The following is a 57,671-nucleotide window of genomic DNA, read 5'->3' on the forward strand; positions in this document are numbered from 1 at the left end:
TCCAAGTAATTAGTTACGGTAGCTCGTGATATTTCGCAATCAACGCTAAGTTGACTAATATTAGGTTTTCCGGGTGCTGTTATCGAAAGCAAATAAAGTAATTTTCTTAATTTCGACAGATAAGATTGCTCTATTTGTTTTATGGATAGAACATCTATTTCGAGCATCATATTGATGGTCTTTAGCAAATTCTCCGAAAAGTTGCGTTTTTCTAAAAAGAAAGGATAATAGCCATGATGGATATAATCTCTGAAATAGGCTAGGGGTTTTACTTTCGAGCAAATTTCCGCAGCTATTTCTGTATGGTTATTAATGATATCCGGCAATGAAACCGGCTCAAGTTTACTATCAGTTATGATATTTAAAAACTCTCGAAATGAGAATCCTCTCAGATTGTAATGACGAACAATTGATGCAATTTCAGGATTTTCATCCAATTGCATGACAGTTGAGCAGGTGAAGATTATTTTAAGTTCAGGAAATTTATCATAACACGATCTGAGCTCGCTGGCCCAATCCGGATATTTAAATACTTGATCAATCAAGAGGGTTTTTCCTCCTTTGAAACAAAATTCTTCGGCAAAGTCGTATATTGTACGACAAGTAAACGAGAAATTGTTCATATTGATATACAGACAATCTCGTCCATCCAAATCACTGAATTTTGCTGCGTATTGCAACAAAAAAGTGGTTTTACCGACACCTCGTGTTCCCTTAACAGCAATAAGACGATCGTTCCAATTAACTTCGTCCATAAGACGCCTTTCGACGGTGCTGCCTAAGTGCTCTACTAAATATTTATGCGTTCTGAAAAAGGATTCCACAATCTTACGATTAAGTTTACGAAGGTAATTTTTTTTTGTCTTATTGCAAAGTCTAGTTTGCATTTTTAATCAATTTTCATCATAATTACACTCAGATAATTAACGTTCCTGTTTTTCTTATTCAAAAAACACTCATTATTGGGTTAGATTATACTGGAGTGGAGTTCATGAATGAAAATTATCCTTATTTATAATACCTTTTTAATATATTCTGATACTCTTGTGTTGTTTTTATTTTTTTTATCCATGTATTTAAAGAATCTAATAGAATAGGTGAGTTGGCTCTTACCGCCCAACCTTCGAAGTGTGTAAAGCCAATATCTGTTTTAATATCCAATTCGGGAATCTTTGCAGACAGGCTTTCCGCTGTTTTTACATCGCATACGGTATAATCAATTTCTCCAGCAGCCACCATATAGGCGAGTTGATTTGCCTGATAAGTTTCATTTTCAACAATAAATATCGAATCGCCTATCTCATGGGATAAATTTTGTAACCGCAATATGCTTGGAGAGTCTTTAGGTACATACAATGTCTTGTGAGACAGATCGAGGTGGTTTCTGATAGGCTCAATGCCATTATTAAATTCAGCTTTGCGTTGAACTAATACCAAACGGTTGTTGAGTATAGCTTCAGTGAAACTATATTCATTGCGGAGATTAGAATTTATGGGGATATTGCGAGCTATAAGATCGTATTTTCCTGTTTTAAGACCTTCGAAGCTTTTCTCAAGGCTGTTTTCTACAGATATTTGAAAAGAGATATTAGTATAAGTTTGCAATGCCTGAAGAAGTTCGTAATTAGATCCGGCAATAGTATCAGAAGATACGAAATATCCGATTGGATTTAAATCGGTTACAATATGTAGTATTCCCTTCTTTTCTATTTCAGGAAAGTCACGATTGACAGGAGCTTTGTTATACTGTACTATTATATAGACAATAATAACTATTGCGGCTATTATGGTTCCTGAAATTATTCCGAATCGTTTTTTACTTTTCATAGCTTCGGGTTATAAGCACATTGTATTACGTAATTTCAACTGTTTAATGACCGCCTCAGAAATAAAAGCTCCGCGAGCCGATCAATTTGTGAAGTTCCATGAAAGTCCGAATTTGAAAATCATCGGATTTACAGGGTAATTAGGAACTGTGTAATAGTTCGAATCGCCATAGTTTTGAGCAATATTGTACATCATAAGAAAGAATCGTGTCTTTTTTAGATGAAGATTGATGTATGCTGTGGAAAAAGGAAAATTACCTACCTGAACATCAGTTTGATTGACAAATTGCCCTAAAGCCGGGTCATAGCCTTGTGCATGATATTTTGTTTGATAAAGAGCATCTACACCCAATTGCATGGTTAAGACCTTGGCTAATGAGGTCTTAATATAAAGATTGGTATATATACTGAATCTGGGAACAGGAATAACTTCGTCTTTTGTACTTTTCTGAAAAGCTACTTGATTGTCCCAGTGTAGAATTCCGTAATGTAACTTCTGATCGAGACGTAGAGAGAATACTTGAGATTCGCCTTGTTTCGGTTTTATTCCTAAAGACGATTCGCCTTGATTGCGTTGTATATAAATATAGTCTGTGAGATTTTCTACACCTCCGCTTATTCGGGTTTGTGTATGAGGTATGTAAATTTCTCCTCCGGCATATATACGAACTGTATTGTTTAAAGAATCTTTTTCGCTCCAGTTATAATATTTGGATGTAAAATACCTTTGAAAATATTGAGGTACTAAATGTTTAATATATCCATTTGCTTTTACTATGGCTTTTTGACCTTTTATGTTGATAGTTGTGCTTATATCTGCGTTGAGTTTAAATGCGCCTTGATCGTATCCTAAGACTCCAAATTCTGCACCAAGATTGTATTTTAAAACTTCTCCTTTTTCTTTGGCTAAGATCCCCCCGATGAATGTAGATGACTCTTTTTGATCAGTCGTAGCCAACCACATCAATTGCTCCATTGGTTTACGGTACAATCTATTGTCTTGCTGTATGTAAGCAGTTAATCCAAATTTGACCCAGTCTCGAAATCCTTCATTAAGAGATATTCCCAATGTGTTTTTGAACGAGTAGTAAGCCATTTGGTCATTAACGGGTTGTCCCTTGCTGTCTGTGAAATTATAGAAATCATTTAAGCCTTCTATATCCTTACTGTAAAACCGACGGCGTTGATCAGTATAACTGTTGGTCAGAATGACACTGGCAACGGGTATGAATTTTTGAGTACCTTCTTTTTCGTAACCGAGATTATACTTATTTGTTATATAAAGGTGTTTGCCTCTTAAATAGTTCCAGGTATCTGAAAGGTTTGTAGCATAATTAAGTGAATTTCCTTTTCCGAGCGGATCAGAATCAGGGTTATTGAAATTTACACCTCCGTCTTCGGAATGTGTGTAATTATTATTAGCTACAAACGCATGCATCTGATACTTGTCGCTCACATAGGCAGCATAGAAATCGTAGCTTATTTGTTTATCAGCATTATATTGGTAAAAACCGCGTGAATAAACATAATCGATATCGAAGCCAACAGTTAAATTTTTATTGAAGCTTATTGACATCTCTCCTGTAAACCTTTCTTCCTTGCTTTGACGGCTTCCTCCCGATTGGTACATAATATTGGAGTAAGGCTGCTTGGTGCTTAAAAATCGCTGGTTCCCCGGAGTTTTATAATAGAATTTATAAGGTTCCAAAAACTGGAATAACGAAGCTTCTTCTTTTTCGAAGAAAATTTTAGAGTGGGCGGGCGAACCCCAATTGCCCAGATAGCCAATTGCCAGGCCTTGCCCTTCAACAAGGCTTTCCCTATGAAAGTCATATAGCATGGTATCCATTGGTACGGGAATACGTTCGCCCAGAAGAGGATTAATTTTCCATGCAGGAACTGCCGGTGGTATCTTATTTAAAGAATCGAGCTTTAGTGTGGCTTTATTAATTATGGGTTGATCTGCTTTAGGGGTAGTCGCAGCAGCAAAAGTACTGTCGTTATCGAAAATGAAACGAGGTTCTTGTGCCTGAATTGCAAGCACAAATGTACATATATATATAAGGGTAAAAGCGATTCTTTTCATCGCCACAAACTTACATAAAAAAACAGAAATAGGCGAAGCGTTTATTTCTAAATTATAGTTAAGGTCACAGACCTTTTATATACTTATGTTTACCTAAGCAACAAAAGAAGCTGTGACCTTATGTGCCTTATTTTACTCTTGTCCATATTTGATTTCGACCAAAAGCCGAAATGCCGACATAGCCTCTCACTTTTAATTTGTCGTTATCATCAAGTGAAACAGTACATTTATATAGTTTCCCTGAGCTTGGATCTAGAATTTTTCCGTTCGAGTATTCTTTACCATCTTTAGATAATCCTTTGATGACATACAATCCTAAGACCGGTTTATCTTTATCTGAATCAGGGCAATTGTTGCATTTTGCATTTTTCTTTTCAGGATTAAGTATTTCTATTACTTTTCCGTAAATTTTACCGTCTTTTTCGGTTATTTCTACAATCGATTTAGCATCCCCTGTCGCATCATCAAAGGTTTTCCATTTTCCAATAACACTTTGAGCGTTTAATGAAAATACGCTTACCAGAAATACCAATAAAATTGAAATTTTTATTTTTTTCATTTGTTTGAGCTTGTTGCCTTTTTTAATTAATATAATTGTTTAATACTTTATGTTGAATAGTTAGCAAATTTGTGTATTCTAGCTAACTGTTTATTCTCCTAGTTACGTTTAGTCAATACCAGTCGTTGGGTTACTACTTCGGGTATCTCATCTTCATAATGTGTTACATATATCAATGCCTTATCATTGGTACAAAAATCCTCTATAATCTTTTTTATGCGATATTTATTTGCTGCATCCAGTCCATGTAAAGGCTCATCGAGAATGAGTAAATCAGGATTCTTTACAAAAACACGTGCTAATAATACCAAGCGTTGCTCTCCTGTTGATATATTGAGAAATGATATGTCTTTAATGTTTTCAATTCCAAATGTTTTCATCCATTCTAATGCCACAATTTCCTGCTCTTCACTGCACTTCTTGTAAAGACCGATGGTGTCGAAGAACCCTGATCCGACAACGTCAAGGCAGCGTACATTTTTTAGGTAATAGAGGTGCATTTCGGGTGAAATATATCCGATATGTTTTTTTATATCCCAAATACTTTCGCCCGAACCTCTTTTGCGGTCGAACAAAGTTATATCGTTAGCATATGCTTGAGGGTTATCTCCCGAAACTAAACTGAGTAGTGTAGATTTACCCGATCCATTTTCTCCTAATAAAGCCCATTTTTCTCCTCGCTTTACCTGCCAATTAAGCTCCTTTAATATCGTACGTGTTCCGTATCGTATATTTATATTCTTAAATAAGAGAGCATTTTCGAATGAAAATTGATCCGTAGAGTTATCAAGAAGAGTTGAAATATCAGCTTTATTTTCTGTATTAAACAGATTCTTCTGTAGGCTTGCATCTTTTAAAAACTCTTCGCGGCTTATAGCAGGCAGTAAAGATTTGTTCTTTATGGGTAGAATATGTGTAATAATTGCAGGTAAGTCCTTTGGGTGCGAAAGGATTAATACGATTTGAAGATTTTCCAGTCGGGATAATTTCGCCAAAACTTCATTAAGCATCTCTCTTGATTTGGCATCTAATCCAATAAAGGGATTGTCTAAAATCAAAATACGAGGCTTTGTTAGCAGCGATCTTACAATCAAGGTTTTCCTGAGTTCTCCACTTGATAGTAGATTAATCGGTTTTTCAACAAGATCTTCAATTTTAAATGCAGTGATAAGCATCTTTACCCATTCTTCTTCTCCTTTCGAAAATAAGTCTCTTACAATGGGTACCTCATGCTCGTCACCAGCATTCCAACGTTGTTGATAGTAGCTGTTTTGTATATCGGCAAGGCTATAAATATCACGAAAGGCAACACACTTTACAATGGAGTTGATACTGATATTATTCTTACTGATTATTTCTCCTGATCTTAAGGCGTGCTTTCCTAATAGAATATCTATCAGTAAAGTCTTGCCTCCTCCATTAGGTCCGATAATAGCCCAATGTTGATTGTCTTTTACAGCCCAGTTGATAGGTTGTGAGAATGCTAATGTATTGATGCGGGGAACCGCATTTTTTATTTCTACAAGATTATCTGTTTCCATCTATTTTAATTTCCGATTGTAAAAGTAGTTATTTTGTTGGTCGCAATAAATAAAAAAGTATCACCCATTTTGTGGTAATACTTCTTTATTATAATCGAATTACAACTATCTTTAATTTGTCGATAATGTGAGTAGCGGAAATATCTTTTTTATATTTTCCTCAATTTGTGAAGCCAATACATCTATTGGTATCTCCAATGTATTTGCCACTTCGTTGTATATATCTTCAATAGATATTTCCGAAATATCTGTTTCACAAAATAGCCTGTCTAAAGGTATTGCTCGGATAGCATCGTCATTAAAACGATCATTGACCGAGAAGTAGAATCCGTGAGACAATAATTGTTTCGCTAGTTCTATTTTTCCTTTGTAGCCATGAATAATCCAAGGTTGGCGTGGCTTATACGTTTTTTTGATATGCAGTAATTCGTCCCATGCCTTAACACAGTGAATAATTAAGGGCTTTTGCAGTTGTTCCGATAATTCGACTTGCCGTTCGAATAAGGCCTGCTGAATAGTCAGTTCCGGACCTTTTAATTTGTCGAGGCCTGCTTCTCCGATTGCTATAATACGGGGATCGTCTGCAATTTCTTTTAAAAATTTAAGTTGGGGTTCTGCATCTTCTGAGTACCAGGGATGTACTCCGCACGAAAACCAAGGATAGTTATCGTTGTCTTTGGCATATTCAAAACCAAGAGGATATACATTTACAATATTAGTAATGTTTTGCCTCAGACCCTCGTCATCATCCGGGTTCGGTGAAGGAGCGTCATGCGTATGTATGTCATATAAGTCCATAAAACAATTAAGAATTCTGAGCTTTGCAAGTTAGCCAAAACTTTCAGACTCTACCAAATAAATGACAATTTTTTTTAGAAAGTAATTTTATAAGCCCCTAAGTAGCTTCTAAAAAATTACTTTTGTAAATTCACATTCTGTTCGGATCTCACGCCTGTTTGTTGTTTCGGAAATTATAATAACAATGGCTTATTATGATTCTAAAGTACATTCATTTATTTATGTTGGTTATATGCTTACAATTGAAATTTCGGAAAATATAAAATCTCATTGCCCCGATTTTGTTGGTGTAGCTATAATGGCTACAGTGAAAAATACAAAGTACAATCCCGACCTCTGGAATGAGATAAACTCATGTATCGAAGAGTATAAACGTACTTATAAGATTGAAGATATAAAAAATATATCCGGAATACAAGCTACTCGCAATGCTTACAGGCGATTGGGGAAGGATCCCAATAGATATCGCCCCTCCGCAGAAGCTCTGGGAAGGCGTGTATTACGTGATTTGCCACTTTATCAAATCGATACGTTGGTTGATCTGATTAACTTAGTCTCAATTCGTACCGGATATTCAATTGGAGGTTTTGATGCAGATAAAATAGATGGTGACAAATTAATTTTAGGAGTTGGTAAAGCTAATGAGCCTTATGAGGCAATAGGTAGGGGACTCCTGAATATCGAAGGTTTGCCGGTGTATCGGGATCTTTCAGGAGGTATAGGTACTCCGACCAGTGATAACGAGCGGACTAAAATAGATTTGGGTACGACCCGTTTTCTGGCTATAATCAATGGATATGACGGAAAAGAAAGGTTACCCGAGACGGTCAATTATATGCAATCGTTGTTGACTCGGTTTGCGAATTCCGACGGTGGCGAAGTAATTTATTTTTAAGTTTACTGACTTTTTATACTTACCATTTAATAGAATATAGAGAATGAGTACATCAATTATAGCGGATCTACGTCTTCATAATCAGCTTCTGAGAGGATCGAATTTTACAACTCCTCAGGAAGTAGTGTCTTGGATGGGAGCAGTTCAAGCACAAGATTTTAATATGGCAAAATGGGCTCTTGGGGTGCGTCTACCTGTGCTGACAAATACTACGGTTGAAGATGCTTTAAATAAAGGAGAGCTTGTTAGGACACATATATTACGTCCTACATGGCATCTTGTTGCAGGTAAAGAGATTCACTGGATGTTGAGCTTATCGGCTCCCCGATTAAAAGCCATACTGAAAACGTATGCAAAAATGCTAGAGCTGACTGATGCTGCAATTGAAAAAGGAAGCGATATCATTCAACAGGCTTTAAGTGAAGGTGAACATCTAACCAGACCTCAATTAGGAGAAAGGTTGAAAAGTAAAGGGATGGATGTTAATCCACATCAGTTGAATCATATTATGTTTAGTGCCGAACTGCATGGCATAGTTTGTAATGGAGAAATAAACAAGAATAAGCAGACTTATTGTTTACTGGAAGAAAAAATACCCAAGACAGAAGTATTTGATAAACAGATTGCCCTTGAAAGATTGGCTCGTAAGTATTTCACCAGCCACGCACCGGCTACACTGCAAGACTTTGTATGGTGGTCGGGTTTAACGGTTGCGGATGCAAAAGCAGCTATGGAAATGATCAAGCCCGATTTTGTTGTCGAAAAAATAGATTCATTAGACTATTGGATAAATAATTCTTTTACTGAAACTAAAGAGAGCCAAGAGTCCGTCTTTTTGTTGCCTGCATGGGATGAGTTTGTAGTTAGTTATAAAAATAGACAGCATATTGTTGCTGATGAGCATTACTCGAAAGTAATTTCCAGGAATGGGATCTTTAAGCCTGTGATTGTTAAAAATGGGCAAATCATTGGTATGTGGAAGCGGTTGAAAAAGAAAGATACTATTTCAGCGGGTATTGAGTTATTCGGAGATGTTGATGCATCTACTGAAAATTTAATTAAGCAAGCATCCCGGTCATTTGAATTGTTTCACATCTGACTCTGTCTGCTAATCTTTAGATGATTATTCGAATGAATTATGCTTATACAGGACTGTAGTCCAGCCAAGCAATAAAAATTCAGAGAGACTTTAAGGAACGGGATCATATCCATGACCTCCCCATGGATGGCAACGTGATATTCTTTTGATTGCAAGCCATGTTCCTTTTATTGGACCATATTTTTTGACCGCAAGCACTGCATACTCCGAACAAGTAGGGGCATAGCGACAAGTGGGAGGTTTGAGCGGAGAAATACAATATCGATAAAAGTATATCGGTATAAGTACTATATAGGATAGTATTTTACGAATTGTTTTCACTTTTTGATTCTAGTTGGTTCTTTCCGTTTAATGTATTTATCGTTTTCAATACAGCCTTTTCTATTTCAGAATATGTAGGCAATTCGCTTTTGAGATACAGAAAAGCTATATCAAAGGATTTGCCTGATTGCGCTGCAAACTCAATAAATTCGTTTTTATTCAATCGGTAAGCCTCACGAATTAATCGTTTAACTCTGTTTCTTTTCACAGCTCGTTTGAAACGCTTTTTTGAAACACTGGTCAGTATTGAAACAGTTGGTAATCCGTCTTCTAAATTACATTCACGAGTTATATAAACCACTCTTAAAGGATAAGCTATAAAAGAACTGCCTCCTGCAAAAAGGGCTTCGATTCTTTTTTCGGCATAAAGCCTCTCTTCTTTACAAAGTGTATATTGATTTTCTTTTTCAGGCATTTTTTTATACTAATAGCAACAAAGATACGTTTTTTGAATGAAGCGTATATCAGTTCAATTATATTTCTGAGAGAGTAAAAAAAACTGTATTTTTGTAAAACAAGTAAACAAAACAACAATAAAGATTTAGAACACCCATTAAGTGTAAAGTAAAGGATGGCTGATACAATAACATGGTACGTAGATTATTTTGACGATTTAGATATTCATAAGTTATACAACTTGCTTTATTTACGTGCTGAGATATTTGTCGTGGAACAAGAATGTCCTTATTTAGATCCGGATAATAAAGATCAGAAAGCTTTACATTTACAAGGTTATGTGGGCGAAAAACTTGTAGCTTACTGTCGTTTATTTAAGCCGGGTGACTATTTCACTGAGGCGTCTATCGGTAGAGTTGTTGTTGCTGCTGACTTTCGGAAGTATGGTTATGGACATCAGTTAATGACGAAGGCAATAGAACTTCAGGCATCTTTAATGAATGAAACCCAGATAACGATATCGGGTCAGTTGTACCTGAAGAAATTTTATGAAAGTCATGGTTTTATTCAGACCTCCGAAACTTATTTAGAAGATAATATTCCACATATACAAATGAAGTTGAATTAACGAAAATATATAATATCACTATGAAAAAAAAGATTTTAGTAACAGGTGGAACTGGATATATAGGTTCACATACAGTTGTTGAATTACAAAATGCAGGGTATGAAGTAGTCGTTGTTGATAACTTGTGTAATTCGACTGCTGACAGTATTGATGGTATTGAGCGTATCACCGGAATTCGTCCAGCATTCGAGAAAATAGATTGTAACGATGAGGAAGCATTACGCAAAGTATTCGCGAAATACTCTCCAATCAGTGGGGTGATCCATTTTGCAGCTAATAAAGCTGTTGGAGAATCGGTTGAGAAACCTTTGTTATATTATAAAAATAATCTGGTGTCATTAATCAATGTTTTGGAATTGATGCCCGAATTTAATGTGAAAGGTGTTGTATTTTCTTCATCTTGTACCGTTTATGGAGAGCCTGATGTCAATCCTATTGATGAAACAGCCGCCATTAAACCGGCTGCGTCGCCCTATGGTAATACTAAACAGATCAATGAAGAAATTATTCAGGACTTTGTGGCTTCCGGAGCCAATATTAAGAGTATAATCTTACGCTATTTCAATCCGGTAGGTGCGCATGCTACTGCTGAGTTAGGCGAATTACCCAATGGTGTGCCTCAAAACTTAGTTCCTTTTATTACTCAAACTGCTATGGGTATCCGTAAAGAGTTGAGTGTATTTGGAGACGATTATGATACACCTGACGGTTCATGTGTTCGTGACTTCATCAATGTGGTAGATTTAGCTAAAGCTCATGTTGTTGCAATGGATAGAATGTTGCAAGATAAATCTCCGGATAAAGTGGAAATTTTCAATTTGGGTACAGGAAACGGTGTGTCAGTATTAGAACTTATCCATATTTTCGAAAAAGTATCGGGTGTGAAAGTAAACTATAAAATAGTTGGACGTCGTGCCGGAGATATTGTTAAAATATGGGCAGAACCATCTAAAGCCAATAACGTATTGGGATGGACAGCAAAAGAAACTATTGAAGATACAATGGCATCGGCCTGGAAATGGCAGCAAAAGCTTAGAGAAAAAGGTATTATGTAATTCGACAGAATGATAATGTAATAAGGAGGGGATTTTAATGATCCCCTCTTTTTGTTATAAGGGTCTAAGGACTTAAAACAGAACTGTCAGGCTAAACTTTATATATTTCTCTTTGTTTTATAAATAAGTAAGATCAGGTTATAAATTTATTTTTTTTCTAAAAACTGATAAAAATGGACTCTTCAGGTTTCTTTGTATTGCTTGGTTCTATCAATTGGATCTGGTATATAATAGCCGTGATAGCCGTATTTGTACTTGGGGGAATATGGTTTTCTTTTTTGTTTAAGAATATGTGGATTAAAGTATTTAAAATTGAGATGCCTGAAGGTAAACCCCAAGGTGTCGTATTCACAATGATAATGCAGCTTATCGTAACAGCATTGTTCGGGCTTGTATTTTTTATTTTGGTAAAACTATCCTTCTGGGTTGCCCTTTTAGCTCTGATCGGATTTTGTGGATGGCAAAACGGCAGCCTCAAATTTCGCTATACCAAATGGAGTGAATATGTTCAAGCTGCTATCGTAGAGGCAGGATACACCTTTCTGGCTGGGATGGTTTTTATATTATTGGGGTTGCTCTAAATTAAAGATAATGTAGATAGACTTTCTTGTAGAAAATTACTACTTCGGGGATACCTACATCTGGTCAGTCAGCTAAAAATATTGTAATAAATCAAACCGGATCACGTTTGTGGGTTCGCTCAACCATTTGGTTAATAAAAGATTATTTTTTTTATAGGCGATGTTACTAATTATAAAGGTTACTCGGGTGTAATTCTAACCAATGTAGATGCATTGACCGATAATAGTAGTATGATTGCTTTTCGAGTAACTTATTAGTAAGTAATAACTACTGGTAAATTCAAAGTTATGCATGTATGATTTTATAACTTACTTATTAGGTAAATAGAGGTATTTAATATTATTTATTAAATTGTAATCATCTGTCAATGTACTGTTTGACTATATGCTATATGCTACTGTGGCTTTTTAATGCATTTTTTACTGCAAAATGGTGTCTATCTTCTTCTTAAAAGTCGTATTTTTGCATATCCCAATCCATAAGGCAAAATGATAGATACAAATGCCAATATACTATTGATTTATACCGGAGGAACCATCGGTATGGTCGAGAATAATGTCACAGGCGTTCTCGAGGTGTTTGATTTTGCTCATCTGACAAGTCATATGCCCGAGTTGCAGAGGTTTAAATACCATATTAATACCATTGTATTTGATCCCCCTATTGATTCATCGGATGTATGCCCATCTCATTGGCGAAAATTGGTACACATTATTGAGGATAATTATGCCGAGCACGATGGCTTTGTAATATTGCATGGGACAGACACAATGGCTTACACAGCATCCGCCCTTAGCTTTATGATTCAAAATTTGCAAAAACCAATCGTTTTGACCGGAGCGCAATTGCCAATTGGTAAATTAAGAACAGATGCAAAGGAAAATCTGATAACTGCAATGGAAATAGCAGCTTCAAAAGACTCTATTGGCTATCCTATAGTACCAGAGGTCTGTATTTTCTTTCAGACTAATCTAATCAGGGGAAATCGATCTACAAAAATAAATGCAGATAATTTTAATGCGTTTAAATCCTATAACTATCCAGGATTAGGAAAATCAGGAATACAAATTCGTTACGACAGAGATAAAATTTTGACTCCTAATTATGAGAAGAAGGTAGTTTTTCATTATCTGATGGATAAAGATATTGTTATCTTGAAAATGTTTCCCGGAATTACGAAATCAGTTGTGGATGCTATATTGAATGCAAAAGGGGTAAAAGCCGTAGTTTTGGAAACATATGGTTCGGGTAATGCTCCTCGATACGACTGGTTTATAGAGGCACTGTTGGATGCCGTAAAACGAGGGATAATTATTGTGAACATAACTCAGTGTGAGATGGGTTGTGTAGAAATGCAACGGTATGAAACCGGTCACGAACTCTTAAAAGCCGGAGTTATTAGCGGATATGATGCTACGGTAGAAGCTACTGTGACAAAGTTGATGCACCTGTTGGGGCATAAATACTCACGTGAAGAAATAATAGTAAGAATGCGCGTGCCATTGGCAGGAGAATTAACCCGTCCCGACGATGACCGACAAATCTGATAAGTATAAAAATTTGCCTACTATGGCAGAGAAAGATACGCCTGAGTTCCTCTTGTATTTTAAGAAGAATAAAAAGAGGCTTGACAAGATGGATACAATTGTACATGAGTTGCATAATCGTTTTTCATCAGAGATCGATTGTCTACAATGTGCAAACTGTTGCCGTTCATTAGGTCCTGCTATTTACGATAAAGATATTGATCGTATGGCGAAGGCTCTTCGAATCAAGCCTTCGGATGTTGTCGCTAATTATTTAAAGATCGATGAGGATGGAGATTATGTATTTCAGTCTATGCCCTGTCCTTTTCTTATGCCTGATAATTACTGCTCAATTTACGAAGCTCGTCCCAAAGCATGTCGGGAATACCCTCATACCGATAGAAAGAAATTTAGTCAAATATATAAACTAACTGTCAGAAATGCACAAACTTGTCCTATTGCCTATGAGGTTTTAAAAGAACTTGTGAAAAATTAGATCATCTGACTTTGTTTGCGTCATATAGATTCATAACTTTACCAGTTTAATCATACCTAGTTATTGGAACTGAAAAAATGTATAACATAAATAAAACTAGTAAGATAGCTTTTTGGTTATTTTTGCTTACTGTTACTAATATCACTGTCTTGTTGGGGCAGGAGCCACGAGACCATACGGAACCTCGAGAGTATAAAAAATATAAGTGTAAAGGCTTGTTTGCTCCAGATTCTACAGCTCAGTCACGCTTTAATCAAAAAGCCGATCAGGTTTTGAGCTCTGTTTTTAGACCAGATCCTGAATTTGTTGCAGATAGCTTGATTAAGGTGTTTGATGATTCTCCTTCATTTGGAATCTATAAAGACAATTATGTTGTTATCGGTACTGAATTGTTTCGTAACCCCGATCGGTATAATTCGGATGCGAAATTTCAGATAAGCGTTTCTCAACGTTTGACTAATAGTATACTGCCCTTCCGAACTTATTTGTTTTTAACATATACTCAATTGGCATTTTGGGATGTATTTCAAGAGTCGTTTCCTTTCAGGGATATAAATTTCAATCCGACTATCGGTTTAGCTAAGCCTTTGGTATATAAAAACAGATACTTAGGTGAAATTGCTTTCCAGATGGAGCATGAATCAAATGGAAAGGATGGGGACGCTTCACGCAGTTGGAATAAGGTTAGTTTTTCAGGGCAGTTCAAAATTAATCCTCACTGGTCTTATTTTACCAAGGTGTGGGTACCTATTGTTGATGGAGAAAATAATAGGAATATTGTAAGGTACAGGGGGTGGGCAACTTCTGCACTAAGTTATAATCAGAAACAAAAATTTAATGCAAGTTTAGTTGTAAATAAACGTGGAGGAGCTCTCTTAAATGCCAATGTTACAGTTAATTTCGCATATAGACTGTTTCAAGATGAAAATCAGTATTTGTTTTTTGAATACTACGATGGCTACGGAGAAGGCTTACTGGATTTTGATCAATACCATCAGCGTTTTCGTCTGGGATTCGTAATTAAGCCTAACTTCAGATTTATATACTAAGGTTAATTTTTTTTTCAGAGGTAGTAATCCTCAAATCGATATATTGTACAGCTATTAAAACTCAGTTTTGATAGCTGTATTTTTTTTCATAAATGAGGTGTAATACTCATGGGAAATTTCTATAAGCCATCAATAGAAGAAATGGTAGTCTTGAACTTTCTTTATAAGTCTTTTGTTATAAAAAGAAATACTACTTTTTAGAAGGGGTTTTAGAAGATTTGTTTTTTTTGTCTTTATTTTAGAATGCTTTCTTTAACTTTTTTTATAGTAGTGTCGATTCTATTGTGTCAGTGTGGGAGTTGTATTTAGTATTATTTTTGTGTGAAAATACGTCTGGAAATAGTAGACTCAAACTTACAATAACCACTTGCTTTATCTGGTCGGTCAGACTTAGAAGCTATTATACAATAGGACGGAAAAATAGAAATAAAAATAACATTAACAACAACATTAAGAGTGACAAAGATGATTTTAGGTAAACGATTCTTTTATATAATAGCTGTAATGCTATTATGTTCCTCCCCTTTGTATTCACAAGTGGGAATAAATACAATAACTCCTCATGCTAGTTCAGCTTTAGACGTACAGAGCCCCGGTAATAATCAAGGAGTATTATTACCACGAATGACTACGATTCAAAAGAATGCAATAGTGAATCCGGCTGTGGGTTTATTGGTATATGATACCGACCGCAAATGTATCTCTCAGAACGCAGGTACTCCGGCTAGTCCGCTCTGGGTCTGTTTGATGGCTCTGGATACTCATACAAAAACTTTTTATATGCCATCAGTCGCTGTAGACGCTTCTGTTGTTGCAACCAATCAAACTTTGGATTTGTATGACGAATATAAAAAACAATTTGGAACTCCTACTGCCGTAAGTACGGGAGCTCCGGCAAGTCTGCCGTATTTTCCATCTCCCACAGATTTGTATTATTATGTTACACAGTATGATACATCTGTCTTGAATATTACGAGTATAAATGCTAGTGGAGTTATGACTTACGATGTCATACAGGCTGCAGCTTATGATTCGTTTATGAACGTAGTATTCGCCGTTAAATAATTGAAATTAGGAACAAATGAAACTCAAATATTTTATATATACTTTCTTACTTTTAAGTAGCATTAATGTTTCTGCTCAGCGCGAAGCCAGCAACTGGTTCTTTGGCTATACTGGCGGTCTTACATGGAATACAACTAGAAGTCTGATTGGGACTCCCGTTGGAGGAACTACCGGGGGAAGTGTAGTTTTAAGTGAATTACCTACAGTAATACCATCACAAATAACTACTGTTGAAGGCTGTTTTTCATTATCTACAGATCAGGGATTATTACTTTTTTATTCCGATGGAGAACGTATCTGGGATAGATCTAACACCATTATGCCTAATGGAAGTGGGCTTCAAGGGGATTATTCTTCTGCCCAGTCGGGTATTATATTGCCTTATCCGGGACAAAATAACAGATATATTAATGTATCCATAGGTGCGGGTGTCGCATCGCATCCTCCGTATTATTCTGTGATAGATATGACTTTGCCCGGAAACGGAACGATTGCTAATCCATTAGGAGATGTTATTCCTGCTCAAAAAAATATTCAACTTACGGGAGCTTCAGGTACAACCGGTGAAAGTGTCACATCGATACTTCATGCCAATGGTACAGACTATTGGATAGTTGCTCCCGGAAGAGGTAGTACGGTATACTTTAATGCTTGGTTGGTAAGTAGCTCGGGTCCTCAAACCTCTTCTCCGGTTGTTACATCAATGCCGGGATTTTCTATCACACCGGATAATTCATGTGGTTACATTAAGTTTAGTGCAGACGGTAAACATTTTGCCTGGGCAGATGATGGTCAGTATGTCGTATTTGGCGATTTTAACGCTGCAACAGGACAATTTAGCAATCTTAAATTTATTGATTATGCGACAGATGCATCTGATGAGCCTTATGGAATCGAATTTTCACCATCGATGCAATATTTATATGTTGGAGGATTCCAAAAACTTTTTGTTTATGAACTTGATGTTATATTGAATTGGCCGGGCACTAATGCGGGTGCTGCACCTGTACGACAATTTAATTTTGGAGTTGAGGTTAATGGTCTACAACTAGCTTTGGACGGACGGATCTATGTTACTGCTTTTGAAAACTCTTTTCTTTATGTAATAACTAATCCCAATACGCCTGCCGATCTTAAAATATACCAGCTTCCGAATAGTTTTTTGCTTCCGGGTTCTTCGGCAATCGGTTTGCCCTCATTTGCCGCGTCTTGGTTTCGGTATGAGCCTGAAGTTGCAGCGTTTAGTTGTGCAGGATATCCGGCATCAATCTCCATTCAGATAGATGATACTGCGGGATTGACTGCTACGCTCGATTGGGACTTTGGCGATGGAAATACTGTAATTGGGCAGCCGGTTACAAATGGCGTTACCGATTATAACCAGCTGCATACCTATGCTAATGGAGGGGCTTATACGGTAGTCATAACTCCTCGTCGGGCAAATGGGACTGCATTGGAAACAATAACAGTAGTTGCTGATATTGTAGAATGTTCAGTGAAAACTAATCGAATGATCAGAACTAATTTGTTGAATTCGGATACGAAGTCCTTAAGATAATTATTCTAAAGAGTTTATTGATATGACTGCTTTATATAAGAAAATATTAAATATATTCGTTTTACTCATTATGAGTATGACATGTTACTCTCAGATTGGAATTTATAACGAGAATCCAGATCCAAGTGCGGTTTTAGATATAACATCAACCGATAAAGGCTTCTTAATGCCTAGTTTAACAACTTCTCAGAAGTTGGCAATCAGTAGTCCGGCACAAAGTCTTTTAGTCTATGATTCTGATTTGAATTGTATCTCACAGAATGTGGGAACAGAAGCAAGCCCGTTATGGACGTGTTTGACAGAATTTGGCCACTATTTCTTTTATATGCCATCTATAAATATTCCTACAACATCAGTAGGAGTAACTACCAATCTTGATTTATTCCAGATTTATAAAGATCAGTATGCATCTCCGGGATATGCAAGTACTGGTGCACCGGCTATAATTCCTCATTATACGTCGCCCTCCAGTTTGTACTACTATGTGACATACCATGATCCCAATATAATTCGTATAAATAGTATAAATCCAAGTGGGGTTATGAATTATACTGTTCTCAGTAAGGCCAATTATGATAGTTATATGAATGTCGTTTTTGTAACTAAATAGAGCTTTATTCTGTAAATAAAGTATTTCCTGCCTTTAGATTGTATCTATGAGGCAGGTTTTTTTGTTTAATCATGTCGATAAAGGATGTATCTTTGTTCAAAAGCTTCTAGATATGATCCCTTTTCTCTATAATGTGGCACAGGTTTATTACAAACAGTATGGACAAGAAGTAAGTAACTTTACATTTGTGTTCCCCAATCGTCGTGCAGGATTATTTTTTCAGAAATACCTTTCGGAGATTGCTCGTAAACCGATATTTTCGCCCGAAATATTAACCATTGCTGACTTATTCAGTCGTTTAAGTGGATTAAATACAGCTGATCGTATAGAACAGCTATTTATGCTGTATAATATCTATAAGAAGGTAAGTGGTTCACTAGAAACTTTTGATGAATTTCTTTTCTGGGGAGAGATGTTGCTCAATGATTTCGATGACGTAGATAAATACCTTGTCGATGCACAACAATTGTTTTCAAACATACAGGATTTAAAGGAGATTGATGCCGGATTTAGTTATCTCACCGAAGAGCAGATTATTGCTATCCGTCGTTTTTGGTCAAGCTTTATACCGATAGGGGAGAGCGATCGTAAAAAAGAATTTCTTGAGATGTGGCAGGTCTTATTTGCATTATATACATCGCTAAGAGACGAGTTGCGGGCAAATGGATTGGCATATGAAGGAATGATTTTTCGGGAAGTTGCAGAAAAAGCTAAGGCCAAAGAAGAAATTACACTTCCTTTTGATCGGATTATATTTGTCGGATTAAACGGGCATAGCAAGTCTGAAGAAGAACTGTTGAAATATTTACAGGGTAGGAGAATTGCTGATTTTTATTGGGATTACTCTTCCTCACTCGTTAAAGACCCTGATAATAAAGCCTCTTTTTTTATTGATAAGAATAGAATGCTTTTCCCTTCCCAATTGATGTTAGAGCCGGAGATTTTGGAAATGGAAAAGCCCGTTTTAGAAGTTATAGGTATTCCCTCGGTTGTGGGGCAGGCAAAATATATACATACAATTTTAAAGAAGCTCATTGATGAGGAGCAAATAATGTCTCCTGAAAAAGCTCTGAAGACAGCACTCGTATTGCCTGACGAAAATTTGCTGCTTCCTACCTTGTATTCCATTCCCGAAGAAATAGACAAGATTAATGTTACTATGGGGTATGGTCTTGTAAATTCGTCTATTGCCGGATTGATGGATCATATATTCGAACTGCAACGAAATATACGGGTTGTTGCAGGCAATCCCGGATATTATTATCGTTTTGTATTATCCATTCTTAATCATCGTTATATAACAAGAGTTGCAGGAGATGAGGTAAAGTCTCTGCGTAGTGATATCATAAAGTATAATAAGATACTAGTATCTGTTGAGGAACTTAGTATTCACCCCTTGCTAAGTCTTATTTTTAAGCCTTTGGAACATTGGAGTGATACAGCAACTTACCTGAGGGATATATTGTCGTTGTTGGAGCGATCGTTGTCTTTATCCCGATTAGATAAAAACGAAGATGATACCAGCACCCGATCTATAGATATGGAGTGTGAGTTTGTCATCGAATATTATAAAACCATCAATAAGATGGAGGATGCTTTGAAAAATGTGGATGCAGAGATGTCTGTGGATACTTATTTCAAACTATTGAAAAAACTGATTGTGGGTATAACGGTTCCATTTAGTGGCGAACCTTTATCTGGATTACAGGTAATGGGCGTACTCGAAACGCGCGCTTTGGATTTTGATAATCTGATTATGCTGTCTATGAATGAAGGTATCTTTCCAATGAAAAAGGGAGCCAATTCGTTTATTCCTTATAATCTACGTAAAGGCTTTGGATTACCTACCTATGAGCATCAGGATAGTATTTTTGCATACCATTTCTATCGCCTTATTAATCGTGCTAAGCGAATTTATCTTCTCTACGATACACGAACCGAAGGTTTGCAAGGAGGTGAAGTGAGTCGATATTTTTATCAACTCAAGCATTTATATCCTAATATGTTTGATATACGTGAACGTTTGGCTGTCTATGAAGTTTCGTCAAACGAAAGTGTATCTATCTCCATTCCTAAAACACCTCAGATCATAGGCAAGCTAAGTGCTTTCCTTACAGGGGAGCGAAGTCTGTCGGCAAGTGCCATAAATATGTATTTAGACTGTCCTTTGCAATTCTACTTTTCGGTAGTGGAACGTATGCAGGAGGAGGACGAGATTGCCGAGACAATCGAAGCCAGTACATTTGGAAGTATATTTCACTCGGTAGTAGAATGGTTGTATCAGCCTTTTCAAGGTAAATTGGTAACCGCCGACTTATTGCACAAGATATCTAAAGATGATAAGCTCCTTTCTGAAACTATTGAGAGATCATTCTCTGAAAATTACTTTAAATCGGGCAAGCTCAAAAAACTTACAGGTCAAAATTTCTTGACAGGAGAGGTTATTAAACGATATGTGAAGAAGGTTTTGGCTACAGACGCAAAACTGACTCCTTTTATTTATGTAGAGTCAGAGAAGAGGATCATGGTAGATTACATCTTGCCTTCTGGTAGAACAGTTTCACTGAAAGGCTTTATTGACCGGATAGATGAGGTGGGAGGCCATACTCGTATCATTGATTATAAAACAGGAAAAGGTATTCTTACTTTTAAGGATATGGATCATCTTTTTGATAAGGATGCAAAAGATCGTCCAAAAGCAGTAATGCAGGTGTTTATGTATGCCCATCTGTATATGCTCGAATATCCCAATGTGATATTAGAACCCGGAATATATTATCTGCGTAATCTATTTGATTCAAGTTTTAGTCCGGCAGTAGAGCATAGACCTACACGAATAGATAAAAATATTGTCACAGATTTTTCTGAGTTAAGAGAGGAGTTCAAAAAACATTTTGATTCATGTTTAGAAGAAATATTTTCTATAGATACTCAATTTACTCAAACTACAACAGGAAAGCCTTGTGAATGGTGTAATTTTACCAATATTTGTAAAAAATAGAGTTCGTTTAAATAAAATTGATGCAAATATTTTGCAATTAGAAAAAAGTGCATATCTTTGCAACGCTTTTGAGGAAAAGTCCTCTGTTTAGAAGCACTGGAGAGATGGCAGAGTGGTCGATTGCGGCGGTCTTGAAAACCGTTGTACTGCGAGGTACCGGGGGTTCGAATCCCTCTCTCTCCGCAAAAAATGTTGATTATAAAGCATTTACAATCAGCAGGGACTAAAAAAGGGACTAAGATTTATTTCTTAGTCCTTTTTTTATGTAATTAATTATTTATTGTAAATTGAGAGAACTGAAATTGCATTAATATGCTATCCACTCTTTCCTAAGCATGGCATATATTATATCGTCTACCCACTCTCCACGCAAATAATAACTTTCCCTAAAATGAGCTTCTTTTCTGAATCCTAGTCGTTCTATCAATTGGATAGAGGTTGTGTTTCTTGGATCTATAGATGCAATTATTCGATGCTTTCTTAAAGTTGTGAAAAGGTAATTTACCATCGCTTTCAATGCTTCTGTTGCATAACCTTTTCTTTGATAATTTTTATGTAGTGTACATCCTATTTCAGCCTGCATCTTATCTTTATTAGTAAAAATGATTCCCATATCTCCTATTAATCGGTTTTCATCTATACAGATAATGGCAAATTGAAAACATACATCCGCAACATCAATTGCTTGGGGCATATTGTGGATGTAATCACGGACTTCTTTTTCTGAATTTGGATGCCATCCTTGATATTTATTTTCAATAAAATCTGAGCGGTAAAAATATATAGCTTCTGCATCATCAGGTTTAGCAAGCCGTATGGCTAATCTATTAGTTTTAATATCTACTATCATAATTATTTATTTATCAGTAAATTAAAAAGATTACACCCAATTTTACACCATGAAATGTAAAATTGGGTGTTTTATATTTTTTATAACTTATTTGGATAAAAACTTACAATTCTGCTATTATATCTTCTGGTGCAATCTTTCTTTTAGCTTCTATAAGCTTATTACAAAAGGGAATCCCTGAACTTTTTCTTTGATCTTTGGATAAACAATATGGACTTTCGCCTTGTATGCGAAACTTTTTAGGTACTCTTCCTAAAGAAGATGTTGTCAAACGCCATCCTAAATCTCTTAAAGAACGATATAATTGTCTATCAATAAATACATCTATTTCTTTACTATACCTATCTACATCTGTATAATAAAATGCTGATATCCAGCCATCCAATTTATTTTTCACCTTTGTTATAATAAAGTGAACATCTGTTTTTCCAGCTTTGAAAACTTCCTTAAATAATTTTTCTTTAAGTTCTTCTACATTCTTTCTTGATGGATAAAAACTATTCTTATCAAATGTTATTGATAAAAAGGAAAGAGGGGTAGACTCAATATTAAGTATTTGAGTTTTAATCTTGCCTTTGTCTGCTATATTTAATTTATGCATTGGCAAATTTAATTTATTTTCCCCTAAAATATCTTGGCATTCTAAGTATGCTTCATTGCATTTTTCTTCTGTAGAACATAGGATAACAAAATCGTCAGCATATCTTACAAGGCTATACCCTTTCTCTTTCATACATTTATCGAAAGGTGCTAAATATATATTTGATAATAATGGAGATAAAGAATTCCCTTGTGGTATTCCATCATTTATGCCATAAAAATAATCATGTTTATCTTTATCTATTCGTTTGTCTAATTCTCCTACTGTTTGATTTAAAGCTGATATTATCAGATTGTTTAGCGAATTATCTGGTAATTTTTGTAATACTAGATCTATCAAAGCATTTTTGTTAACATTGCCATAAAAATTAATTAAATCAGCTTCAAGTATATAGTTATTCCCTACGTTTTTATGACTTAATATTTTATAAACAGCATCCTTTATTCCTAAATTGGTTTGATAAGCAAAACTCACATCTCTATTTTCGTCCAATATATCTTTAAAGTGTCCTTCAATTTCTATAGCAAGAGCTTTTAAAACTAATCTGTCAGAAATTTCTGGAATCTGCAAGGGTCTATACCCTCCGTTATCTTTCGGTATCAATACAGGTCTATATGACGAAAATTTATAAGAGTGTTCTCTTAATTGAAGAGAGATAGATTTAATACGTGAATCTAAATTTTTTTGAAATGTTTCAATTGTTTCTTCATCTGTCAATCCATGGGAACTTTTACGTTTACGAAGAGTGCCCCAAACTTTATAAAGATTATCAACAGATGAGATTTTTTCTAATAAGGTTGTTTCCATGATATTTTTCTTGTGTTGCAAAGACCCTCAGAATGACAAAATGTCCGTATAACAGCACTTTACAATATAGACAGAGAAACGCTTAATGTTACAGCTAACAATAATACAATCGTATTTCTTGCAATGCTGGCACTTCCGTGTTCTCGGGCAATCCTGACAATAGATTCAAGAGTTAATCTAAAGTCGAACGCAAACTTAAATTCATATTTAAGTAACTTCTCTTCGGCGCTTGGGATTACAATTTTTTAGATTCTTTCATTTCATCAAAATTTAGAGATTCAACAAAGGTCTTCTCACTCAAAGATAAAGATTTTTTTGACCTGTGCAACTTTTTTAGTTTTTTAACGAATTTAACAGATTGCCTGTCCTCCCTACCATTAAAATGGCTTGCTCCCACTGTCTCCAAAGGTGTAATTATGCTGTCATACACAATGGTTTCAAACGAGATGGACAGAGAAACGCTTAATGTTACAGCTAACAATAATACAATCGTATTTCTTGCAATGCTGGCACTTCCGTGTTCTCGGGCAATCCTGACAATAGATTCAAGAGTTAATCTAAAGTCGAATCCAATCTTTATTTCAAAGAACTAAATATTTATTCACAAAATCTATGCCAATAATTTAACTGACATTATAGCAGCTTTAATAAATTCATTTTTTCTATTAATTCACATTAAATTATAACCCTTCCATAAATGGAGGTGTATATTTTATCTTTGATTCATCAATAATTGAATATTTTCCAAATTCATTCTCCTTTTGTATCGTATTCTTTAGAAGATTTTTAAAGATAGTTTCCTGTTCTTTAGGTCGTATTAAATCTTCTGGTAGGGATGACATTGAATACGCACTATAGCCTTTTTTAGTAATCAGAATTTCATCCATTGAAAATATATTTAGAAGGGCTTCAAAATAACGGTATTTTCCATTTCTATAATCATAACCTTCTGTTGAAGCTAAGATTCTTCCATTGTTCTTTTTATATAAGTCTAATTTCATGGGTTTTCCTTTATGATAATCAAGTAATCTAATAGAGCCTACTTCTTTGTCGTTAAGTCCCAATAAAATAATGTCACATTCTTCGTTGGTCAAAGCCTCCGCATTATCTCCAACTTTATTTCTAAATTTATATTCTTCAACGCCAAAACCTCTAGGAGCTGAATGAGCAAAAAGAGCTTGTATAAGAAGCCTTTTGTCTAGATTAGTTACATCAAATTCCATTCTTGTTATATATTTATGTCAGTGTAGAAATTCAATATTCTTTCAATTTTATTTTGTCTCCGTTTTTGCACATCAAAATCTTTTAAATTTGAAAGTTCCTTTTTTAACGATTCTAAGCGTTCGAAACTATTCGTAAAACTAAATTTATTATCATCAAATACATCTTTTAAATCTGATGTGTTTAATTTAAAGTATAAAAAAGCTAGCCTCAAATCATTTTCACTTAAATTAATTTTATTATCACATACATGAAAACCATTTTCGATTCGGATATTTATATAATCGAAATAAATCTTTTTGCGGGAATTTTTATTTAGTCTAAATTCCCTTTTCCCTTTATTCTTATCCCTCTCTGATGTTGTATCTATAAAACCATTCTTTAAAAGGATTGCTGCCAACTCCTCATTTGCTTCATACATATTTCTTATGGCATTATTCAGTTTTTAATCAATTCACTCCATCCCCCCATACTCCCCAATCTTCACCTCACAAATCCTCTTAGTAATATCCCTCAACAATTCCACTTTCGGAACAAGGGCATCAATATCCTGTTTAGTAACAACAAAATCAGGATCATAACGACCATTCACATAAGCCGCTTTGATAAGCTCAAAAAGCCGTTTCTCTTCTGCTGTATCAAGCGGAAAGACTTTGATAAACTCGTTGGAGTATTTCTTTACTGAGTTTAATAATTTTGTGAGATTATGTTGTTTTGGGTTTTCTAATGTAAAAACTAAACGAATAGCATATATATAATTTTCACAAGCTTGATGTAAATGAAATGATGCCATTTGAAAACAATCTCTTTCATTAAATAATCCTGCTCCCAATAAAAACTCATTTCCTCTTTTAAATTTATCATCAAAGTATTCCTGAGCCTGTTGCTTTATTTCCTCAAAACTAAGTTTACGTCTTCTAGCTAACTTATGTTTACCACTATCATATAAAACAACGCCCTCTTGTTTTATCTGTGTATAAAAGTATCGCCCTTCATTCAGGTATTTATTCAGCTTCTTCATATCCTCGCTGATAAACTGAACAGGAGGCTGTCTATCAGGGTCTTTTGCCCTGTCATAATACAGATCTTCCACATTGCTGAGCGACCTGATTGCTCCTCCGTCCGATACTCCGCTTGTCACAACCAGTATATCGTAATCACTTACATAAAACTGTAGTTTGCCAAACTCATATTTTTCATCATATACCACATAGTCATTTCGGGCATAACTGCCAAAGAGGATTATCATTTCGGTTTGTTTTAGCCTCTGTAAAACAGACTCCACAATAAAATGTAAATCCCGCTGGTTAGTTGATGGTAAATATGATATTGACTTTTTCATACAGATATATTCGTTTAATGCAAACTTAGCTATAAAAATAATAAAAGGGTCTGCGACCCTAAAGATATTGAAAAAAGGAAAACAAGAGTTATCTTTTTGTTTGTTAATTGTATATTTGTATTTACATCCTGCTTCTTGTCGGTTTGACATAAGATTCAGACTGACGACTCAACACCGCAGAGATATAAATTATTATAGATTATTTATATCGGCTTGATTCTCTAATCAGGTGGAAAAAACGGTAAAATAGACCCCTTAAAAACGGAGGAAAGTGCCCCCCTAAAGTTATGTGTTCAAAACAGTCAAAAGTTATCGTCGGTTTCAGGGTCTTGAAGTTGCAGATTTTGCCCGAGTTAAACTTTTCTTTCTTTTCTTAGTTTTCCTGTTTTTAGGTCCACTTAAGTTTTTACAAACTTAGTAATAAGTCTCTATATTTAGATAGGACCTACTACTGTTTTAATTATAGATAGCTATTTTCATTCTTCGATTTTCTTTTTCTGATTGATTCTCCAATTAATTCTACTCTTAGTGAGTCATGTACCAGGCGATCGAGTATGGCATCTGCTACAGTTTTTTCTCCTATGGCATCATACCAATCTTTAACAGGTACTTGTGAGGTTATCATTGTTGATTTTTTCTGATGCCGATCCTCTATAATATCCATCATTATACCTCTGGACTGAGAGTCAAAGGCTTGCATTGCAAAATCATCAAGGATTAGAAGATCCACCCTTTCGATACGTTTAAATTCATTTAGTATAGTCCCTTTTACTTTGGCTATCTTTAAGCTGCTCATCAATTTAGCGGTATTGGCATAAAAGACCTTATATCCATCTTGGCAGGCTTTGTTTCCTAGTGCAGTAGCCAGATAGCTTTTTCCTGTCCCGGTGGGTCCTGTAATAAAGATATTCTTGTTGTCTTTGATAAAATCCAAGCCCGCCAAGCGTTCTACCTGATTACGATCCAAGCCTCTTTCGAAGCTATAATCAATCTCTTCCAAGAAAGCAGTGTACCGAAACGCTGCCAGCTTGGTTGCTCTTTTGATGGCACGATTGCGACGATTATCCCATTCACTGGATACCAAATGGAAGATAAATTGATCTTGTGTCATCTGCTCTTTTAAAGTGTTCTCTAAAGAAGTTTTAAAAGCATCGTGCATCCCTAAGAAACGCATCTGACGCAGTTTCTCTAATGTTTGATTGTTCATGTTGTTCATTGTTTTTTAATAATTAATTTGTTTGTCTATTTATAATAATCTTTGCCTCTGATATTTTCATGTTCGGGTATATCCACTGTTTCTTCAGGTACTTCTACAAACTCAGATTTAGTTTTAAGGATATCCTGGATCTCGTTATAACTGTATCTGTCATAACTCTCAGCCAATCGGCAGGCTGCCGTCAAACGAGCCGCTCCGACCTTCCTGGCCAATAAAAGGATACCCGAACAACTCTTGTTAGCCTGATCCACATAGCGTTTCTTTTCCATCACTTTACGGATGTAACGCTCCACATCCTCATGGATGTCGGCTGCTTCTTTGATAAATACTTCAGGGGACCATTCCAATACGGCTTTATGTTTGGGATGCAGATGATCTGTATTGGTGGTATGCTTAAACTGCAAACGACTGCGGGTATGAGATGCCACAAGGCTATAGCCGTCAAAGATATGCACATCATCCGCTGAGTAAGAGAGCTTAAGCCTTTTACCGATATACGTGTGAGGTACACTGTAATAATGGATATCCTCACTCAAGCGGATATAACCATCTTTACCTACGGTAGCCATCGCGTGTTTTTTAATCTGATAGCGGATTGGATTCAATGGTCCTAAGGATTCTTTTTCAATCTCTTCAAAATAGGAACGACGAGAGTAGTTCCGATTAGTCAACAGATTATTGTTATGCAGGTCTAAAGCAGACAGGATAGCTGCATTTAAACTCTTTAGATCAGGGCAATGAAGATGACTGGTGCGAGTGTAAATATCCTTATAGGTTAGTTTAACGGCATTCTCCACAGGAGCTTTGTCTCGGGGTTTACGAACACGAGCGGGGAACACTGTGACTCCATAATGTTCAGCAAAACGCTCAAACTCTTCATTCAAGATAGATTCATGGCGAGAAGCTTTGGTTACAGCAGCTTTTAGATTGTCAGGAACAACAGCTTGAGGAACACCTCCATAAAAATAAAAACTGTTCTCACAGGCAGAGATAAAATCTTCTTTGCTCTGCCCTGATACTGCTTCCACATAAGTCAACAAGCTACAACCCAAGATTGCCACAAATACATCCACCTCACGAGGGGATTCACCATGAGGATAAATCCAAAGCTTATCTCCTGTATAATCTACAAACATTTTATCCCCTGCTTTATGTTCCATACGCATAGAGGGGTTATTAATCATTCGATAACGTTGAACTGAGATGCGAAACTGAGTTAAGCCATACCCATCGGGGTGTTCTTTGATATACTTTTGCCATTGCTGCATCGTAGTCATCCCTTTACGACCAAGGTCCTTACTGATGCTCGGAAGAAGAGACTCCAGTGTATCCCGACGTGGGTTAGGCATACCGGGAGCATCTGTAATACAAAATAACGCGTGAAGTTCCGTATCACTCTTAGACACAAAATCATCAAAACTAATCTTTAAAGAGTTCCATTTATGGATATACTTCTTAACAGTATTGCGGGAGGTGCGAGCCATTACGGCAATAGTTTTAAGACCCATATGGTCCTCATACAAACGGATAATCGTTCTTAATTTGGTCATTGTTATAAATTTGTTGGGCATAATATTAGATCGCTTTTAGTTAGTCTGAACATCAAACTAACTAAATCAAAGCCCATCAATAACAAGAACTTTAAAACTATTTTAAGAACACAATCACAGGGGTCACTTTCCTCTGGCTTTAAGGGGTCATTTTATCCGTTTTTTCCATATGCAAAGCTAGATAAACCTGTTGCCGAATCTAAAGTATTCTTTAGAGGACAAAGTGTATCCAACGGCAAAGAAATTAAAGGTGCGGGAGCCGTAATGGCTTTGAAGTATAAAACATCAGCCAATGAAAAGATCACCGTGAAGCTTGGACTTTCTTACACTTCGATCGAGAATGCTAAAAGCAATATGAATGTCGAAGCAAAATCATTGAACTTTGATGCAGCTAAAGCAAATGCGCTGAAAATATGGGGAGAATATCTAGGTAGAATCAATGTTGATGGAGGTACTAAAGCCGACTTAACGAAGTTCTATACAGGACTTTTTCATGCACTTTTGGGACGTGGTCTTGCCAGTGATGTAAATGGTGCATATCCTAAAAATGATGGGCAGGCTGGGCAAATCAAATTAGATGGTAAAGGACAGCCTATTCACAATCATTATAATACTGATGCTATTTGGGGTGCATTCTGGAATCTGACTCAACTGTGGAGCCTTGCCTATCCTGAATATTATTCGGATTGGATTCAGAGCCAATTATTGGTCTATAAAGATGCAGGATGGTTAGGTGATGGTATTGCTAACAGTAAATATGTATCGGGAGTCGGCACAAACTTTACTAGTTTAGCTATAGCAGCGGCATATAATTGTGGTATCCGTGATTTTGATGTTGAGCTGGGTTATGAAGCTGCACTCAAAAATGAAGTAGATGGAGCCAATCGCCCCGATGGAGCAGGTAAGTTAGATGTAGGTAGCTTTGTAAAGAATGGCTATTCTCCTTATATTCCCGAATTGGGAATGGATACCAATACCGAAGGTTCGGGATTTTCGGCATCACACACGATGGAATATTCTTTCAGTAGTTTTGCAGTGGGGCAGTTTGCCAAGCATTTGGGCAAAGAGAAAGACTATCAACAGTTATCGAAACTATCAAAAGGGTGGGAGCTACTTTTTGATAACGAAACAAAACTGATCAGACCAAGAACAAAAGATGGTGAATTTATCAAAGATTTTGATCCTCTGGCTCCATGGATAGGTTTTCAGGAAGGTAATGCGGTTCAATATACTTTCTATGTACCTCATCAAGCTGAAAAGCTCATAAGTTTGGTTGGAAAAGATGAATTTAATAACCGTCTTGATAGTATTTTTATTCTATCTCAGAAAGACATCTTTGGAGGAGGAACAACTGTTAATGCTTTCTCAGGATTGCATGCTTTGTATAATCAAGGCAATCAACCCAATTTGCATATCTCGTGGATGTTTAATTTTTCGGGTAAACCTTATTTGTCTCAAAAATGGGTAAGAGCTATCTGTAATGAGTTTTATGGTACAGACGGTCTTCACGGATATGGATATGGACAGGACGAAGATCAAGGACAACTGGGTGCATGGTATGTAATGTCAGCTATCGGGTTATTTGATATAAAAGGTTTGACAGAGATAGATCCTAAATTTCAGATTGGCAGCCCTATTTTCGATCGAGTTGAAATCAAGTTGAATAATAAGTATTATAAAGGTAATGCATTTGTTATTGAGGTAGATAACAATTCAACAGATAATGTTTATCTTCAATCGGTAGATTATAATGGAAAGAAACAAGAGTCAGTATTTATTCCATTTTCGGATATTGTAAATGGAGGAAATCTTCGAGTTAAGATGGGAAATTTACCTAATTATAAATTAGATAAGTAGTTGTATAAAACAGGAAAAAATAGGGCTAGTCTGGAGAGAATAGCCCTATTTTATGATAGGCATCTCAATGTCGTTTATTCTATGAGTCGAGTATTGTTGCAGGTTGTTTTTTTATATTTATTTGATATATAGATGGTCGATGTGCCTGTGAAGGGTGACTATTTCCGACAGACGGGCTAAAAATTCAGGACGGAAGTACTGTCCCATTACTCCCATTAACTGTCTGGTAGTTGGGTTAATACCTTGTTCCAGTTCTTTAGTAAGCCATTCGCTACCAAGATAACAGACCCACGATACTGAACAAAAATGCAGCTCCCGTCCCTATACCGATCAGGGTAAACATATTGAGTTTCATGGTTCGAATGGAAACCCATGCCCGTTCAAAAAACATCCATGCGGCATAAAATACTACCGGAATGGTAAATCCTAACTGTAACCAACTTGAAAGTTTTGGATGAACAATGTCCGAAAATCCATGTATCATGCCCAACATGGCAATCAAGAATACAGGAATCGTGAAGACGATCGCAATCCAAAATTTCCGGAGCAAATCACGATACGATTTATTGTCGTCCTCGCCCTGAGTTGCTATCGTTACCAAATCCATACCGCACACAGGGAAATTCCCGGGTTTATCGTATACTTTATCGCCTTCGCAGTGCATGGGGCAGGCATACTTTGCAGAAGCCACTTACATGGTTGGCTTTTTCTCAAGGTTCATACCGCAGACAGGACAGTTACCTGATTTGTGATAGATCTTGTCTCCCTCGCAGTACATCGGGCAGTAGTATATTCCATCTGCCTGAATATCTTTGGGTATCACGACGGGTTTCTGTGGAGCAAAGCTGCAACACGAGCTTCCCTCATTGTGCTTGTTCTCGCCGTTGTCGGGAGATATGGTATAATTACCAATGGCAGACAAAGCCTCTTGCAGTTGCTCAGTCGCTATATGTTTCTCCATTGTGATGGTCGCAATAGGAGGGTTTAGTGTAACAACGGCATCAATACCGTTGATTCCGTTCAGTGCTTTTTCAATTCGTCCACGGCAACCGTCGCAGGTCATGCCGCCTATTTTATATGAATGTTTCATTATAATTAATATTGATTGTTTTTATCTGTAATACAAAGTTTGTCTTTGATTATTAATACGTTAAGGTAATCCCTGCACCGAATTTCATATCACTGTCGTAATGGGTTGAAGCCGAAACATATTTAGTGAGTATATACCTCGCACCAAAAGCATATTCGATATTGGTATTGATCATACCCCATAGCCGCAAGCGTCTTGTAACAGGAATATCATCCCGTCTTAGTTGGGCACGAACATAACCTGTATGATCGACCTGCAATTGGGTTACAAGTAAAAAGGGTAAAGTATATTGCATTCCAACGGTAAATGCTCCCCAGTTTTTCTGATTACTACTTTGTCCGAACAGATTCTTTTCTCTTCGTCCTCCTTCTCTATAGAACCAGTCCCAGCCTGCATAAGCCACCAGAAACTGCTTCTGATCAATAAAACGTCCGATTCGGGCTTCTGTTTCAAAACCATGTGTTTTATTCAGCCCGATTCTCCATTCGGTAGATATTATCCATCGGGTGTTCATCAGCGACATATTTCCGTCACTACCATTACTTTCCAAGCCTACTTGTCCGCCAAGAAAGAAACGCCTATCATCACCATACACCTTTTTTATAGATTCGTCCGGATTAGGTATTTGTGGATTGGGAGGTGAATCTTCGTAAGAAAAAATACGTCCCATTCCAGCCATCATGTGATACAGGATATGACAATGAAAATACCAATCGCCGTATTCTTCGGCTGCATTGAACTCAATCGTGTCTGTTTCCATTGGCATAATATCCAGTACATTCTTAAGAGGTGAGTATTCGCCATGCTCATTCACTACCCGGAAGAAATGTCCGTGGAGGTGCATAGGGTGGCGCATCATAGAGTTATTGTTAATTACAATACGTATATTTTCGCCTTTCTTGATTAATATTTTATCACTTTCCGAAACCGTTTTATTGTTGATAGTCCATACATAGCGGTTCATGTTTCCTGTCAGCTCAAAATACAGTGTTCTGAAAGGAGTATCGGGTAAAGTGGTTTTTACGGGAGATTTCAACATGGCGTAATTTAGCGTAACGATATCGCCTTGTTTTTCGGAATGATGGGCATGACTCATACTATCTTGCATTGATGGCATATCAGACATTTCGCCTCCTGTTATTTCGGGATACATCACATTATTCATATCCATTTGTTGAAGGCTCATATTCATCCCCATGTCTTTCATATTACCGCCCATGGTCATCATGTCGTTCATCATTTTCATGCCTTCGAAGTATTTCAAACGGGGTAAAGGCTTTGCGGCTTGCCTCGTTCCATCTCCAAGCCAGAGTGATGCCGAACCTGTTCTGTCTTCTGATGTGGCTAAGAGCTCGTAAGCTTTACCATCGGCAGGTATTGTGACCATGACATCATATGTTTCGGACGTTCCGACAATAAATCTATCTACTTCTACCGGTTCTACATCCATGCCATCGCTTGCCACAACCGACATTTTACCTGCCGAATAGGTTACCCAAAAGTATGTGGAGGCACTACCGTTAATTACCCGCAGTCTAACCTTATCGCCTGCCTTGTATTTCTTCGTTTGCTGCTCATTTACACCGTTTACTAAAAATCGCTCGTAATACACATCGCTCACGTCCATGGCATTCATACGCTTCCACTCATTGGTAAATTTCGTTTTGAAGTTCCCGCTTAGGAGTGCTTCACCATAACTTTGCACGGTGTTTTTCTTGATTGCGTACCAATCGGTAGCATAATGCAACGAGCGTTCTATTTCGTGGGGATTCTCGTCACTCCAATCGCTGAGTAAAACGACTTCTTCGTTCACGACAGGTTCGTTTGGCTTATGAATGACGATTGCTCCGTACATACCTATTTGTTCCTGCAACATGGTATGCGAATGATACCAATAAGTTCCGCTTTGGCGAAGAGCAAATTTGAATGTATGGGTCGACATCGGTTCGATAGGAGCTGTGGTTAAATACGATACTCCGTCCTGTTCGTTGGGTAAAAGAAGCCCATGCCAGTGAATGGATGTTTCGTGCATCATATTGTTATGCACATAGACTACCGCCGTATCGCCTTCTGTAAAATAAAGTGTCGGCATTGGAATCTGCCCATTGACAGCTATTGCCTTTCTATTTTTCCCTGTATAATTTACAATGGTATCATTTACATATAAGTTATATTCCTTGATGCTTTGCGATTTGATTGTGGGAATTATAACCGACAGCACAAAAATCGAAAATAGTATTTTACTAATTTTTTTCATATGCGTGGTATATTGAGGTCTCAGACCTTTTTACGTTAAATATGGTTGACTAGTATACAAGTATATAAGTAAACAGGAATGCAAAAACCGTGAACTTGTTTACTTATAACTTGTAAAATCATCAAACAATACTCCTATTTTATAATTAATCGGTCTTTATTCCAATGTTTCGGTAGTACTGCCACAGGTTAGCATTTTAGAACCGAAGTAAGGATTCTTGATAGCCTTATCGAGACTCAACCAATTTGCTCCGCCCTTTTTCTTGTTATACATCGGGCAATGTTGATAATATACAGTTTTTCCGTATGTAGCAACTTTCATGAGTTCATACATATTTTTAGACAACGATACGAAATGCTCTCTGTGATGCCCAATATCATTTGTACCTTTCATATGTTCGGCATCGAAACTGAGTTTCGATTGAAGATTCATCCAGACAGTGTGGCTGCTACCGAGTTTATCCATCGGTACGGCTGCTATGTTTTTGTATAAAGACTCGGCTGCACTTTGTGCCGCTTTGCCATCACTCGCAACTAAAGCATCTTTGAGTGCAAAATACGATTGATAAACCGGTTGTAATACTACACCGGCATCCTTATTCTGAGCACTGACAGGCTGATTGTATGATACAATTGCCAAAAGTGTGACTGCTATTGCTAAAATTAACTTTTTCATTTTGATTCAATTTAGAATTTGTAATTACTTTCTGTATTTACAGCAATTAGGTAAGGCGGTATAAGTGCTATATCTGCTTCATATTTATCTGTATCGTGATCTACTTCGGCTATTGCCTTGCTAATCAAATCGACAGATGTGGCAGAATCATCGAAACTCAAGTGTAACTGCTTTGTCTTTTGATCCCAACTGGCAGATGATACACCGCTGATCCCTTTAGCCGTATTTTCGATACGTGTCTTGCACATCGGGCAATTTCCCTGAACTTGAATTATAACTGTTTTTTGTTCTTTCGCTTCCATGATGTTTTGTTTTTATTTTTATGCTACAATAGTAAATAACCTCGTAATCTATTGATTATAATGCAAAGTTGGGAAAAAAGAACCTATCGTATGTTATGTTATTTAGTGAGTGATTTATAAGATTTACACTTCGTCGAGCGACTTGCGTTTTTCGGTTCTTATATTTTTGAAGTGGGAAGGGGTGAGGGGTGAGTCCTGTTATTTTTTTAAATTGGCTGCTTAGATAGGCAACGCTCGAATAGTTGAGTTTGAATGCAATCTCGCTTAAGGTCAATTCGTCATAAACCAAAAGTTCTTTAACTCGTTCTATTTTTTGAGCAATAAAATACTTTTCAATTGTGGTGCTTTCTATTTCAGAAAACAGATTGCTCATGTAATTATAGTCAAGATGTAGTCGCTCACTGAGGAGATACGATAGATTCATTATCAATTCATTATCGTTATAATGCACCAATTCGATAATGAGCGTTTTTATCTGTCCGATCACTCTGCTTTTTTTGTCATCTATCATCGCAAATCCAAGTGATTCGAGAACAACCGTAAGTTTTACCTTGTCTGCTGGTTGTAACTCCTCTGTCAGGTCTACCTCTACCAAAGAGACCGATACGGGATGAAGCCCCAGTTTTTCCAATTCCGATTTAACCATCATCTTACAGCGATTGCAAACCATGTTTTTTATATAATATTTCATGATGTATCCTTTTTGATAAAGATTTATTTTTTTCATTATGTTGGATATAATCAAAAAATGTATCTATGGCATTTCTGTTATATGAAAAAAAACTTGATTATTCAGCATTATCCAGCAACTGATAAAACTCATTTTTATTGAATAGATCGTCTCGAACAGGCTTCAAATCATTAAATAAATCAGACATTATTTTGGATATACTTGTTTGTGAACACAAATAAATATCAACCAGACATCATTTAAAAGCAAAAGGATGATTTACAAACATATAGTCATACTCCATTAGTCTGTTTTCTTACGATCTCAGAACTAGAACCTTTTATTTTCAGTTTCTTACCTTCTGAATCAAAGGTTACGATTATCCAATCAGCTCTTAGTAAGGCTATACTTTCAAACTCGGTGCAAAATATATTTGTTGAGGTCATTTTTTCTGCCAGTTGCAACAGTTTCTGATGGTCGCTTTTTATTTGTTTCACACCAGACAACACATTTCCTTCAACTGTTAGTTACGCTTTTGGCATTTTCTTCAAAAAGCCGGATCAGATTTTCAACTTGTCCCGAATTGTAGGAATCTGCAAAGTATAGGTTCATCTCTTAAGGCAGAAGAGGTAATTTCAAATTATTCATATTTCAACTGTTTTATAATATTACTACTGTTTTCCCCATAGTACGTCCAGACTCTATCTGCAAATGAGCCCCTGCCATCTGGTCGAATGAGAATACCTTAGATATATGCGATTTAATAATCCCTTTTTCCAACAAGTTGGCTATCTGTTTCATATCTTCTCCACTAGATTGAACTGTCATATAAAGACAGAATTTAATCCCTTTTTCGATTATTTTACTTTTAATCTCCTCCGAGAATCCTGATGGTAGATTGATTATGATTACAGTTCCTGACTGTTTTACTACCTCCAAGGATTTCTCGAGATTTTTACCACCAATCGTTTCGAGAACAAAGTCTATCTCGCTTACTGTTTTCTCAAAATCCTGCCTTTTATAATCGATATGCTCGTCTGCTCCTAAGCTCATAACAAAGTCTTTATTGGCAGCTGATGATGTTCCGATTACGTAAGCTCCCAAATGTTTTGCTATCTGAACAGCATAATGACCTACTCCGCCTGACGCGGCATGTATAAGCACCCGATCGCCTGATTTTAGGTGTCCATCTTTGGTGAATGCCTGCCAAGCCGTTAATACAGCAAGCGTTGCTGCGGCTGCTTCTTCATACGAAATATTTTGAGGCTTTAATGCCAATTGCGAAGCTGGAACAGCTACATATTCTGCATAGGCTTTTCCATGTCCGATAAAGTTTACCATACCGAATACTTCGTCTCCAACTTTAAAATCGTGAACGGAAGTACCTGTTTCGGTTATTTCTCCCGATATGTCCCATCCTAAAATAATAGGGTTTTCGTTTATCAGGCTATCAAGTAATGGTCCTGCAATCTGTACTCCTCCTGCTCGGACTTTTACATCTACAGGGTTTATACTGATGGCTTTTACTTTTACCAAAACTTCGTCTTCTTTGATGGTTGGTGTTGGAATATCTTGTATTATCAGATTATCTACACTTCCGAATTCTTTTAATGTTATTGCTTTCATATTCTTTCTATTAACTTAAGATCCTCTCTATAACAGTGAGAAACTCTTGGTTTTACTTATCATTTTTATATTTATTTACTTTCTCAGTATGTTGTACATATTCAAAAATAAGCCCGTCCGGATTCTGAACTCCCATATTAAACCCCGTAAGACATTCTTGTGGTCCATATAGTATGCTTAATTCTTCGTTCATAAGAAGGTCTGAATAAGTTTCATCAATAGATAGCACATAGATAGTAAGGGAAGTATTCTTAACTATAGGAAGGTTTTTCCATGTTTCATCCAGCCCGGAGAGTATAAGTATATCACCAATTTCAACTAAGGTAACATCCAGCTGCTGATAATAGAATTTCATAAAATAAGGTCTTTCATACAATTTTTCGTAAAAAAGCACCTGAGCCTCTAGCCGATCGGGAATTGTATATATACGATAAAGTGTTTTTAGTATTTTCATATTTCTATTTTGATAAGTTATTATTACTTCTGCTTTCCTCTTTATCTGAATCGCTCAGCATCTTCTCCCGTAAAATCAGGATCTACATAAATATACATGCGGCTTATCAGATTATCTTTAATCGTAAAAACACTGCAAAAGCGAGTTTTGGAAAAAGCTTTTCCATTTTTTAGTATTCCACTTTCAGTTCCTTCGACTATCACCCTGTTTTCAGAAATAATATAAGAAAAGTCACTGATCTCATGTGTCAGTGTTTCTATAAATCCCCTCGCCCATGCGATGAATCGATTGATTTCGCTCCGTCCTTTAGCTTCTCCGAATTTTGGATAGTAGATTTCTACATCTTCTGAAAACAGGGTGTTAACATCGATCTCTCTGTTATCTGTTTTTTCAAAATACAGTTTTACTAGCTCAATAGCTGATGAGTCTTTTGTTTTTTGCTCTTCAATGCTGTTCTCATTTGTTGTTAGTACTTTCACTAACTCCAAACTGTCTTCTGAAAAAAAGTAATGTGTGATCTGTTTATTTTTAACTATAAAGTGCGTCATAAAATGACTGTTAAACACTTTATTTGTTTTCAGCATACGGGATGATAAATATCCTATTGCCACTGCAATTTCACCTTCAACTACCAACTGATTAGTATCGAAAATCAAAGATTCGAGGTGTTGTTTTTGAAGTGAAAAGAACTCTCTGATTTCTGCTTTACTTGACCTGTCGCCCAACCAGGGAGCTAAATTCGTATCCCCGGGAATCTCCCATTTTATGTGATCTGCTATAAGGTCGATTACCCCATCGATATCATTTAATGATCTTCTCTTGTAAAACTGTTCTACGATTGCTCTGGTTTCTTCTGTTGTATTGTTATTTGTATTCATAATTTGAATTTTAAGAAAATTATAAGCCGAATGTTACTTATCATAATTCAGATACCAGTGGATTCCGTACTTATCAATCAATGTAACCAATATCGAATCTGTTGAAGTTTCGGCAAAGTCCATTGTTACATTTCCACCCACTTTCAATTTATCAAAGACTGTTTTTTGTTCTTTCTCATTGTCGAATGATACAGTCATTGCTATAGTATCACCAACGGTTACTTCCTGTCCTTCAAAACCATCAGATGCATAGAATTTGATACCTTCTGCCATAAATTCGGCATGGGCGATTTTGTCTTTGAATTGTTCTGAGACATTGTAGTTTTCGGCTTCTGCATATCTCTGCATAAAAGATATTTCACCGTCAAAACAGTCTTTATAGAATAAGAGTGCTTCTTCGCACTTATTGTTTATAATCAAGTAAGGAGTTAAATTTTTCATTGTTATTGGGTATTATAAATGAACTACTTCCAACCGCATCTTTTGTGGTCGGATTATAGACTATAAAAAACGCATAATTCTGCGAAAGGTGATGTTATCCGAAAAGGATAAGGGAGTACATATAGAACAAGCCTAAGAGGGGATTGTTATCCGAAAAAATGATTCTTAACTTATATGGAAAATGAATCCATTTTGTTTTAACTATAAATCCATTCAAATGAGAAAGGATTGTTGTACCTTTTACAAAAGGCATTTTACCTGCTCATTTTTACAAACAATCGAATAATAACTAAGAAAATAAAGTAAAAGATGGAAACTATCATAAGAATTACGGTGATTGGAATTGGGGCTACTTTACTAATGGATATGTGGTCTTACCTTTTGTCTTATTTTAATATTAAGACCTTAGATTATAGATTGGTGGGCAGGTGGATAGGCAATTTCGTTAACGGTAAATTTACCCACGAAAATATAACTCGTACACCAACTGTCCATTATGAGGCGATACTGGGTTAGACTATACATTATCTTATCGGAATAATATTTTCATTTGTATTGATTGCCTACTTTGGAATGTATTGGCTTTATCGACCGACTTTATTGCCTGCATTAATTATAGGTATTATTACCATTAGGTCTATTTTATATATAAGTATATTAGGTACTAAATTTCACTTCCCTCTCTCCGCCAAAAGGCTAGATAAATAAGCCCCAAAAGAAAAGTTCCACAAATCAGTGATTTGTGGAACTTTTCTTTTGTATTCATTTAATATAGAAGTCCCCCCAAAAAAAAATAACATAGCTGAGTAGTCTATTGTCAGAAATTGGTTTATAGCTGTCCATCATATAATTTTTATTCTTTTTTCAATTGATACCATTCTTTAAATTGGGATATACACCTATTCCTTTTTAATGATACTTTCAGAATGTCAAGAACAGGTTACTAAATGCTATTGGTTTTCCAAATGCAGCTAATCACATTAGTTCACCTGTTAAGTTATAAACTTGGCTATTGAACCTATATATTACATTATATATTTTTATCTGAAATACTGCATACAGAACTGCCTACCTTTCCGATATCAAAACCTGCATCAAGACGTTTAGAGGTACATTATTTATGTTGTTGAAACGCCATCATATTTTTTAACAACACTGTTAAACTGTCCTCAATCCAGTCTTCTAAACTTTCTTGTATGTTTGGTTACATATATAAATAGAGTCATTATGCAATTGTCTAACCTATTCTTATATAATTTATACCAGCAATATCTTCCTTCGAGAATACATTTCGTCCATCAATAAGTAATGGGTCTGTTGCCATGGAGCGTTTAATAGCTTCCCAACTAGCCAAACGAAATTCCTTCCATTCTGTAACATGAAATATTGTATTTGCATCTATCACGGCATCATACATATTATTTGCATATTTTACTTTATTACCCATTATTCGCTTACATTCGGGCATGGCAATGGGATCATAAACGGTTATAGAGCATCCCACATCAAGTAAACTTTTCATTAAATTAATTGAAGGTGCCTCTCTCATGTCATCAGTTTCCGGTTTAAAAGACAATCCCCAAATTGCAACTTTTTTATCCTTAACTTTTCCGCCGAAATAATTTTGGAATTTTTTAAATAAGATGTTCTTTTGTTGTTCATTAACAGACTCTACAGCATTAAGGATTTGCATTTCAGAATCATTCAAATGTCCTATCTTTATCAAAGCCTTTACATCTTTCGGAAAGCACGATCCTCCATAACCACAGCCGGAGTAGAGAAATTTACTTCCAATACGATTATCACTTCCCATACCTTTTCGAACCATACTCACATTCGCTCCTACCAGCTCGCATAAGTTTGCAATTTCATTCATAAAACTTATCCTTGTGGCCAACATTGAATTAGCAGCATATTTGGTCATTTCAGCAGATGCTATATCCATGAAGATAACTCGGAATGTATTCAGATGCATTGACTTGTATAGACGAGTTAAGATTTTTTTAGCCCTTTCCGACTCTATACCGATAACAACTCTATCAGGCTTCATAAAATCGTCAATTGCGTTTCCTTCTTTTAAAAACTCTGGATTGCTGGCAACATCAAACTCAATATTTAAGTTACGTTTATCCAATTGTTCTTGAATGGTATTCTTTATCTTTATTGAAGTTCCTACCGGTACTGTGCTTTTTGTTACTACAACCAGATAGTTTTTCATATTGGCACCAATTGCCTGGGCTACATCTATTACATATTTAAGATCAGCACTTCCGTCTTCATCCGGAGGGGTTCCTACGGCAATAAAAATTATATCTATATGATCTATAACAGAAGCCAGGTCAGTGGAAAAATTTAGTCTCTTGGCTTCTACATTACGCTTAATCATGGCTTCTAGACCGGGTTCATAAATCGGAATGTTTCCAAGTTTTAGATTCTTTATTTTATTCTCATCAATATCAATACATGTTACATTTGCTCCGATTTCAGCAAAACAGCTTCCTGTTACTAAACCGACGTAGCCACTTCCAACGATTGCGATATTCATACGTTTTTAAATATATAATGTTATACAATAAAGTAATTTAGCTTTAGTTCGAAAAAAGGGGATTATTCTTGTAAGAATTATAAGTTTGTGATTTTATCAACCTAAGATTGCTATTCCAAATATACAATCGTTTCACCAATAATAGATCTGAAAATTTAAAGATCGAATAATGATAACGGATTTAATTATATTCATGTTTTTATGTAATTAGATAATAGTTACCATAAGATAGAACAATTTATGCAATAAATTGTTTATTTGTATGTTACTATTAAAATGACCTTTAATTTATACTGCATTAGTATAGCATTGTATTAACTTTCCCACAACTCATAATTTACAAATATACACTATATGAAAAAGAAGATTTTGGTTACAGGCGGAGCCGGATTCATAGGTTCGCATTTATGCAAGAAACTACTAGAATTGAATAATGAAGTAATCTGCATGGATAATTTTTTTACAGGCACAAAAGATAATATAGCTCAGTTGTTTGATAACCCTTCTTTTGAAGTGATGAGGCACGATGTGGTTCTACCTTACTCACTCGAAGCTGATGAGATATACAACTTGGCTTGTCCTGCATCACCTACACATTATCAGTTTGACGGTGTTCAAACTATTAAAACTTCAGTGATGGGAGCTATTAATGCACTGGATATGGCTCGCCGGACAAGGGCTAAAGTATTACAGACTTCGACTAGTGAAGTATATGGTGACCCTGCTGTGCACCCTCAAGTTGAAAGTTATTGGGGGAATGTAAATCCTATTGGTGTTCGTTCATGCTATGATGAGGGGAAACGCTGTGCCGAAACATTATTTATGGATTATCATCGGATGAATAACGTGAGAATAAAGTTAATACGTATTTTTAATACCTATGGTCCTAATATGGATCCAGAAGATGGGCGTGTAGTATCTAACTTTATAATCCAATCTCTCAAAGGTGAGGATATCACAATATATGGAGATGGTTCCCAAACTCGCAGTTTTCAGTATATTGATGATCTGATTGATGCTATGATAAAAATGATGGCAACCAGTGATTCGTTTACAGGACCTGTTAATATAGGTAATCCAAATGAAATGTCAATGGTTGATTTGGCAAATTTGATTATTGAACTTACAAACTCAAAATCTAAAATTGTATTCAGTGATCTTCCTCTTGACGATCCAAGAAAACGTAAACCGGATATTTCATTGGCTAAGCAAGCTCTTAATTGGGAACCGAAAGTTCCTGTTCGGGAAGGACTTCTTGCAACCATTGAATATTTTAAGAAAATAATCTAATGCATATTGCTTAGTTTTATGTAATATATAGCAAAATACCTACTTTATTTATATAAAGTAGGTATTTGTCAGTAATAGATCGTTTTATAATTTTAATTTTTTAGGCTGAGGTATTGGTATAAGAATATAAAATGTTGAACCAATACCTTTAATGGAATTGAAGCCGAGATGCCCTTTGTTTTTAGTAATTAATTCCTTCACGAGTAGAAGACCTAAGCCCGATCCTTCTTCTTTAGCAGTGCCATAGCTGGTATAATGAGTTTTTGGATTTAATAGTTTTTGGATTTCCTCTTCATTCATTCCACATCCAAAATCCTGGATTGCTATTCTGAAATAATCTTTCTCCTCACTAAGCGATACTACGACCTTTGAGTTTTCATAGCTGAACTTAAAAGCATTACTCATTAGATTCCGTATACAACTCTTCGTCATCTCTATATCTACGTTAACCATAGCCATAGGTATAGTATTAAACTCTACTTGTATGTTTTTTACAATCGCCACTTTCCTGAATAATTCAACTCCCCCTTTCGTGATGTCAACCAAGTCTATTTCTTGAAATATTGGAGTCATGCTCCCCGATTGATTTTTTGCCCATTTCAGTAAGTTGTCTAATAATGTGAAGAGCTCTTCGGTTATAAAGTTTGCTTCGCGAATCATTCTATATAAAGTTTCTTCTACTATGTTGTCAACCGTGTTTTCGGTCAATAAATTCATTATCATTTTTATAGTGCCAACCGGCGATCGGAGATCGTGTGCAATTACCGAATACATTCTATCTCTGGCAATAACCGTATTGTAGAGTTCTCTGTTTTTTTCTATAATAATACTTTTAGCTACCAGCATCGATAATTGATGGTTTATTCTGGCCATTAATACATCGAAGTTAAATGGTTTTGCCACGTAATCATCTCCACCAACTTTAAAAGATTCTATTATATCCTTAGAATCAGTAGATGTTGTTGAAAAAATTATAGGTATCCTTTTTTTATTAGGATTTTTGCGGATGTAGCTACATATCTCAAATCCGGATATATCGGGCATTGAAATCTCTAATATAACCAAATCCGGACGCTCTTTGCGATATATTTTGATAGCTTCTTTTCCACTCTGTGATTTTAGAACTGTAAACTTTTGATCTGTCAAAACCTGCTCAAGCTCCAGAAGTTGTTCTTCAGACTCATCAACTATCAATATCTTGTATTTTGAATTAATTACTTTCATAATTGGTTATTTTTTGCGTTTTGATTTTTCCCAAGCTCCACTTTTCTTTTTGATTAAATAGGAAACTCCTTTAAACATACTGATGTTCATAAATATAAAATAATAGGGTATAAACAGGATTTTATTCTTTATTTTTCGTTTAGATAAAAGGTATCCCCAAAATCCCAGTATATAAAATAAGGTTTGGAGTAGTAATAACAGTAAATAGAGTTCTTGCTGACTGCCTTCAGTCATTAGAACAATAAGAAGGTTTAATGGAAATAAAAGCACCAACGCAATTGGTGTTATGGTCCAACGAAGTACACGGTGTGAAACATACTGAAAAGTCAAGATTCCGTAACGGAAGATATTGAGTAATTTACGAAGCCTCCATGTTGACTGTAAGCCTCCGGCGGCAATTCGTACTTTACGCTTTTCTTCCTCCTTCATATCAGCTGACCCCGATTCAGTTGCATATGCTTTGGGGCAATACGCTATTTTGTATCCCTCAGCTGCAATTTCCATCGAAAGCATAAAGTCATCAAGCAGAGCATCGCTGGGTTGTGGCTTGAAAAGAGAAGTGCGGATGGCATAAAGTTCGCCTGCAGCTCCTATGGTCGAGTATAGCCTCGAATCGAGAGCTTTCAATTTAGACTCGTAACGCCAGTAAAAGCCCTCGCCGCTTGAGGAAGCTGTATCTTGTGTTTCTACCGCAATACACTTTTCTCCTGCTACGCAACCTACTTTAGGATTATCAAATTTCTTTGCTATTTCTTTGATTGCCTGTTTGTTTAATAGCGTATTTGCATCTGTATAAACAGATATTGGCGATTTAACAAAAGGCATAGTCCGGTTTATGGCTTTTGTTTTTCCCCCTCGTTCGTCGATATGATATATGTCTATATTCGAATATTCTTTTAATCGTTCCACAGTTCTATCCGTACTACCATCGGTAACCCACACAATATGTAACTTGCCTTGTGGGTAATCGAGTTCGAGGTTATTTTTCATTTTCATGTCGATGATGTCCTCCTCATTGTAGGCTGCTATAACAAGTGTGGCTTCGGGGTAGTTGTAAGTCTCTTTTGTTTCGTTATTATATGGAAATATCAGTTCCTTTATTTTCACGAGTGCCCACAGTAAAATACCATATCCCAGATAAGTGTAGAATATAAGGAAGGCTAAAATCCAAAACACATCGATTAGTATCATATATTAATCTTTTTTTTAGAAAGTTTAGGTCTGAGGTTTTATTGTTTGTTCAAGTATAGTATTAGATTCGTTAGAGCATATTTGAGTCTTCGTTGGTATACTTTGTTTCTTTTGTAAAATAATTCGACAGGTTTTTAGTTGCTTTGCTGATACGTTTAACCAAACTGCTGAGGAGTGATCCGTCGGTATTTAAAGTTCCGCTAGATGTCATTATCCTTGCTTTGGGGTTTAAGATCAGTTTTACTTTACCCGATTTCTTCATTGCCAGTAATAACGATCCGTCTTCACCTCGGCGAATATCAGTTCTGAATCCAATTTGTTTAGCCAAAGAAGTATCGAATGCAAACACCATTCCTCTTACCGATAATTCGGGTCTTTTAAAGGTCTGAATCCGGAGGTGTATATCACGTATAAACTCATATATTGTAAGTTTAAATTTCGTGTTTTTCTTATTGGGAATAAAACTCCACAACGCGAATACAGCAACCATAGACGGGTTACTAAGTTCGGATATCATGGTTCGGATATATTCCTTAGGGTATATCGAATCTGCATCTATGCATATATAGTATTTTCCTTTAGCATGATCTAAACCGCATTGACGGGCATATCCCGGTCCCGGTTTATCTTCGTAGAAATAATTTACTCCTACTGATTTGTAAACCTCCTTTGTATTATCGGTTGAGCAATTATCAATACCTATAATTTCAATCGGATAATCATGCACGTTATCAACTAGTGACCAAATACAACTCAATAATCTGCTGCCCTCGTTATGGGCAATAATAACAACCGAAACTAGAGGAGCATTGCTTTGCAGTCGGGTTACCTTTTCTCTTATTTTTAGTACCAGATCAGGATCAACCTCTGAAAATGGTTTCTCAAAAACCTCTAAATATTTTGAATACCAAGTCATAACATTAATTTTTAGAAGTTATTAGCGACTCAAATAAGCTTTCCCATTGCTTGCCGATGGTTTCCATATCAAAACGTTTTGAACTGATGCGGGCTTGTGTTCCCATATTTTTTCTCATTTCTTCATTTTCGATCAATAAGCAAATAGACGATGCCAGTGCTTTTATATCTCCTGTTTCGACTAATAAACCGTCCGTTTCGTGTTTGATAATGTCCTTTGGTCCACAAGGGCATGCAAACGACACAGGTGGAACTCCGCATGCCATAGCTTCGACGATAACCATACCAAAGCCTTCGAAACGAGAGCTTAGCACGAATATAGAGCTTTCGACATACTTATCTGTTATAGTTGTAACCGGTTCTTCTAAGAAGCAGCTTTTTTCGATATTTAATTTCAGAATCTGATTCATCAGAGATTCTCTGTCTCCTTCGCCATAAATAGACAACGACCACTCGGGATGCTTTTCGTTCACCAATTTCCAGCTATCTATAAGCATATCGAACCCTTTTTGATAAGAGTAACGACCCACAGCGATCACTTTTTTATTCGTACAATCGGAAGTTGTATCGGGAAAAAAGGGTAGGGGGTTGTTTATCACCATCGTGTTTGACAGTTCGGGCCAATTGGCTTTTTCCTCCTCCGTCAACAGAACAAACCTGGAGAGCTTACTCAGATTGTCCAAAAATTGCTTGTCCCATTTCTTTTTCAGAAAGTTCTTTATCGGATTACCTCCTTCTACGAGATTTGTATGGAATGAATAGCGAGTCACATGAAATTCTCCTATTTTCACACTACCATCGTTAATAGTATTCAGAAAATTAAGTTCCCTGCGTAATGTCGAAATAGTTATATCAGGTTTGTATTGCAGTAAAAATTGTTTGAATCTCTTTTTAAACAAATAATACTTAAATGGGTATTGGACCACCTTCAACAGGTAAGATTGATGTTTCTCAGTCCTGTCAAAACAAACGGATAAGTCAACATGGCCTACTTTGGACGAAAGTTTGTAATAAGGTTCTTTCCCGTTCTGCTCGGAAGTCAGAATAGTAATCTCATAGCCCAGATTATCCGCAAAATAATTAGCTTTAAAGGTAATTATTCGCTCCAATCCTCCCGACATATATAACGATGGTAAGTAATAGACTATTTTCATATAATGCTATTTTTAAGTAGCGTTAAATATTTAATGAGACATTTTATCAACATAATTGCCTCTAGTTGTAATGCTTGCTCAATCAATAAAAAGGTTTGAGACCATTATTTAATGGTACAGATTATCTGATTATTATATTCTATATCACCACTGTCATCTATTTTATTTCCAGCAAAGGCCTCATTTACATATTTCGATTTTATTTTCACTTTTTTTGTTGCTTTCATCCTAAACCATTCGTACTCAATGTCTACATGCCCGGCATCTATTGCCTGATAACCAGCTTTAAAAAGATCGTACGCCAGCACCGTAGCCGTTGGTCCAAGAGCAATAAGAAATAGTGTATCAGATTTCTGTTTCATAGCTTCCGACACAATCTCATCGTATTTATCAAAGGCATTGGTTGGCGGACAAAGAATTCGTTTTATAGACTTTGCGTTTGCAAATAAATCGTTTCCGACACCTAATCTACTTTTTTCACCTTCGATGAAAACGATGTCCCGATCGTTCCATATTTTTTTTAATAAATCGAACCAAAGACCACACTCATCTTTCGATTTAAAATCCATGTAGGGTCTTGTAATAAAGGTATTGTAATACGATTGGGGTTTTAGGTATTTATCCCATAGGTTACCATAGAGGCAAAAGTGAGTTCGCCAAAATCGGGTTGCACTGCGGGTGTAACGATTTAGGTCAGTAAAGGTATCGGATATACAAACCAAATGCTTATCGTTTTGACTTGTTATAACTTCAATCAACTTTTTAGACAGTCGTGCATCAGCTTTCTGAAAACGGATGGGATAACCTGCTAAAACTAACATTTCTCCATCTCCAAAACGGCTTGCAGAACATTTCTCAGACTCAATTTTCTCAAGAGTCTCGACAATGGATATTACATTGGGAATAACCTTTTGTTTGGGGTGAAAATAATATAGAAAATTATACAACTCCATAGTGAAATTGTATTGTATTTTATGTTTTAGTTGTGCAAATAGTTCTTTCATACTGATTTTATGTTTAAGGGATTACATGATATATGGCATTCACTACTTTTTGAATTTGTACTTCCCAGCTCAAAAAATGGACAGATTGCCTGATCTCGGAAGGTTTTTTTTTCACCATTCTGTAAAATTCAATCAGGCTATCTATATCTATAGGGCTTTCGTCCATCGAAGCTTTAAATACATAGGGCATTACCTCAAAATCATCATCTATTTCAGAATATATAAAAGGAATTCCCCGTGCTGCATACTCTCTGTTTTTTAGAGCTTTAAGGTGTGTTATGTTACTTCTGTGACGGGCTAAGCTAGCTATTCCTATATCCGAATTATCGAAAAGCTTGTCGAGTTGTTCACCAAACTGTGATCCGTGAAACCTTACATATTGGCCTAAACTGTTGTTTTCGACCATTTTTTTCAGATCTTCAATGTAGGCTGCAACCCCGTAACCAACTATGTCGTAATATACTTTATAATCTCTCTCTGTTTTGTAATAGTTGGCAAGTCCGGCGATTAGTCGGTCGAAACCATGCCAGGGGTGTATCTCCGCTACACTAATCAGATGTAATTCATGGCTTGTATCATTCACATCGCTTTTCATGCGTATTGCATTGAAATCAATGCCGTTGGAAATGTTTATAGTCTGAGTCCCGAATATTCTTTTATGATCCGAAAAAGTTACTATTGCATACAAATGCTTTGCTAACTGCTTACGAAAACACTGATCTATCATTAACTGAAATTTCATAGTTCGGGTAGCTCCTCTATATTCCTGATCATAGGGGTATGTTGGAATTTCAAGTACAACCTTTACCTTTTTTTTCTTTAAGTGTTTGACAGCCGAAATAAGGAAAGGGTTGGCATTATGATACGATCGTATATAAACAAATTCAACTGCATTTTTTTCGATATACTCCAAAATGGCAGAATAGTCAGTCCACTTTTTGAACTTGCCTTTCAACGAATGATCAAAACTTTCTATTACATCGTTATCTATCATTCTCCGTTGATTTCCTGCGCTGTCTATATCAATATAACACAGTTGCATGTTTACACCGCATTGCTTAAAGCCATCGACCTGATAACATATTTTTTTACTGATACCATTGTATGACTCCATTCCGTGAAATATAAGAAATAGTCCTTTCATTACTTTTTCTTTAATAATTTTATTGAACTTACTATATTCAGCTCTTTAGTCAAATGTATGTATAGCACAAATGCACTAGTATAAATAATTGCTTTTATGATGAGGCTTACTAACAAATGTAAATGGTATATGAGATGATTGATAGCCAGTGAACATCCTATCAACAATGCCGTAAGTACAATAGGTGATAAAAACTGCTTCCAAAACTGAGCCATACTTACTTTAAATACTACATGATACATGAGGGTATAGCATTGAACAAAATTGAAGAGGAACGATATACAAATGCACATGGCCAGAATATTGAGGCTATTAAAGGCAAAAATACCTATCAGAATAGCCGCTACATTGAGTATGGCAGAAAGTAAACCGCTTATAAATAATACTTTTGTCGCATTAGCTGCTTGAAAAACAGGTCCAGAGCTAGATAATATAATTTGTATTCCTACCGACAGAGTTAAAATCTGAAAAGTAGGTACCGAAGGTTCCCATTGATTCCCGAAAACCAGCAACATAATTTCTTCAGCAGAAAACCAAAGGAAGGCAGAAAGAGGAAATCCTATAAAAGCCAGTAAACGAATTATTTTCAGATACGATCGTTCCAACTGAGACAGGTTGTCTTGAAAGTCTGAAAGTATAGGGTGCATTACAGGGGTTAGAACGGCTGTAATATTTTGTAAAGGAAGCATCATCAATCGGTACGACTTATCATAGTACCCAAGAAGTGCCAGATTCATAAATTTGCCTATTAACAATTTATCAAGATTCCGACTAAAGTAATTGATTACATTGAAGAAAAACTGATACAGTGAGAACGATGATATTTTTTTCATGGAATCTAATCCCAAAGTAAATAGAGGTTTTAGAGGAAAACGGTGGTAGCTGAACAAGAATATGAATATGCTCGAAAATATCGGATTGATTAATAAAGCATATATTCCTGCTCCCATAAAGGCCGCAAATACAGCTACTGTTCCACCAACCAACTGTACAATTATGCTTCTTATGGCAATAAACCTAAATTCTTTGTTCTTAAACATCAATCCGTTGGGTACGATATTTACAGCCGCAAAAAGAAGATTTACAGATAATAGCTGACAGACCGATATAAGTTTAGTATTATTATAATAACCGGCAATGAGCCACGAAGAGCAAAAGAACATAATAGATATAGCCAACCCTACCCATATCGTGAAAGAGAAAATCTTATCCAAATCTTCTTTCAATAAATTTTTGGTCTGAATAATTGCGGGAGCAATACCCAACTCGGTGAATATGCCGAAAAATGTAATCAATACGGTGGCAACAGCTACAATACCAAACTCTTTTGGCGAGATTAGACGTGCCAGTATACCTGAAATAACCAGAGATATAAATATCCCCAGATACTGCGATACTGCCGTATACGACACTCCCGAGAAAAGTTGTTTAGCTACGTTGTTCATCCAAAGTATTATTTAATAACAGATTTTACTTTTATAAGAAAAGGACATAGTAATAGTAGTTTGTTTTTAGTTGTGATGTATTTCATCAATCCGTTATTTATGCAATAGTGTAGTTGCCCCAGTCTTTCGAGAAAAGAGAAAGCTGAAGCCCTATAAATTGCAGGGTTGAGAATGTATGCACACAATTTGTCTATTATCGGTTTGTACTTGCCGTTTTCCTTATCGGCATATTTCATTAACTCCGATAGAACAACATAATAGCAAGACATATTTTTTGTCGAAAATTTGTTCGAAGTGATAGAGTTAGGTCTTATTCTCCGTCTGAAAAAAGGTATGGGGATATATCCTACATTCTGTGCATTAATATGCAGAATGCCCGAATATAATTCGTCTTCATGAATGATTCCCGGAAAGAAACACAAACCTATGCTATCCAGATACTCACGCCGAACAAAACAAAGCCATACCGCAGATCGGTATAGATTTACATCCATTAGCAACGATAATACCTCGTCTCCCTTATAAATAGTTTCTTCTCTTAATATATCTGATCGTGTATAGTAATCATTAACCGACTCGGTAAGATCTTCTTTAAATGCAGTTGCATCAAAGAAAACAAAATCGAGCTTATTCTTTTCGCACCTCTCGTAACAAGTCCATAAAGCATCTTTTTCAAGCAAATCGTCACTATCCATGTAATATATGTACTGCCCTTTTGCTATCTTAAGTCCCATATTTCTAGCTTCGGAAGGACCTTCATTTTTTTTAGAAAATAGTTGAATCCGCTTGTCTAGGGCAGCTATCTGCGAAACAAGTTTGAGGCTGTAATCGGTCGAACCATCGTCGATGACAATGATCTCAATATCTTTTAAAGTCTGTTCTAAAATAGACTCAATAGCTGCCGTTACGTATCTTTCGGTATTATATACCGGAATGATGACGCTTACTTTTGGCAAAGTCATTACTGTAGTTTCTTTACCCATTGCTTTTTTTCAAAATCGTACTCTTTAACTACTTGTGCCGGATTACCTACGACCACCGCATAGGATGGTATGTTGCGGGCAACAATACTGCCTGCACCTATAACCACGTGTTCTCCGATGGTTACTCCCGGCAATATCACTACATTCGCACCTATCCATACATTATTTCCTATAATTACAGGTTTAGTTGCAACCCCCTGATCTGATATTGGAGTATTTACGTCTGTAAAGTTGTGATTTAGACCCGATACCACTATGTTCTGTGCAAGATTCACTTTATCGCCTATTTGTACAGGACCTATAATTGTATTCGACATTCCGATACGTGTATAATCACCTATAGTAACGTCCCCTACAGCATTATTTAAAGTGCAATAATCCTCTATAACCGAATATCGTCCCAGTGAAAAATTATTGAACGGAACCAGATCTTTTCTGACGCTTCTGTATATAACCGACTTCTTCCCTCTTTTAAGATACAGGAACTGAAACAACCGTGTAGTCCAACGAGGTCGGGTTTTTACCGGATGCATTATCAGATTCAAGACCAGCCTCTTTAATTGGGGGCTATTCTTAATTTTTTCTTTTAATGATATTTGTGTCATATACTGTAACGGTTAATGGGTATGTTCTGTTCGATTAAAATTTTTATTTGCACCTTTTAGTCTGAAAAGATTCAAAACCATGAGAGTAAACAACCACGGCAACCTTACAATAGCTTTACAAAGTCGTTTGCTGATAAGATGGTCCGGTATTGCCACAAAAAAAGTCAACAACAAAAGAAACCATAGTCCCCACCATTTCAGAGAGACCGAAAAGGAAACCACTGTAGTTATTACTGCCAGCATACCAATACTTCCTAATAAGAGAATACGAGGCGGGATTATCCATTGAATTATCTTGTTACAATAATCGAAATTACGTTGACTCAAAGCCTTTGGTAAATCCTTCAAGGCCTTTGCAAGTATGGCATATTGTGCCGCAATCCATCGCTGGCGTTGGTTATAAAAAGTGTCCGAATTTTGAACTTTTTCGTCAAGAACGGTTACCTCATGTAAGTATTCAATAAATATTTTCTGCTTTAGCAGCAATGCTTCAATTTCTTTATCTTCGCCCGAAGACGAAACATCTTTAATATTGTTTGCAAACCATGTATAATCGAAGGCCATACCCGAGCCGCTTAATGCTGCCGAGAAACCTGCATTTACCTGACCTTTTCTGAATATTGAATTGTTTATTTCCTCACTGATTGCATCCAACAGAGCTATATCGGTATCCGTGTTTTTAGCGGTTCGATGTGCCTGAATTGCTTTTCTCCCCGAACTGTATACATCGTTTATCTTTTCTAGAAAATTAGTATCGACAATATTATCAGCATCGAAAATAACAACAATATCGTATGACGATGCGTCTAGAGAATCGATCGCAAAATTGAGTGCTTTGGCTTTGCTGCTTTTTTCGAATTTGACCTCCAATACTTTTGCCGATATTTCTTCTAGAGAAGCATTGGTCTCCATTTGCATGTGATCCGATATAACGACCATATCATACAAGTAGCGTGGATAATTTTGCTGTAAGAATGATTCTACGGAGTGCAGTATAACTCTGTCTTCTTTGTAAGCTGGAAACAATACTGCAAAACGGTGCTGTTTATCGGCTTTGAGGTAATGGTTCGCTTTCTTTTTTTTAGATAATAATGCAAAAGCAAACAGATATAAAATAACTAGCGTAAATAATATAAAGAGTAGATAATCTAATATAAAAAACACATAAGTTCCTATGTTCATCAGATAAATGTATTTAATAATATATGCTGGATTCATAATAGTTTATGTTTTTTATATAAGATGTAAGCTGTTCTTTAAATATCATTATTCGGTTTTATGAGACTTGCTTTTTTGTCACAAAAAAGCAGCTCCAACCCTTCAATGCAGCTTTAGCCAAATCAAATCTTCCCCTTATAAGTGACTTCACTATACTTTTTGGCAGAGCTATAGTCGTTTGATATGCAATAGCTAAATAACGATTAAATCCGCTAGAGTTACGCCATGCAAAAAGCAATCGGTTTCGGGTCATATAAAACATTTTAAGAGAACTGTTGCTTCCTACACTCTTGCTCTCTTTATGATATACAGTACCACCAGGTACATACCACAGTTCATAACCTGCCTCTTTGATACGTTCGCACCAATCTAATTCTTCATAGTACAAAAAGTACATATCGGGCAGTATTCCTGCTTTTCCAATAACTTCTTTTCTGACCATCATGGCTGCACCGTGTAGAAATGCACTTCGTTTTGGTATTTCATATTGACCTTCATCTTTTTCACCATAACCGATTATGTGATTGCGAAGTGTGATTTTAGAGAACGAGGCATATCCCGCAAACTGAATCTCGTCGGAGTAAAGAGCAAACTTTAATTTAGGAGTCACAGCTCCCACTTGCGGGTTACTATCCATAAAAGTAATAAGGTTGGACAGCGAATTGTCAGTAACAAAAGTATCGTTATTCAGCAGAAACAGATATTTACCTTTTGCCTCGGCGATACCTATGTTATTGCCCCCTGCAAATCCTAAATTTTTTTCGCTGCGAATACATTTTACCCACGGATAAATCAGCCGGATACGCTCTGCATCGTTTACCTTAGAAGCATTATCCACAACTATAACTTCGAAAGAAAATGTAAGATGCTCCTTCAATGAGTCAATCATCTCACAAGTATCATCGAAGCCATTGTAATTGACGGAAATGATTGATAACAAAGGATCGGCTATGCCTAGGTTGTTGCTATACATTTTTGTTCTGCTATTTCTTTATCGAATTTTGGTCCCATAAAAATGAAGGCTTGTGCAAAAAATATAATGATTCCGTTGGGAAACTGCGCTATAACTTCGTTGCTGGTTGATGAGACCATTATCCCGAAAATGCCTGCAAGCAAACCACCCAATATATATTTGAGTTGCTCGTCTTTTATTTTGAAAAATACTATGTATGCCCCTCGCATTTGTAGATAAATAAATATCAGAAAGTATAACCCTAAGCCTACAACTCCCGTTTCGACCCAAAGAACAACTGCCCACGAGTCAGAGGCAATGGTGGTGGAATATTCTCCGGGCGCACTTTTTGCCGCTTTACCACCTGCCAGCCCGATACCTACGCCAAACGGTTTGTTTACTAAATAAGCTCCTAGTTTTGCTTGATTATCTTTCCTGAGATTATATGAATTATCGTGTTCCGAATTAAATGCACTTCTCATCCGCCGGATTTGGGCATTGCCCTGGCCTATGGTCGTGAAATTGAAAAATATAAACGCTATTGCAACCATCACAGTTCCTGCTATGATAACTTTCACATTTCGCGAAAAGATGATATAAAATATAAACCCCATAAAAGGAATAATCATGGCACTGCGTGTTCCCGAAAGCATCATACCATAACCCGTAGCCAGCCCGACAATGATGTAATATATTTTCCACTTCCATTTTTTACTATGTATTCCAATAATAGTAAATGCCACCATAGACATTCCCATGCCTGATCCGAAATTGGCTGCATCGGTAAAAAACGAAAAATATCTTATCCCCGATGATAATATATGGGTGCTTGCTTTTCCTTCTATATAGAGCCACCGCATTTCACCTGAATCAAAACCAACATTTTTTTGATACATTGCCTTTAAAAACGCTAATATGGAAAATATAGACCAGAGAAATATCACCTTTTCTAAGTCTTTATACTTGTTGAAGATAATGGGTACCAAAAATGATATAAATAAGGCATACATTGCCATAAACCTGATGTATGTTGCCCATGCAGAAACTGATGCGTGAGGATTGAAAAGCTCCAATGTGCAATATATCAGCCATATAAGTGATGCAAGCATAAACTCATTACGTCCGTTTTTCCAACAGACTTTGTTTCCTATGGAATAGATAATCAGAGAGATAAATGTATAAATAAGCAAAGCATCAGCAATTAAGCCAATGGATGGTATGGCTACATAACGGGTAACTCCCATGATGAAGTAGCTGGCTACAAACATCAACATCAATGGTTGGTAGGGGTTGGCTACTAGACGGTAAGAAATAAATAGTGCCAAAGGTACTAACGAAAATACCATACCCCCAAGTACTCCCAGGGTGATGAATAAATATACCATTATTATTAAAAAAATAGCTAATAGGATATACACTCCTTTCGTATATATAGGAGTAAATTCAAATATGATTTTTTCGTTATCTTTCAGCATTTTATGTTATTTTATCTTTGGAAGTTAAACCAAGATGCAAAAAGCGGTATCCCATCTTTCGAAGTTTCGGGTATGGAGGAAGTAGACCTGTAAATGATTCTACAACAGATAGTCTGGCATTATTCAATCCGATTACTATTTGTTTATTGACAAGGCGATCTGTTAGGTTGCTTAGTGTTACCCGGTCTGTTTCTTTCCAAGTACGATCTGCTCTTGTAATGAGTAAATTTAGAGTCGCTTCATCTACCAAATTACTCGATATAGGTTGATTTTCGAGAGGTGCATATTCTACCAAAATAATATCATCATTCTCTAAATTGATAAGCTCTTTCAGGCTTTTTCCTAAAATAAGTTCACGGCTTTTTGTTTTAAAATCAATTTTCCAATCAACTTGTCTTACTGTTAATCCTTGTGATCTCCAGTATTCTGACAAATAATGGGATAACACCGATTTTCCTTCCTGTGGCTCTATACTCAGTAGGTTTATTATTTGAGGCGAACCTTCTTCGAAATAATAACTAATTGTGCTTCCAAGTTGTTGAGCAGCAATTTTCTTTTGCTGTTCCTCATATTCTTTATATTTCAGGCATGTATGTGTCGGAAATGCTCCTATAACTTTAAGGCCTGTAATCTTTTCAGTGCGAAGTTTATCTCTAAGCGTTTGATCCAAAGACTCAACTATTATGAAGAAAAACAAAACAAAGAATAATGAGCCAAAGTATGCTGCAGCAATTGTAGCCTTTCTTTTAGTGGGCATGGCCGACAGTGGAAAAATGGGTGGAGTGACAACCTTTATGGTTGCACCCATCATTTCCATATTTTTTTGTCTGAGCATAGCATCGTGTAAACTGTTTAAGATAGACAGGTAAGAGGCTTCGGTGAAATTTATTTCCCGTTCTTTACGCTTAAGAACTGCTCCTATTGGCGAATAATATGAGTATTGACTATCGAGATTTTTTCTCCAGTTATCGAGTACATTTTTTTCGGCAGTATATCCCTCTAATTTTAATAATTCAGCAAGCCATTCTTGAACAATCTCTTCATTGGGATAACCGTCTTTTGAATATTTTTCGTTGTAGTATAAATTAACAAAGCCTTTAAAATCATTTTCTGCATTTTCCAGCTTTTTAGAATAATTTGCTATAATACCGTCTTTTTCCTTAACTGAATCTTTAGATAAAGATTCTGCTTCTGTTTTTAAAAATGTGAGGTCTGATATTTTCTGAAGTTTGTTCAAAAACTCGTTATTTGTTTTAAGTATCTTAGCATTGTCCCCAACCTGTTCCTCCAGGCTTTCAACAAGCGCTTTTGATGCATAGAATTTTAGATTATTATCTTCATACTGAAGAGTAAAATCTCTATCCATTGCTGCTATTTGCTTAGTTTGTTCACCATAGTTGATTATTTTATTTTTAATATTATATTCGGTCAATTCATCTTCCGATTTTTGGAGGTTACCCCCTTGTTTCTTTAATTCCTCGTTGAAGAACCGAATCACATCGCTTGAACCCGCAAATCTTAGGGCATTGTATTGATCAACAAATATTTCGTTTAATATTTTTAAAGTATTATAAGCAATCCCGGGATCATCTGCCGAA

Annotated in this window: 53 protein-coding genes, 1 tRNA gene and 2 pseudogenes (2 of these 56 only partly in view); 16 read left to right on the forward strand and 40 right to left on the reverse strand. The window is 36.1% G+C overall.

Features of this window, described 5'->3' with window-relative positions:
• The 6 genes from G7050_RS10525 to G7050_RS10550 all read right to left on the reverse strand — a co-directional run.
• Nucleotides 1-824, reverse strand: the 5' portion of a protein-coding gene (locus G7050_RS10525; RefSeq protein ID WP_185154963.1) for an ATP-binding protein. The gene continues 367 nt to the left of window position 1, outside the view; only the first 824 of its 1,191 coding nucleotides appear in the window; its start codon is at nt 822-824; its stop codon lies beyond the left edge, outside the window.
• Nucleotides 825-1,008: 184 nt separating this feature from the next.
• Nucleotides 1,009-1,827, reverse strand: a complete 819-nt coding sequence (locus G7050_RS10530) for a transporter substrate-binding domain-containing protein (RefSeq protein WP_166115007.1) — start codon at nt 1,825-1,827, stop codon at nt 1,009-1,011.
• A gap of 81 nt (nt 1,828-1,908) precedes the next feature.
• Nucleotides 1,909-3,912: a putative porin gene (locus tag G7050_RS10535; RefSeq protein WP_166115010.1), complete on the reverse strand. Its 2,004-nt coding sequence runs from the start codon at nt 3,910-3,912 to the stop codon at nt 1,909-1,911.
• A 127-nt stretch (nt 3,913-4,039) separates the two neighbouring features.
• Entirely contained in the window at nt 4,040-4,471 is a 432-nt protein-coding gene (locus G7050_RS10540; protein WP_166115012.1) for a DUF2147 domain-containing protein, read from the reverse strand.
• 98 nt (nt 4,472-4,569) lie between these two features.
• Complete coding sequence (locus G7050_RS10545; RefSeq protein ID WP_166115015.1) at nt 4,570-6,012, reverse strand: ATP-binding cassette domain-containing protein; 1,443 nt, start codon at nt 6,010-6,012, stop codon at nt 4,570-4,572.
• A 111-nt stretch (nt 6,013-6,123) separates the two neighbouring features.
• Nucleotides 6,124-6,810, reverse strand: coding sequence for a TatD family hydrolase (locus tag G7050_RS10550; protein ID WP_166115018.1), 687 nt, complete (start codon nt 6,808-6,810; stop codon nt 6,124-6,126).
• Between the two features lie 232 nt (nt 6,811-7,042).
• On the opposite strand from G7050_RS10550, the gene G7050_RS10555 reads away from it, so the two are divergent.
• The gene (locus tag G7050_RS10555; protein ID WP_166117701.1) at nt 7,043-7,705 is read left to right on the forward strand and encodes a B3/4 domain-containing protein; all 663 of its coding nucleotides are present in this window, start codon (nt 7,043-7,045) and stop codon (nt 7,703-7,705) included.
• Nucleotides 7,706-7,748: 43 nt separating this feature from the next.
• Nucleotides 7,749-8,804: a winged helix DNA-binding domain-containing protein gene (locus G7050_RS10560; RefSeq protein WP_166115021.1), complete on the forward strand. Its 1,056-nt coding sequence runs from the start codon at nt 7,749-7,751 to the stop codon at nt 8,802-8,804.
• A gap of 90 nt (nt 8,805-8,894) precedes the next feature.
• Here G7050_RS10560 and yidD read toward each other — a convergent pair whose 3' ends face one another.
• Together yidD and rnpA are read right to left on the reverse strand one after the other, a co-directional pair.
• Nucleotides 8,895-9,116 carry a membrane protein insertion efficiency factor YidD gene (gene yidD / locus G7050_RS10565; RefSeq protein WP_166117702.1) on the reverse strand — a complete coding sequence of 74 codons (222 nt, stop codon included), beginning with the start codon at nt 9,114-9,116 and terminating at the stop codon, nt 8,895-8,897.
• Nucleotides 9,109-9,540, reverse strand: a complete 432-nt coding sequence (rnpA, locus tag G7050_RS10570; RefSeq protein WP_166115024.1) for a ribonuclease P protein component — start codon at nt 9,538-9,540, stop codon at nt 9,109-9,111. Before rnpA ends, yidD begins: the two co-directional genes overlap by 8 nt.
• A 156-nt stretch (nt 9,541-9,696) precedes the next feature.
• Here rnpA and G7050_RS10575 point away from each other — a divergent pair, with 156 nt between their 5' ends.
• The 11 genes from G7050_RS10575 to G7050_RS10625 all read left to right on the forward strand — a co-directional run bounded on the left by G7050_RS10575 (nt 9,697) and on the right by G7050_RS10625 (nt 21,274).
• Nucleotides 9,697-10,149 carry a GNAT family N-acetyltransferase gene (locus tag G7050_RS10575; RefSeq protein WP_166115026.1) on the forward strand — a complete coding sequence of 151 codons (453 nt, stop codon included), beginning with the start codon at nt 9,697-9,699 and terminating at the stop codon, nt 10,147-10,149.
• 20 nt (nt 10,150-10,169) lie between these two features.
• Complete coding sequence (gene galE, locus G7050_RS10580) at nt 10,170-11,204, forward strand: UDP-glucose 4-epimerase GalE (RefSeq protein WP_166115028.1); 1,035 nt, start codon at nt 10,170-10,172, stop codon at nt 11,202-11,204.
• A gap of 173 nt (nt 11,205-11,377) precedes the next feature.
• Nucleotides 11,378-11,785, forward strand: a complete 408-nt coding sequence (locus G7050_RS10585; protein ID WP_166115031.1) for a hypothetical protein — start codon at nt 11,378-11,380, stop codon at nt 11,783-11,785.
• Between the two features lie 489 nt (nt 11,786-12,274).
• Entirely contained in the window at nt 12,275-13,333 is a 1,059-nt protein-coding gene (locus G7050_RS10590; RefSeq protein ID WP_166115034.1) for an asparaginase, read from the forward strand.
• 22 nt (nt 13,334-13,355) lie between these two features.
• The gene (locus tag G7050_RS10595) at nt 13,356-13,808 is read left to right on the forward strand and encodes a YkgJ family cysteine cluster protein (RefSeq protein ID WP_166115037.1); all 453 of its coding nucleotides are present in this window, start codon (nt 13,356-13,358) and stop codon (nt 13,806-13,808) included.
• Nucleotides 13,809-13,885: 77 nt separating this feature from the next.
• Nucleotides 13,886-14,857, forward strand: a complete 972-nt coding sequence (locus G7050_RS10600) for a phospholipase A (protein WP_166115040.1) — start codon at nt 13,886-13,888, stop codon at nt 14,855-14,857.
• A 465-nt stretch (nt 14,858-15,322) separates the two neighbouring features.
• On the forward strand, nt 15,323-15,922 hold the full coding sequence (locus G7050_RS10605; protein WP_221412798.1) for a hypothetical protein: 600 nt from the start codon (nt 15,323-15,325) through the stop codon (nt 15,920-15,922).
• Between the two features lie 16 nt (nt 15,923-15,938).
• Nucleotides 15,939-17,480, forward strand: coding sequence for a PKD domain-containing protein (locus G7050_RS10610; RefSeq protein WP_166115044.1), 1,542 nt, complete (start codon nt 15,939-15,941; stop codon nt 17,478-17,480).
• 22 nt (nt 17,481-17,502) lie between these two features.
• Nucleotides 17,503-18,090, forward strand: a complete 588-nt coding sequence (locus G7050_RS10615) for a hypothetical protein (RefSeq protein WP_166115047.1) — start codon at nt 17,503-17,505, stop codon at nt 18,088-18,090.
• A gap of 112 nt (nt 18,091-18,202) precedes the next feature.
• Nucleotides 18,203-21,091 (forward strand): PD-(D/E)XK nuclease family protein, encoded by a 2,889-nt coding sequence (locus G7050_RS10620; protein ID WP_166117704.1) that lies wholly within the window; start codon nt 18,203-18,205, stop codon nt 21,089-21,091.
• A 98-nt stretch (nt 21,092-21,189) separates the two neighbouring features.
• Nucleotides 21,190-21,274: transfer RNA gene (locus tag G7050_RS10625), tRNA-Ser, on the forward strand.
• Between the two features lie 124 nt (nt 21,275-21,398).
• Here the strand turns inward: G7050_RS10625 and G7050_RS10630 are convergent.
• From G7050_RS10630 to istA, 7 genes are all read right to left on the reverse strand, one after another.
• Nucleotides 21,399-21,941: a GNAT family N-acetyltransferase gene (locus G7050_RS10630; RefSeq protein ID WP_166115050.1), complete on the reverse strand. Its 543-nt coding sequence runs from the start codon at nt 21,939-21,941 to the stop codon at nt 21,399-21,401.
• A gap of 103 nt (nt 21,942-22,044) precedes the next feature.
• Nucleotides 22,045-23,349: a reverse transcriptase domain-containing protein gene (locus tag G7050_RS10635; RefSeq protein ID WP_166115053.1), complete on the reverse strand. Its 1,305-nt coding sequence runs from the start codon at nt 23,347-23,349 to the stop codon at nt 22,045-22,047.
• Between the two features lie 680 nt (nt 23,350-24,029).
• Nucleotides 24,030-24,572 (reverse strand): hypothetical protein, encoded by a 543-nt coding sequence (locus G7050_RS10640; protein ID WP_166115056.1) that lies wholly within the window; start codon nt 24,570-24,572, stop codon nt 24,030-24,032.
• Between the two features lie 5 nt (nt 24,573-24,577).
• Nucleotides 24,578-24,991, reverse strand: a complete 414-nt coding sequence (locus G7050_RS10645) for a hypothetical protein (RefSeq protein ID WP_166115058.1) — start codon at nt 24,989-24,991, stop codon at nt 24,578-24,580.
• A gap of 33 nt (nt 24,992-25,024) precedes the next feature.
• The gene (locus G7050_RS10650) at nt 25,025-25,912 is read right to left on the reverse strand and encodes a HEPN domain-containing protein (protein ID WP_166115061.1); all 888 of its coding nucleotides are present in this window, start codon (nt 25,910-25,912) and stop codon (nt 25,025-25,027) included.
• Nucleotides 25,913-26,372: 460 nt separating this feature from the next.
• Complete coding sequence (gene istB, locus G7050_RS10655) at nt 26,373-27,119, reverse strand: IS21-like element helper ATPase IstB (RefSeq protein ID WP_166111946.1); 747 nt, start codon at nt 27,117-27,119, stop codon at nt 26,373-26,375.
• A 35-nt stretch (nt 27,120-27,154) separates the two neighbouring features.
• On the reverse strand, nt 27,155-28,678 hold the full coding sequence (gene istA / locus G7050_RS10660) for an IS21 family transposase (protein WP_255499085.1): 1,524 nt from the start codon (nt 28,676-28,678) through the stop codon (nt 27,155-27,157).
• Nucleotides 28,679-28,822: 144 nt separating this feature from the next.
• Here istA and G7050_RS10665 point away from each other — a divergent pair.
• Nucleotides 28,823-30,535 (forward strand): annotated as a pseudogene (locus G7050_RS10665) (GH92 family glycosyl hydrolase); the annotation flags it as partial.
• Nucleotides 30,536-30,806: 271 nt separating this feature from the next.
• On the opposite strand, the gene G7050_RS10670 reads toward G7050_RS10665, so the two are convergent.
• From G7050_RS10670 to G7050_RS10720, 11 genes are all read right to left on the reverse strand, one after another.
• A complete protein-coding gene (locus G7050_RS10670) occupies nt 30,807-31,199 on the reverse strand; it encodes a heavy metal-binding domain-containing protein (RefSeq protein ID WP_166115065.1) in 393 nt (130 codons plus the stop codon).
• A 27-nt stretch (nt 31,200-31,226) separates the two neighbouring features.
• On the reverse strand, nt 31,227-31,625 hold the full coding sequence (locus tag G7050_RS10675; protein WP_166115068.1) for a heavy metal-binding domain-containing protein: 399 nt from the start codon (nt 31,623-31,625) through the stop codon (nt 31,227-31,229).
• A gap of 52 nt (nt 31,626-31,677) precedes the next feature.
• On the reverse strand, nt 31,678-33,882 hold the full coding sequence (locus G7050_RS10680) for a multicopper oxidase domain-containing protein (RefSeq protein ID WP_166115071.1): 2,205 nt from the start codon (nt 33,880-33,882) through the stop codon (nt 31,678-31,680).
• Between the two features lie 156 nt (nt 33,883-34,038).
• Entirely contained in the window at nt 34,039-34,557 is a 519-nt protein-coding gene (locus G7050_RS10685; protein ID WP_166115074.1) for a DUF3347 domain-containing protein, read from the reverse strand.
• An 11-nt stretch (nt 34,558-34,568) separates the two neighbouring features.
• Entirely contained in the window at nt 34,569-34,859 is a 291-nt protein-coding gene (locus G7050_RS10690) for a heavy-metal-associated domain-containing protein (protein WP_166115077.1), read from the reverse strand.
• A gap of 55 nt (nt 34,860-34,914) precedes the next feature.
• The gene (locus G7050_RS10695) at nt 34,915-35,550 is read right to left on the reverse strand and encodes an AraC family transcriptional regulator (RefSeq protein ID WP_370521830.1); all 636 of its coding nucleotides are present in this window, start codon (nt 35,548-35,550) and stop codon (nt 34,915-34,917) included.
• A gap of 272 nt (nt 35,551-35,822) precedes the next feature.
• A complete protein-coding gene (locus G7050_RS10700) occupies nt 35,823-36,026 on the reverse strand; it encodes a hypothetical protein (RefSeq protein ID WP_166115080.1) in 204 nt (67 codons plus the stop codon).
• 163 nt (nt 36,027-36,189) lie between these two features.
• Nucleotides 36,190-37,155, reverse strand: coding sequence for an NADP-dependent oxidoreductase (locus G7050_RS10705; RefSeq protein ID WP_166115083.1), 966 nt, complete (start codon nt 37,153-37,155; stop codon nt 36,190-36,192).
• Nucleotides 37,156-37,207: 52 nt separating this feature from the next.
• Complete coding sequence (locus G7050_RS10710; protein WP_166115086.1) at nt 37,208-37,609, reverse strand: hypothetical protein; 402 nt, start codon at nt 37,607-37,609, stop codon at nt 37,208-37,210.
• A gap of 41 nt (nt 37,610-37,650) precedes the next feature.
• Nucleotides 37,651-38,487: a nuclear transport factor 2 family protein gene (locus G7050_RS10715; RefSeq protein WP_166115089.1), complete on the reverse strand. Its 837-nt coding sequence runs from the start codon at nt 38,485-38,487 to the stop codon at nt 37,651-37,653.
• 33 nt (nt 38,488-38,520) lie between these two features.
• Complete coding sequence (locus G7050_RS10720) at nt 38,521-38,928, reverse strand: VOC family protein (RefSeq protein ID WP_166115092.1); 408 nt, start codon at nt 38,926-38,928, stop codon at nt 38,521-38,523.
• Nucleotides 38,929-39,237: 309 nt separating this feature from the next.
• Between G7050_RS10720 and G7050_RS18020 the strand changes: the two are divergent.
• Nucleotides 39,238-39,636 (forward strand): annotated as a pseudogene (locus G7050_RS18020) (DUF2938 family protein).
• Between the two features lie 529 nt (nt 39,637-40,165).
• Here G7050_RS18020 and G7050_RS10735 read toward each other — a convergent pair.
• Nucleotides 40,166-41,473 (reverse strand): UDP-glucose/GDP-mannose dehydrogenase family protein, encoded by a 1,308-nt coding sequence (locus tag G7050_RS10735; protein WP_166115101.1) that lies wholly within the window; start codon nt 41,471-41,473, stop codon nt 40,166-40,168.
• Between the two features lie 354 nt (nt 41,474-41,827).
• Here G7050_RS10735 and G7050_RS10740 point away from each other — a divergent pair, with 354 nt between their 5' ends.
• Nucleotides 41,828-42,763 carry a UDP-glucuronic acid decarboxylase family protein gene (locus tag G7050_RS10740; RefSeq protein WP_166115104.1) on the forward strand — a complete coding sequence of 312 codons (936 nt, stop codon included), beginning with the start codon at nt 41,828-41,830 and terminating at the stop codon, nt 42,761-42,763.
• 84 nt (nt 42,764-42,847) lie between these two features.
• On the opposite strand, the gene G7050_RS10745 is transcribed toward G7050_RS10740, so the two are convergent.
• From G7050_RS10745 to G7050_RS10805, 13 genes are all read right to left on the reverse strand, one after another.
• Nucleotides 42,848-43,987 carry a hybrid sensor histidine kinase/response regulator gene (locus G7050_RS10745; protein ID WP_166115106.1) on the reverse strand — a complete coding sequence of 380 codons (1,140 nt, stop codon included), beginning with the start codon at nt 43,985-43,987 and terminating at the stop codon, nt 42,848-42,850.
• Between the two features lie 6 nt (nt 43,988-43,993).
• Complete coding sequence (locus G7050_RS10750) at nt 43,994-45,178, reverse strand: glycosyltransferase family 2 protein (protein ID WP_166115109.1); 1,185 nt, start codon at nt 45,176-45,178, stop codon at nt 43,994-43,996.
• A 70-nt stretch (nt 45,179-45,248) separates the two neighbouring features.
• Nucleotides 45,249-46,094, reverse strand: coding sequence for a glycosyltransferase family 2 protein (locus G7050_RS10755; protein ID WP_166115112.1), 846 nt, complete (start codon nt 46,092-46,094; stop codon nt 45,249-45,251).
• Between the two features lie 4 nt (nt 46,095-46,098).
• Nucleotides 46,099-47,247 carry a glycosyltransferase family 4 protein gene (locus tag G7050_RS10760; protein ID WP_166115115.1) on the reverse strand — a complete coding sequence of 383 codons (1,149 nt, stop codon included), beginning with the start codon at nt 47,245-47,247 and terminating at the stop codon, nt 46,099-46,101.
• A 104-nt stretch (nt 47,248-47,351) separates the two neighbouring features.
• Entirely contained in the window at nt 47,352-48,257 is a 906-nt protein-coding gene (locus G7050_RS10765; protein ID WP_166117706.1) for an SP_1767 family glycosyltransferase, read from the reverse strand.
• Nucleotides 48,258-48,264: 7 nt separating this feature from the next.
• Nucleotides 48,265-49,395 carry a glycosyltransferase gene (locus G7050_RS10770; RefSeq protein WP_166115118.1) on the reverse strand — a complete coding sequence of 377 codons (1,131 nt, stop codon included), beginning with the start codon at nt 49,393-49,395 and terminating at the stop codon, nt 48,265-48,267.
• Entirely contained in the window at nt 49,395-50,840 is a 1,446-nt protein-coding gene (locus G7050_RS10775) for a lipopolysaccharide biosynthesis protein (RefSeq protein WP_166115121.1), read from the reverse strand. Before G7050_RS10775 ends, G7050_RS10770 begins: the two co-directional genes overlap by 1 nt.
• A gap of 8 nt (nt 50,841-50,848) precedes the next feature.
• Entirely contained in the window at nt 50,849-51,823 is a 975-nt protein-coding gene (locus G7050_RS10780; RefSeq protein ID WP_166115124.1) for a glycosyltransferase, read from the reverse strand.
• Entirely contained in the window at nt 51,802-52,428 is a 627-nt protein-coding gene (locus G7050_RS10785) for a DapH/DapD/GlmU-related protein (RefSeq protein ID WP_166115127.1), read from the reverse strand. The genes G7050_RS10780 and G7050_RS10785 overlap by 22 nt, the downstream gene beginning before the upstream one ends.
• A gap of 12 nt (nt 52,429-52,440) precedes the next feature.
• The gene (locus G7050_RS10790; RefSeq protein WP_255499099.1) at nt 52,441-53,646 is read right to left on the reverse strand and encodes a glycosyltransferase family 2 protein; all 1,206 of its coding nucleotides are present in this window, start codon (nt 53,644-53,646) and stop codon (nt 52,441-52,443) included.
• Between the two features lie 58 nt (nt 53,647-53,704).
• Complete coding sequence (locus G7050_RS10795) at nt 53,705-54,619, reverse strand: glycosyltransferase family 2 protein (protein WP_185154933.1); 915 nt, start codon at nt 54,617-54,619, stop codon at nt 53,705-53,707.
• Nucleotides 54,601-56,073 (reverse strand): O-antigen ligase, encoded by a 1,473-nt coding sequence (locus G7050_RS10800; RefSeq protein ID WP_166115130.1) that lies wholly within the window; start codon nt 56,071-56,073, stop codon nt 54,601-54,603. Before G7050_RS10800 ends, G7050_RS10795 begins: the two co-directional genes overlap by 19 nt.
• Before the next feature lies 1 nt (nt 56,074).
• A protein-coding gene (locus G7050_RS10805; RefSeq protein WP_166115133.1) for an exopolysaccharide biosynthesis protein crosses the window boundary here: on the reverse strand, nt 56,075-57,671 show its 3' portion. 563 nt of this gene lie beyond the right edge of the window; the window shows 1,597 of its 2,160 coding nt (coding positions 564-2,160); its start codon lies off the right edge, out of view; the stop codon is at nt 56,075-56,077.

The organism is Dysgonomonas sp. HDW5A, from assembly GCF_011299555.1.
GTDB lineage: Bacteria > Bacteroidota > Bacteroidia > Bacteroidales > Dysgonomonadaceae > Dysgonomonas_A.

What these genes read in the sequence shown, in the direction of transcription:
- G7050_RS10530 (WP_166115007.1), bottom strand. Translation starts at nt 1,827, where the DNA reads ATGAAAAGTAAAAAACGATTCGGAATAATTTCAGGAACCATAATAGCC.
- G7050_RS10535 (WP_166115010.1), bottom strand. Translation starts at nt 3,912, where the DNA reads ATGAAAAGAATCGCTTTTACCCTTATATATATATGTACATTTGTGCTT.
- G7050_RS10540 (WP_166115012.1), bottom strand. Translation starts at nt 4,471, where the DNA reads ATGAAAAAAATAAAAATTTCAATTTTATTGGTATTTCTGGTAAGCGTA.
- G7050_RS10545 (WP_166115015.1), bottom strand. Translation starts at nt 6,012, where the DNA reads ATGGAAACAGATAATCTTGTAGAAATAAAAAATGCGGTTCCCCGCATC.
- G7050_RS10550 (WP_166115018.1), bottom strand. Translation starts at nt 6,810, where the DNA reads ATGGACTTATATGACATACATACGCATGACGCTCCTTCACCGAACCCG.
- G7050_RS10555 (WP_166117701.1), top strand. Translation starts at nt 7,043, where the DNA reads ATGCTTACAATTGAAATTTCGGAAAATATAAAATCTCATTGCCCCGAT.
- G7050_RS10560 (WP_166115021.1), top strand. Translation starts at nt 7,749, where the DNA reads ATGAGTACATCAATTATAGCGGATCTACGTCTTCATAATCAGCTTCTG.
- rnpA (WP_166115024.1), bottom strand. Translation starts at nt 9,540, where the DNA reads ATGCCTGAAAAAGAAAATCAATATACACTTTGTAAAGAAGAGAGGCTT.
- G7050_RS10575 (WP_166115026.1), top strand. Translation starts at nt 9,697, where the DNA reads ATGGCTGATACAATAACATGGTACGTAGATTATTTTGACGATTTAGAT.
- galE (WP_166115028.1), top strand. Translation starts at nt 10,170, where the DNA reads ATGAAAAAAAAGATTTTAGTAACAGGTGGAACTGGATATATAGGTTCA.
- G7050_RS10585 (WP_166115031.1), top strand. Translation starts at nt 11,378, where the DNA reads ATGGACTCTTCAGGTTTCTTTGTATTGCTTGGTTCTATCAATTGGATC.
- G7050_RS10590 (WP_166115034.1), top strand. Translation starts at nt 12,275, where the DNA reads ATGATAGATACAAATGCCAATATACTATTGATTTATACCGGAGGAACC.
- G7050_RS10595 (WP_166115037.1), top strand. Translation starts at nt 13,356, where the DNA reads ATGGCAGAGAAAGATACGCCTGAGTTCCTCTTGTATTTTAAGAAGAAT.
- G7050_RS10600 (WP_166115040.1), top strand. Translation starts at nt 13,886, where the DNA reads ATGTATAACATAAATAAAACTAGTAAGATAGCTTTTTGGTTATTTTTG.
- G7050_RS10605 (WP_221412798.1), top strand. Translation starts at nt 15,323, where the DNA reads ATGATTTTAGGTAAACGATTCTTTTATATAATAGCTGTAATGCTATTA.
- G7050_RS10610 (WP_166115044.1), top strand. Translation starts at nt 15,939, where the DNA reads ATGAAACTCAAATATTTTATATATACTTTCTTACTTTTAAGTAGCATT.
- G7050_RS10615 (WP_166115047.1), top strand. Translation starts at nt 17,503, where the DNA reads ATGACTGCTTTATATAAGAAAATATTAAATATATTCGTTTTACTCATT.
- G7050_RS10620 (WP_166117704.1), top strand. Translation starts at nt 18,203, where the DNA reads ATGATCCCTTTTCTCTATAATGTGGCACAGGTTTATTACAAACAGTAT.
- G7050_RS10630 (WP_166115050.1), bottom strand. Translation starts at nt 21,941, where the DNA reads ATGATAGTAGATATTAAAACTAATAGATTAGCCATACGGCTTGCTAAA.
- G7050_RS10635 (WP_166115053.1), bottom strand. Translation starts at nt 23,349, where the DNA reads ATGGAAACAACCTTATTAGAAAAAATCTCATCTGTTGATAATCTTTAT.
- G7050_RS10640 (WP_166115056.1), bottom strand. Translation starts at nt 24,572, where the DNA reads ATGGAATTTGATGTAACTAATCTAGACAAAAGGCTTCTTATACAAGCT.
- G7050_RS10645 (WP_166115058.1), bottom strand. Translation starts at nt 24,991, where the DNA reads ATGTATGAAGCAAATGAGGAGTTGGCAGCAATCCTTTTAAAGAATGGT.
- G7050_RS10650 (WP_166115061.1), bottom strand. Translation starts at nt 25,912, where the DNA reads ATGAAAAAGTCAATATCATATTTACCATCAACTAACCAGCGGGATTTA.
- istB (WP_166111946.1), bottom strand. Translation starts at nt 27,119, where the DNA reads ATGAACAATCAAACATTAGAGAAACTGCGTCAGATGCGTTTCTTAGGG.
- istA (WP_255499085.1), bottom strand. Translation starts at nt 28,678, where the DNA reads ATGACCAAATTAAGAACGATTATCCGTTTGTATGAGGACCATATGGGT.
- G7050_RS10670 (WP_166115065.1), bottom strand. Translation starts at nt 31,199, where the DNA reads ATGCACTGCGAAGGCGATAAAGTATACGATAAACCCGGGAATTTCCCT.
- G7050_RS10675 (WP_166115068.1), bottom strand. Translation starts at nt 31,625, where the DNA reads ATGAAACATTCATATAAAATAGGCGGCATGACCTGCGACGGTTGCCGT.
- G7050_RS10680 (WP_166115071.1), bottom strand. Translation starts at nt 33,882, where the DNA reads ATGAAAAAAATTAGTAAAATACTATTTTCGATTTTTGTGCTGTCGGTT.
- G7050_RS10685 (WP_166115074.1), bottom strand. Translation starts at nt 34,557, where the DNA reads ATGAAAAAGTTAATTTTAGCAATAGCAGTCACACTTTTGGCAATTGTA.
- G7050_RS10690 (WP_166115077.1), bottom strand. Translation starts at nt 34,859, where the DNA reads ATGGAAGCGAAAGAACAAAAAACAGTTATAATTCAAGTTCAGGGAAAT.
- G7050_RS10695 (WP_370521830.1), bottom strand. Translation starts at nt 35,550, where the DNA reads ATGAAATATTATATAAAAAACATGGTTTGCAATCGCTGTAAGATGATG.
- G7050_RS10705 (WP_166115083.1), bottom strand. Translation starts at nt 37,155, where the DNA reads ATGAAAGCAATAACATTAAAAGAATTCGGAAGTGTAGATAATCTGATA.
- G7050_RS10710 (WP_166115086.1), bottom strand. Translation starts at nt 37,609, where the DNA reads ATGAAAATACTAAAAACACTTTATCGTATATATACAATTCCCGATCGG.
- G7050_RS10715 (WP_166115089.1), bottom strand. Translation starts at nt 38,487, where the DNA reads ATGAATACAAATAACAATACAACAGAAGAAACCAGAGCAATCGTAGAA.
- G7050_RS10720 (WP_166115092.1), bottom strand. Translation starts at nt 38,928, where the DNA reads ATGAAAAATTTAACTCCTTACTTGATTATAAACAATAAGTGCGAAGAA.
- G7050_RS10735 (WP_166115101.1), bottom strand. Translation starts at nt 41,473, where the DNA reads ATGAATATCGCAATCGTTGGAAGTGGCTACGTCGGTTTAGTAACAGGA.
- G7050_RS10740 (WP_166115104.1), top strand. Translation starts at nt 41,828, where the DNA reads ATGAAAAAGAAGATTTTGGTTACAGGCGGAGCCGGATTCATAGGTTCG.
- G7050_RS10745 (WP_166115106.1), bottom strand. Translation starts at nt 43,987, where the DNA reads ATGAAAGTAATTAATTCAAAATACAAGATATTGATAGTTGATGAGTCT.
- G7050_RS10750 (WP_166115109.1), bottom strand. Translation starts at nt 45,178, where the DNA reads ATGATACTAATCGATGTGTTTTGGATTTTAGCCTTCCTTATATTCTAC.
- G7050_RS10755 (WP_166115112.1), bottom strand. Translation starts at nt 46,094, where the DNA reads ATGACTTGGTATTCAAAATATTTAGAGGTTTTTGAGAAACCATTTTCA.
- G7050_RS10760 (WP_166115115.1), bottom strand. Translation starts at nt 47,247, where the DNA reads ATGAAAATAGTCTATTACTTACCATCGTTATATATGTCGGGAGGATTG.
- G7050_RS10770 (WP_166115118.1), bottom strand. Translation starts at nt 49,395, where the DNA reads ATGAAAGGACTATTTCTTATATTTCACGGAATGGAGTCATACAATGGT.
- G7050_RS10775 (WP_166115121.1), bottom strand. Translation starts at nt 50,840, where the DNA reads ATGAACAACGTAGCTAAACAACTTTTCTCGGGAGTGTCGTATACGGCA.
- G7050_RS10780 (WP_166115124.1), bottom strand. Translation starts at nt 51,823, where the DNA reads ATGGGTAAAGAAACTACAGTAATGACTTTGCCAAAAGTAAGCGTCATC.
- G7050_RS10785 (WP_166115127.1), bottom strand. Translation starts at nt 52,428, where the DNA reads ATGACACAAATATCATTAAAAGAAAAAATTAAGAATAGCCCCCAATTA.
- G7050_RS10790 (WP_255499099.1), bottom strand. Translation starts at nt 53,646, where the DNA reads ATGAATCCAGCATATATTATTAAATACATTTATCTGATGAACATAGGA.
- G7050_RS10795 (WP_185154933.1), bottom strand. Translation starts at nt 54,619, where the DNA reads ATGTATAGCAACAACCTAGGCATAGCCGATCCTTTGTTATCAATCATT.
- G7050_RS10800 (WP_166115130.1), bottom strand. Translation starts at nt 56,073, where the DNA reads ATGCTGAAAGATAACGAAAAAATCATATTTGAATTTACTCCTATATAT.